Origin of the sequence: Yersinia massiliensis CCUG 53443 (assembly GCF_000312485.1) — a bacterium.
In the GTDB taxonomy this organism is placed as follows: Bacteria; Pseudomonadota; Gammaproteobacteria; order Enterobacterales; family Enterobacteriaceae; genus Yersinia; species Yersinia massiliensis.
On sequence record NZ_HE997645.1, the window covers coordinates 319354 to 377024 of the forward strand.

A 57671-nucleotide genomic window follows, 5' to 3' on the forward strand; every position below is an offset into this window, starting at 1 on the left:
GTGGTGTTGGTTTCTCACTCACCGTCGGCGGCGTCTTCGGTGGTGTTGGTTTCTCACTAACCGTCGGCGGCGTCTTCGGCGGTGTTGGTTTCTCACTCACCGTCGGCGGCGTCTTCGGCGGTGTTGATGTGTTATTTGTTTTTGTTGGCTTGTTTTTATTCGAGCCGGATAATCCACCTACCGTGAATGAAATATTATTTGATGCAGTGACTTTATCCACGTTAACTTGTGAGAGCACTTCTCCGTCAGTATTTAGTTCACCTTGTACATTGCCTTTAATATTACCGACATCGATCGTTGCTTTTTGATCTTCCTGATATTCAATTTTTTCAACAGTATTATAATAGCCATTCACTGTCGGGAGCCCTGTTTTGGAGATACCACCACCACCACCACCATAAGCACCCTCTTGATCTATCGTATCTGATAGCTCGACTGCATTAATATTACCAGCAACATCTACTGTGCCCGTTTTAGAATCAGAAATAATGTGGGCACCGGTAAGATTCAGATCTCCGCCAGAAGAAATATTCAACTCACCAGTAGTATTAATTCCTGACTGAGTGCCCGTTGTCTTTGAATCATAATGCTCACCACCTTGCCCGTAATTAGCAGCACCTGTTGGAATGACACCACCATTAGTAGAAACAGCCACGCCAACGGAAACGCCCCACTCGTTACTATTTTTCTGATTATTAACAGTATCTTGCACACTTTGAACATTCAGGTCGCCGGATACATTAAGATTTGCTGTATCTGACTGAATATTTCCTCCTGCTAGCGTCATATTCCCCCCAGTGTTTATAGTAATATCACTGCTATTAAGATTGGAGTTGGTATATGTGTTACTTGAACCGGTAGATGTTTCAGTACTGCCATGGTAGTCCACTGAAAATCCTGCACCAGCCCCTGTTGGTGCAACGGAAGCCCCTGCACTAAGTCCAGCAGAATGAGTGTCTTTTTGTGACCAACTCTCAGTTGACGACTCCGCGGCTAAAATATTGAAATCACCGCCAGTATTGACCTCAACACTACCAGCTGATAGTTCAACGCCCTTAAGGGTTGTATCGCCTTTGCTGGTGATTGATACATTACCAGCATTGATATTAGTGATATTCTCGCTCTTTTCCGTGGATGAGCTACTGGTAGAAGTCGTATCAAAACCAACGGAAACTGAGGTGCCAGCCAAGTCATTGAAGACAAGATTACTAGCACTACCTGCAACTTCAGCAGCAGTTAGACCCGCATCAATTTCTTGTCCATCATTACCTTTACTGACCAAGTTACCCCCTTTATCCAAAGCATCAGCCACTGAGCTATGAACCTCACCTTTTACGCCATAGAATGAAACTGTTTCCTCACTGGTTGTTATGACTTCATCTTCATATTTTGTGGACTTAACTTCTTCAGCAACAACAGTTAATGTACCTTCGGTGGTGAAATCCCCTCCCCCTATATCAACTGTTTTACCCGCATCCAACGTCATTGAATCAGTAAAATTAAGTGACGCATTATTATTGCTCGTCGTTTGCTTAGTATCGACTGTCGAAACAGTTTCCAGTCCAGCTTGGAAACTACCAGAAGAGGATGTTGGAGCACGGCCAGGCTTAGAACCTGCATTGGTAATATCTGACCCAAGATTATTATGCTCCCCAGTACTGGTACTCGCATTTGCACCATCCAAACCACTGACGTTATAATCAGCAGAATATCCAGCACCACTTGCGCTCGCACCAAATTTTAAGTCAGTGCGTTCGACTGTAGTTTCGGAATAACTGTAATCTTGAGATGTTTGGACATCAATGTCACCAGTTGCTTTTAATTCACCTGACTGGGCATTATATTCTCCACCTTTAAGAATAATGTCATTCGCAGAATTAACCGTAAACTTTCCACCGGCATTAACAGAACTATCAACACTGGTTGCACTTGAACTTACCGTTTCTGTAGATTCATGGCTCAAGAAACCTGTCGAGCGGTGTTCATATTCATAGTTACCTTCAACTTCATACATATTGTTAAAAGTAACATCACCTTCGGTTGACGTTAGGCTGATATCCTTATCTGCCGCAATATCAACAGCATTCACAGTAATATCTTTGGCGCTCATGTCGATACTGCCACCCGCAGTGACTCCATCATCAAAGAAGTGAAGCTCCTGATTACCCGAAGCATTAGCACCTTGGCTAGCAGTCAGCTCAATAGATCCATTATCGGCATGTAAAGCCAAATCATTACCCGCGCTGAGAGCCGCGCCACTATTGGTTATCGAGCCATTACTGGATACCAGTGATAAATCCCCACCGGAAGAGATCCCACCGTTCATGCCAACACTGCTATTGTTAATATCGCCTTCAGATTGAATATTAATATTGCCACCGGCACTGATCTGGCCATTAACATTATTAAATGAAGACGCATCGACATTCATATCACCGCCAGCATGTACCACTGCCGAACCATCATAACGGCCACTCTCGAGTTGCTCTATGGTTGTGGTTGCAAAATAAATTTTAGGCGTTAGCACGTCATGTCCATCGATATTTTCGGTGACAAACCAAACAATATCTTTGTCTAAAACGGCAATTTGGTCATCAGTTAATGCTTTACCAACAGTAAAATCTTCGACGCCCGCCACTGATGCCGCATTAGACATTAATCTTTCAACCAACTCAGTACCATCAATGCCATCACGGACACTGAAGAAAGTGCCTACGGACTCATTTAACTGGCGTCGAATAACTTCACTGATAAAGTAATTATCGCCTACAACGAGAACGGGTGTTTCCGGGATATAACCAATTTGATCGAAGAAATATTGCGATCCAAAGAAGAGACTTTGATCAATCATCTCAGTACGGGTTTCATAAAATGGATAAATAGGATTGCTTGCACCAGTTCCTACCTTGACGGTGAAATCCACATTCTTCCATTTCTGGTTAGAAACAAATAACCCTTGAATTTTTGCCAGCTCAGTATAAGTTTTTGTTGTACTCAATCCTTTAGTCAATTCGGCAATGGTTTTCAAGCCAATATTAACCTCATAAGGATTTTGTGTGACAGTAACTTCCTTATCACCAACAGATACTTTTATTTCTTGTCCATCAAGCTTTGCACCGAATAAACCATTATTAAATGCTCCGCCATTATGCGTCAAACTTCCCCCAGCAATAATACCACCGTTATTATCTGATAAACCATAGTCTTTTAAATCTTTCAATCTTGCATTATTTGAACTAGTTATATTGGCCCATTCATTTGAAAGATTATCCAGACTGTTGGATAACCACGCATCACCAAACAGTCGTTTCATGATACTATTTAACTGTTCACTTTGCTTGGCCATCTCCTTTAAGCTATTAAAGCTATTCCCTTTTGTGTCATATATATATGATTCCGTCCCTGAAATATTACTAGGGACACCATTTCCCAAGTAAAAATCAAGCATTTGATACAATGTATTAAATTCAGCATAGTGGGAGCCACTGCCAATAACTTTTCTATAAACCTCTAACTGAATAGGTGTTTTAAGCTCTTCAGTTAAATAATAATAAAATGACATTTCATTATATTCTGGAGAGTTATTGACCGTTCCGGATATTCTCATATCCTTACTAGATTGAATAATTCCACCTGTATTATTGAGCGTCTTGCTACTATAAATATTTTTTTGATTAATATTTAAATTCCCACCAGATGAAATTTCAGCCATTTTACTTAGCTTAATATCACCAATCCAAGTTGGGATTGAGCCAGATAAAGTCGTACTATAATATACAAAACTCAGAACCCCTTGTTTCCATTCATGTGAACCACTTGCATTTTGTGCTGGGCCAGTAACCCATCCAGGGTTATCATATTTACTAATATTATCGATAATCTTAGCATCTAGTGCCATATCACCTTGCGAACGAATAGTACCTCCATCATTTTTTATATTTTCCGCAGTAATGTCTATGCCACCCATACTAAGAACGTTAGCATTCTCCTCATTAATAAACTTACCCTTTTCAGCGTCAATAACGATATTTTGAGAAGAGAAAATTAAGGCGCCATTACTGTTGGTAATATTAATAGCTTTTAAAAAAATATCTTTAAGACTCAATATAGACTGATTATTTGATATTTTAATATCTTTGCTTGCATTAAGGAGTATTGAAGCAGCACTTTCGAGTATTCGATTTATAATAATCGAACCTGTTGTATCAATAGAGAATTGACCTTTAGCATTAACATCACCACTATCGTTATCATAACGATAGTCACCAGATAGAATCAAAGAAAGATTATGATCGCTAAAAATCTCACCATCTATATTATTTAATGCACTTGCTAACTTAATCAATAGATTATTAACGGAATAAATGTATCCATTACTGTTATTTAAATTATCAGATATAATCTCAACATTATCACCACTAATATAAGAGTTGCTGTTGTTAACACTTTTCGAACTTATGCTAAGATCACCCTCAGAAAATAGAGTTGCGTTGTTAACATTGGAAATTGAGTTTGCTGCTAATGCTAATCCCCCCATACCCGCAATGATTGCTTCACCTGAAGATGAACCATTGCTACTATCGTTATTAATAATATTCGCATCGACAGACAAAATACCTGATGTTTGTATAATCGCATTGATATTATCTAATTGATTAATGTTATCAAATAATGCATTCCCATCAGCGTTAATAATTGCGGCTATAGAATTAATAATACTACTAACATAGCTTACACGTAAGTCCTTGCCTGAATTAATAACACCGACACTACCACTACCATCACCAATGTTAGACAAAGAATTGATGTTATTTAGAGTGAGGTCAGCACCAGAGTATATAACACCTTTATTTGTGAAATCATCGACATCAGATACAGTTAAGTTATTCTCTGAAGTTATAATACTACTGGCATCATTTTTGACGCTGTTAATAAGTTCAAGCTTTAGCCACTCACCTAATGCAGAGATATAACTGCCACCACTATTTTCCAAGTTAGAAACAGACTTAATGTTAATATTATTTGCAACAATGCCGGAACCTGACGATTGAGTCGATCCACTTCCAGCATTCACTAAGCTATCACTATTTAAAATATCAACAGTTCCATCCGCATTGATCAGACCATCAGAATTATTAATATTTTTTATATCACTTAAATATATATCACCAGAAGACAAAATAGATGAGTTATCATTAGTAAGTTCCGACGATTGACTAATCGATAGCTTATCAAGCGCAAGGACCTTTGCTCCATCCGTATTCTTAATATTATCTATATTAGCTAAAATTACGTCTTTAGCCTGAATAATTGATGCATTACCATTATTAGCCAACCCCTTAATATTATTAAGGTCCAACGTGCTTTCAGAAATTAATTTCGCACTATTACTGTTAGTCACAGCATTTGCATTACTAACTTCAACCGTCCCTCCCTGAATCAAGCTATTGTTGTTATTTATATTAAGAGAACTTGTACCGCCGGTTATTTTTAAGTTTTCTCCCGATATTATCTTAGCACCATTCTGATTATTTAATTCATTACTAATATCTAATGATAGATCTTTGGTAGCACTAATATCACCACTATTATAAAGACTACTTGTTGTAATTTTTGCAGAGTCAGTTGAACTAATTTTACCTGTATTCTCTAATAATGAGTCACTTCCAGATTGGTTAATAACAATCTCGCCAGCAGAAATCAAACCACTGTTAATAGCACTATCGTCATTTATCGAAATGTCTAACATTGCATCAGATGAAACTATACTTCCACTGTTGTTAAAAACATTGGTTTTGATAGTATTATTTTTCTCGGCTTGCATTAATCCTTTATTAACTAAAGACCCAACAGTAAAATTAGCATCTTTCTCAGTATATAGGACACCTTTATTATTAAGACTTTTAGCTAAAACGCTTAATGAACCACTTGCATTTATTACACCATTATTTTCAAAATAATCATTAATATTGAAGTTTAGTACTCCATTTTTATTATTGACACCTGCCCCGCTATTCAAAAATGAATTCGCATTAACTATCACATTCCCGGCTTGACTACTAATACCGGCATCAGAACTAATTGTTGCGGACTCAATCGCTTTTCCATTAACCGTTACAATATAGTTGCCATCTACTAGAGATATTATCGCACCATCAATTTTGTTACCTGAGGCATCAAGGGCTAAAAGCGTTCCAGTGATTTTATATTCACCTTTAACATCAATGAGAATTGATGTTACATCAATTCTTTCATTTCCAGAACTCATTGAGAATATACGTGCTGCATTTTGCAACAGTGAATCCGCTGTAATTCTAATATTGCCTTTTTCTGTCACAGCATCAGCATTTAGCTTAACTTGCGATAATGCTCTGATTATTAGATCACCATGACTAATAACACCACCAAAACCGGTATTCTCATTCGTTGAAATATCGATATTATTACCCGTCAGGTTGACATCGCCCGACTTACTACTAATTGCGGTCAATGCTAAATCGCCATCAGCCGTTATCTCAACCGTCTGATTACCCACTAAGCTACCTCTGTGCCTGACACCAACGCCACTTTCTGTACTAATCAGTTGTATTCTTCCACCGTACATAGAGCCGAGGGAACTGCCATCAATAGCAACTTTAGGGGTCTCTGCCGCTGATAGACTTCTAATTTTGTGTTGTCGTGTTTGAGTGTCATAACTATTTAGCCCAGCAACCACTTTGATATCTGCGCTTCCAGAAACCTCCCCATCAAGCTTAACTGTACGACTAATCATATCAAAATGAGTCAATCCTTCAGTTGATAGACCCTGTCCCTCGACTGCGATCATTCCTTTATTCACGTTGAGCTGAATATTGCCATTCTCACCATATCCAACACGCCCCGTACTGAGCGTCAGATTGTTGGCATTAATAGTAGATACGCCATTAACAGAAATACCATTTTCGTTTGCTACAATAAGATCTGCATTTTTCCCAAAGACTTCTATCGTTCCATTCAAATAAGAACCTTTGGCACCAGTAACTTCACTAATAATAGCACTAGCTTCTTGTTGCAACTGACCATTTTTAATAACATAACCACCAATACTACTCACGCCATCCTGCATACTATTATTAAAAATCAAGCCATCTTGACCGACATTAAAATCGTCAAATTTATTGTGTGATATACCATTCCCATTTGGATTAATAATGTTTACAGTTGGCGTACCATTGGCTGACTCTGATATAGTCGGTGAGTTTGAGTTAGCATCCGGAATTAAATTTGCGTGCGATAAAATGGGTAATGCTGCAACTAAAACCAGATATATTGGACACAACTTATTATGTAAATTTTCTTTCGTTATCTTATCAATAAATGACGATGAAGAGTCATTATCGTTGACTTTATTTTTTCTCATGCGAATAGCTCCTGCAGTTTGCTGGATATATCGTTATTACGATGGAGTTTCTTATTTATTAAAAACGTAGATCAAATCTATAACTCAATGTTGTAGAGTCAATATCGGAGCCCCTTAATGTTGATGGTTTCGTTAGCGGATAACCTAATGTCAATGAAGACGAAAAATTGCTGCCAATAGCCTTGATGCCAATAGCAGCACCTGTTAAATACTCTGCAGGGCACGAGCCCATGTCATAGGTACAGTTATTTTTAATAAACCCAAGATCATAACCAACAAAAGGTGAAATCTGCCAGACTCCATATTTATTGATAGAAATTGGCATTTGAACTGTATTTGATATGTATCCACCATTATGACCAGAGACAGAATCTTCTTTGTAACCTCGAACAGTATATTCATCACCAATTGATTGTTTTCCATCACTGACTAATATATCTTTTGTCAATTGAAGCCCTGAATTCACTTCATAGGATAGGCTCACAGGACCGCTTTGGGCTAAGAGTTTGGACCAACTAATCATGGCATTGTATTTTACGTAGTTCAGGTCGAATCCCTTTAAATCAGGTTCATCTTTCCATGCTGCGCCAAACCAAGGTACACCTGCAGTTGAGCTTAAATCCCAAAAGAGTCCCCCTCCCCAAAGCACACCGACTCGATTCACTCCGAGTGTAATACTGCTGTATTTTTTGCTACTAACACCTATTTTGATATCTTCGATTTTATTAGTATTATCTCGCCCTTCAACCTTTGTATAGGCGCTGAATCTTCCTACTGAATCTCGAAAAAGAACTCGACTTAACTTAGCTGAGGCTCGCTGCGAAGTGCCTTCACTGTGATAACCACCATAATATCCACCAATAACCTTCTCATATTCAGAACGGTATAAGGATGCGTCTAATAGCCAATAACCAAGCGGTAAACTGTAATTCATGGACCATGAACTTTGGTTATCAGTGTTTGCACGCAAGTCATTGTATGCATAATAAAATGATAACGAATCATTAAAACCAGCAAAGTTATTCACTGTCAGCGTAGAGTTATATTGATGCCATCCATCATCTTGACGGCCAGAGTTATTCACACCTAAAGAAAGTGAAATAGGGAAATACTTTGAATCTCTAAGATCCAGTACTGAGTAACCAAAGTCATCAGATGGGACAATTTGTAGTTTGTCTGTCCTTGAAACTCTCAGTAAGTTGTCCAAGCCTTGATCAAGATCTGACATATTCAGTTTACTGCCAGAGGCAAAGGGAATAGCACTGAACAGCCTCGTTCTTTCAAAGAATTTTGGTGGTTCTCCTTCAACACTGAATCCTGAGATCTTTCCCCATAACACATCTAAATTAAGTATACCTTCACGTAAACTTCCTGGCAGGACCGTCACTAAAGTGGTCACATATCCTTTGCCAACATAGAAATTAGTCAACTCTTTGACTAATTCCATTATTTCCTTTTGGCCCATCTCAGTATTTTGATACCGCAAAATAATCTTTTGCCTCTGTGGTGAATGGGCGTAGACATCATCATTCTCAATATTAATTTTATTAATGAGAAATTTATGTTGTGAATTCAATAGACTACTTTCATTTTCAAGATGTTCGGTCAACGCATCATTCTGACGTCTTATTTCACTTTCTCGGCGTTTCTCATCCTGAATCATTTCACGTGTACGGCTACGCTCCAGTCGGTCTAATTCTCTAGATGCATTTGATGCTTGATTACTTAATTGTGGGGGCTGTACTTGAGCATAAGTCATTAAGCTTACAAGTGTGAGAGATATGGCGATACTACATATTAGATATACTCTGTTAACGTTAAGATTTTTAATGAAGTAAAACATATTATTACTCTATTGTTAGATTGAAATAAACTTGTCCAGCAACATTACCTGCCGTTATATTTGCTCTATCTGATTCTAATATGTACATTTGAGCAGAATATTTAAGTTCTTTATTTTCGCCGGCGTTAATTACAATCTCTGATGATTTCTCGCCATTAACCTGCTGAGCAATAATTCCATTTGAAGCTAACATTCGAGTACCAATTCCTTTAGCGCCACCACTTGCCACTGGAATAGTATTTTGCATGACTCCCCGAGACAGACCTACTAGTGGTTGCTCTACGGCAGTAAACGCTATTTTTATAGAAGTAGCCTGCGGGCAATATACTATGACTGAAAATGGAACAACGGCTCCATGCTTATTACCTACTTTGAAGTCAGAGAGAGGATAGTTTCCTAAATTAATGCTTATATCTGAATTAGTAATCATGCATGAACGTACAACAACTGAAGTATTAGATGATAAGACTACAGACAAAAGTGTAAAACTATTACTGGTCTCATCAGCTGCAGTAAGGACAACATTTGCAATTTCGCCTAACGGTATATCTCCTGCTACTATTCTCCCTGTTTGCACAAATTCTATAATCAAATTATCGCTGCTTTCAGTGCAGGGTGAATAACAAGTGTGAATCGTTGGAAAATAGTTAGATATCCGGCTAGCAGGCCATTTTATTCTGATTCCTACACCACCAATTTCAGTATTATATACATCTGGGAGCGCTGAAACTGAGTTACCTCGAGTGAAAGTAGATGTTAGGCGAGTGTTTATACCTGTACCACAGGTATAATTTAAGGCACGAACAGGAATTATATGCGATCCTAGAATTGTACCTACAGCCCCATTCTCCGCAGGATTAAGCACCAATTGCGGCATAGAAACTGTTGTTGCATTCCCCGTACAGCTTGCAGCAATGACATTTGAACTGACCCAAGTTAATAACAAAGAAAAAATAATCAATAATCTACTGAATAAATTTAACATATCGCATTCTCCTCAATTTTGTACGCTTTATTTATTTCGACAAATAGTGTTTATGACTCTTATATTTTCATGGTCAGAATTAGGCATAGGTCGATAATCGACAATGCACTCATGTCTACCTTGTTTATCATTCCAAATGATGAAAATATCTTGAGCCTTATCACTTGAGAGAATAACAGTCCCCCCTTGGCCTACTATCCCTAAGGAGTTACCTATTACATTGTAAGCTTTAGCCCCAAAGGGAATAACTTCACCTAGTTCATTCGCTATTTTCAGTACTTCATTATTAATATTTTTTGTGTCAAATTTAACTAATACAGCAGAGCCCGCAGTTGGAACCGCCCTAATTCTATCTTCCTCTATCTCTATGTTTGTTGGCATATCTTTAACATCTAAAGAAATATCGTTATATTGGAATGGCGATAAATATGGCAAAATAGCATATCCATTCTTAGCAACTCGCGCATTGGTATAGGGGTAAACATTTGCGCCAGTAGCACCTTTCGCTTCAATAATGCCAAATGTATCGCTAACAGTTGGCGTTAAATTTACGCCCCCTGCATGGGCGACAATTCCCCCACTTAAATTTAGCGATGCCATAGAATTTGAGCGCCCATGGCTAAAACCAAGATTCACTATTGAATTATTTCCACTATACCCGCCGTTTAGACCTATATTACGATCACTGTGGTTTGTTCCATCAATCCAAGTACCATAGTTATAATTTTGATTTTCGCCAAGAGTACCGTTAACTGCTGTTTTTATCCTAGATTCTCGATCACTATGACTCATCGTCGAAGTTAATCTCGGTCTGTTACGATGAACAGTTGTAGAGCCTAATGGAACGCTGAATGACAAGCGAAATGTATTATCAGCATTACCATAACGATTATTAGAACGACTAAAACCTAAATTATAGTTAACCGAACCAAGTGAGTTTGAATAACCAACCTGATAGTTAAATGCGTTTTTTTCATTAATATCTTTCTGCCAATATCTTCCATAATAGGCCGTCAAAAATATACTGCCCCACCCAGGAGATAAGCTCTGATTTATATTAGCTTCAAAAACATCACGGTAATTATCCACCCTCTTCGTTTGTCCATTTTTTTGGGCTTCAGAAACCGTCAGTGCATCCATTAATGTAAAGTAGTTGCTACTAGAGTAGCGGTATGCCATTAAGCTAAAATTCGTCTTTGTTGGTTCAATAACTTTTGCAAAACCTGCCTTAAAACTCATATTACAGAAAGTTGAATGACACTGTGACTCTTCATCGATTAAAACAGAAGTTGAGGATCGTGTTGCATCAAAACTTAAAGCACCAATTGGTGTATTAAATGCGAGCCCACCAAGCAATGCAAAATAGTCATTAGACATGGTTTTTTGCACGCCACCATAACCCGTGACGTAATTATTGAAACCATATTGATAGCTTCCTTCAAACAAAACTGGCGGTTCACTCAGATTTGAGCTTCTTATTTCTCCTACTGTGGCAGTATATTTTGAATATCCCTCACGCAGCAGCTGCGGAATACTAGAATAGGGTATGGCTTGTACCCTTATACTTCCATTTGCCTCTCTGATCGTGACTTCAAGATTTCCACCATAACCCGCGGTATTTAAATCGTTAATAATAAATTCGCCTGGAGGAACATTGGCTTCATAAATAACATTGCCATTTTGGCGGACTGTCACCAGGGCATTACTGTCGGCAACACCTCTGATGACTGGCGCATACCCCCTCATCGAATGGGGTAGCATACGGTCATCGGTATATATGCTGGCACCTCTAAGAGGTGTTGTATTAAACATCACACCAGTAGTATTGACATCACCTAGAGTAAACTGCGATTGGCTGGCAGCAAATGATCGTTGTAAGTAAGCTGACTGATGGTTCCATTTTATACTTTCATCGCTGGTACCATTTGCAGAACCATTAGTAAATAATCGCCATGGTCCAAATTTCGCAGATGTATTTAATCCACCATAGTAAAATTGGGTACTACTTTTGCCATCACTATACTCAGATTCAACTCTATTTTTATAGTTAGATGCATTAAGAGTATAAGCTAAAGTGAAAGCTGGCACTCCTTCATCCCATAGCTCTGGCCGGACATAGCCATCAGGCGTATTATGAATATAAGCCAATGGTATAGTAAGATATATTTTTTGGTCATCATTATCATAATTTAACGTTGCATTAGGGATGATATCTTTAATAAAAATACAATCTATAGCTTGCCATTCATATGGAAGCATATCTTGCTTTACACCAAAAGACATTATGTCTTTTGGTGTAAAGCAAGGGGTGACCTCTCGATCGTTATCGTGTTCAATAAAACTAACATTCATGCTTTCGATATTTTTCGAATTTAAATTAATTTCCACATAATACTTACCCGATTTTAGTGTATCCTCACCATTAAAGTCCTCTAGATTTACACCATGACCATACAGTTTCATGAAGCCAGAATTAAATTTTATCTGTCCTTGTGAAATAGCAGCAGAGCTTTCCTCTGATAATGCGTTTAGAGAGAAAAAGCATATAGCAATACCCAAAATGAAACATCTCATTATAATCACAATGCCTATACTGTTAATTAATTATGATAGATTTATCTCTTTCTCTACAAATGCACCTAAGTCAGTAATATATAAATAAAATAACTTTATAGATTCATTGCCAATATCTACATCACTAAAATCAAAGGTGTTACTTGAAAATGGATTAATCATCCCCCCTGATACATCAATTACTTTATCGCCCTTTTTTATTATAAATTTCCCTATTGACACATGATATGGAGATTTATTCTCCCCCTTAATTTCTATTTTACCACCCGATTTTTTCACAACCCAATTAACATTTTCAGCTCCCACTATCGGATTTGAAGGAAGTCCTACAGGACGGTAAAAAAATTTTAACCGGGTCCGAAATGCCAGATTTAGTTGATTCATAGAGTTATCATTTTTCACCTCGGGTGGAATATCAAGAACATTAACCCAGAGTAGTGTTTCCCTATCTCGAGGGAATTGCATTTTTGCGTCTTCTGTTTTAAATATTCTAAACGACTTTCCTTTACCCGCATTTATACGGGAAACTGGCGGACTAATAATAAATGGAAATTCTTCTTTATTATGGTCACCTTTGCTTTCATTATCTATCTCCGACTCCAACCAAATTTGCACTAATGAAGGATTCTCTGCCACATTATTAATTCTGATGACTTGTTCTTTATTTTTTTCTTCAAAAATGATTCTCGTTGCCATTATCTGAATTGATGCATATACAGAGTGACCTCCAAACAATAGGAGTCCAGCTAGTAATATATTCATTATCTTCATTTATTATACCTTTGTGACCATAGTGATTTCTTGATGGGGCCTTACTCTTAAAGAGCCTGCCCCAAAAATTAGTTATAGACTATGGAATAAACAAGACTTGATTCTACGTTACCTGCTCCTGCCACACCTGTTGCTATATATTCTGCCCAATAATCAAATCGGGCTGTATTACTCGCAATCACTTGCTCTTGATGCCTATCATTAGGTAAGGATAAATTCAGAGGAGCAGTGTCCTTATTTAGAATTCTAATTTGTACATTACGAGCAGCACTGCCTGCGGCTGCTGTGTTAATCAAATTACCTGTAGTCTCGTCAATTGTTCCCCTTGCTCTTTCAAAACTGACATTGGCTAATGCACCATCTGTACAATCAACACCGCTGAGCGCAATATGGAATTTAGTTGCCTGAGCATGTTGGCCAGCCGCAGATAATGCAGTAGTACTGACAGTTTTGAGAGGAACGGTAAAGTTATTTGACCCAACTGTTTCTTCTGTTCCACCAGTGACTATACATGTAACTGATGACACCGAGCCGGTAAAACTTATAGTGCCATCCTCCGCCGCAGCTTGCGGCGAAGTAGATAATAATGACAATGCAACACATAATGTCGTGGCAATCTTAGTATCTAATTGACGATTATTCTTACAAACGTATTCTTTAAGTTTGTACATAATAAAATTATAACTCTCTGTTTGTTTTCAAGAGGCCAAATTATTATTCTTTGCTTAATGAAAATGAAACAAAACTGCATTAATTGACTCTTAATTCACATTGTGAATCAAGTTAAGATAATCATATCAATCATTTATTACGACGATAATCCCAACAAAAAACAATCATAACCAATTGATTTTATTATAATAATTTAAATTGCGTTAGATAAATATCTTAGTGAGGACATGGTAAATTATGTCAAGGACTTTAATAGCCTTAATAAATCCCAGATCAATTGACATGGTAAATTAAATCGTTTAATTAACGTATAAAATCATGAGTAATTTAAAGCAGAGAGAGTCTTTTCCAGAAAGAAATCAACATCTCACGCCATAAATAATTTATGTATCTGCTATTCATTGATTAAGTGAGTAAAATAATTCCGTTCTGCAACTATTTTTATGACCCTTCATTATTTTATCTTTACAAGCAATGAGTGAAACTGTGGAATGAATTTGACTAAAAGAGAAATAGTGAAATGGATGAGTTTGACAAGATGATTGGGAACTACTTAAGAAGACTTCAATTTCAGAGGCTATTAATTTTATATCACTACCTTTTTCATAATATATGGAACAATTCTTCACGCTATGGCTAAAAATGAATTCATCCGAATTTTTAACTATATTTGTCAATCTTGAATTCACATAAAAAAATAATAATGTCGTTATGATTAAGCTTGCTGCTATCAGAAATATGCGAATAATTATGTTTTTTTTGGGATTATTATCCTCTATATGAAAAAGCACTTCCTCTTTGACATCATCTTCATTTATATTTTCTGTAATCGCTGATACGGTAAACATAAAACCCTTACCTCTTACCGTCGTGACGGATTCACCACTAATTCCAACGTCATTGAGTGCTTTTCTTAATAATGAAATATTTTGATATAGAGTATTTGGTGTTACGTTCGCCCCTTTTTCCCCCCAAGCAATTTTGTAAAGCTCTCTTTGAGAAATTACGATGCCAGCTCGAGTAACAAAAGCCTCAAGCAACTGAGCCGTTGGCGCATTTAGTTTAACGGTAGTACCCGTTAATAATGACGATACAGCCCCGCTGTTCGGTGAGAATATTACATTTCCATTGACAATGAAGTTTTTATCCATATCTGATCCCTAGTTCCCTTATTTACTTATAAACAACCCATCTAATCGTTATGTTCACTTATGTATGATGTTAATCTGATTAGCTTAACATATCTTATAAAGCGGAAAGAACTCTGATCTCTTCTTATAATGATATGATTAACCGGCAATCTTTTTTATGACTTTACTAATTAATAAGTCTTTTAATTACAGTCATTTTCATTTATGAGGGGGATTTATCATTCTTATGCTAGCATTAGGTTTTTTGCCAAATTATTCCAACATACACTTTGGGATTATCATCAAGCAAGGTATGGTCGAGCGACTTAAGGGCCATAGAGTTAAGTTCTGTAAGGCGAAAATTGTCTAAGATGGTTGAAAGGAGATATTAAATTTATTGAATAATCTTCAAGTATTAGCAGTTTCAGCGAAATGAACACCAAGGAGGCTTCTGTAAATTACTCATGGTAAGTCACCACCATCTCAGTACCGGGATTCCTAAACCCTACTCACTACTGGGAAATGTTGGATTAGGTTTGGCAGCCTTTTGCCATTGTACTTGGATAAGCCGCAAGCCCATGATTTTTGCTTCCCCCCCTGACAGCCAGATTCAGTATAAAACTGACTCAAAAGAGAGCTCACGCAATTCATCACATTGACCACAGTTCAGCAAGAGTTAGGCTTTTACCCATCAGGCTTTCCCATAAGGCAAATTTCTTTCTGACCATAACCTATCGACGATAGATAAAACAACCCGTTATCGATATTGAAAAGATAGGAATGTGGCTAAAAAGCACTAAAAGATGCGAAATATCCCTAGTGATTTGAATCAATGTTTGCGGTAATGGAGTCTATAAAGAATAATTCAATAAAATGATATAATAAAATCATTTAAAAAAATAACATTTTGTTAAGAAATTAATCTGTATTTTACATTTAAATTTTTAAATCTATTCCATGAGGAAAAGAAGCATGAATTATAACATTGATAATAAAATAATCTATCAAGAGGAGAATGGTAGGCTATGTAGCATTATAGCCCCCGAAAATACAGTAAGATTGTCAATCACACCTGCAAGAATACTAAGCTATCTACTTGAAAACAAAGATAGAATCATCAATCGCGCTGAAATATTGGAAAAGGTTTGGGATGAGTATGGGCTCCAGTCCTCTAATAACTCTCTATCACAAAATATATCTTTATTACGTAAATCATTACGAGAATTAGGCTATATTGAAGAGATTATCCTAACAGTTCCAAAAGTCGGTTTCAGAATTAGTGAAAACGTTATCATTGAAACCGAGTTACCTTTATCTCAAGATCAGATTGAAATTGAAGATTCTTCTCATTCCCACGAAATGCTACCTCCACCAAAGAGAAAAAGAAGGTGGGCAAGTTACATTTTATTAATTACGCTAATAGTTGCTTCAATACTTCTGACCACTCTATTCGCGCAGCTTGTTGATAAAGAGAATATGGATATTGTTCCCGAGGCCAAATTATATCCGATCGGTAATATTGGACAATGCCCTGCTTTTACACTTGATCACTATTCAGAAAAACTAGTCGCTTCGAAATTACAATTAGCCACTGAACTAGCAAATAAGCATTTACCCTGCATTGATAATGCCATCTATATATTTAAACTTGATGATAACTATATCCAAAACCATTCTGGTCGAATCTTCCTGAGCCTCTGCTCAATCTCTAAACTACACGACTCTTCATTTTCCAACTGCCAGGATGTATATATCTATGAAAATTAAAATGATTAATTATACATTTGCAATTTATGCAATTGCAATTAGCCTTCTGTTATTAATATCAGCTTGGTTTGGTATTCCAGCATTTTTCCTACGCGATTCTCTGAATATCTACTGTGTATCCTCTTATTCAGCCCCCTCGTTGCCGGAAAAAACATCAGCCAATGGGACGCTATTGATCCGGTTAGGAAAAAACAATAAAGGCTCTTTTAGTATTTCTGGCACTCTCAATCAAGAGGGAAATAATCCACCTACAGCTAAGAAACTGATTCTGCGTGAAGTGATATTTGATTATGCCGTTGAAGGTAATGGTTTTATCACTATTCATAATACAAAGCTGACTCGAAGTGCCTCTGACAAAATTTCAGACGAATTTTTCAACCAAAATGTATGGGATTTATCCCGTTTGTCTCGTCAACTTAAAATAATCCGTATAAAAAATGCATGGCTATTTGGTTCATCTTTTTCACCTACAGTGATGTGCGTGAATAAAATCTAAGCATTCCTTGTTCCCTTCCCTCTTGAAAGATGGGGGGTTTGGAACAAGCTTAGGCAAAACTCATGAGTACAACTGACAAACTTTCAAAAATTGAGTTTATTAATGATTCGAAGAAGGGTGAAAGCGAATACATAATAAGCGATAAAGCAAGCATGCCTATACTTAACGATAGCGGAAAGCCAACCACAAAAATTGAAAGTTGCGGAGTAAGACGATTCAATATCCCCATAATTAAGTTCAAGCATAGTAATAAAGCAACAACGGGTAATGCTAGCATCATGCCACTTTTAAAAATAACACCTGATGCTTGTACCAACGCCATAAAGCCCCCCGCTTCTAATGGCCGCTCTTTGACGGGTAAAATATCAAAGCTCGCGGCTAAAGCATCAATCAGTAACAAATGGCCGTTGAAATACAAAAAAAGTAGGGTGACAAGTAAATTCAAAATACGTGCAATAACGGGCATATTCTGGCCGCCCGAGTGGTCATAGAACGTCGCGAAGGAAAGCCCCATTTGCAACCCCACGAGTTCTCCACCATGGCGAACAGCGACAAAAATAAATTGGACGATAAACCCCATCGCGATACCGATGATAACTTGCTGGATCCCCACCCAAAGTCCAGAAATAGACAATATCTTCACATCGGATTCAGGAAGGTTAGGTGCAATTAAAAATGTCAGTATCAGTGCCAGCCCAACCTTCAATTTGCCGCTTATTTCCTTTTCGTTATAGATTGGCGCTGAACTAAAAAGGGCTAAAATACGCAGAAAAGGCCAAAAATAATGGTTGATGTAAGGATAAAGGCTAGCAACCGACAGGGTGAGCATCGTTATCCCACCACATTTGGAATATTAGTGTATAGCGTACGCATATAGTCGAGGAAGACCCCCAGCATTCTCGGCCCCAGCACAACGCCAACGAGGGTAATCATCAATATCTTAGGAATGAAAGAAAGGGTCATTTCATTTATCTGTGTAGCCGCCTGCAAAATGCTGACCACCAGCCCTGTCACCAACGCTGCCAACAACAGGGGAAGCGCGATCGTTAAACCGACCTTAATGGCTTCATAACCCATCGCCATAATACTTTCTGGTGTCACTATGGTTCTCCTTTATCAGTTGTAAAAACTCTGAGCGAGTGAACCCATCACCAACTGCCACCCATCGACCAGGACAAAAAGCATTAGCTTGAATGGCAACGAAATCGTTGCTGGAGGTAACATCATCATCCCCAAAGCCATTAGCACACTAGCAATAACCAAATCGATGATCAGAAAGGGAATAAAGACCGTAAAACCAATCTGAAAACCGGTTTTCAATTCGCTGGTGACAAATGCAGGCATCAGAATACGTAATGGCACATCCTGCGGCGTGGCATAATCGTCATGCTTCGCAATCCGGGTAAAAAGTGCTAAATCACTTTCACGGGTATGTTCCAACATAAAGGCTCGAAAAGGCTGTTCCGCCCTTGGCAGTGCCGCCTCCATGGTGATTTTGTCCTCCGAAAGTGGTACCCATGCATCCTCATACACACTATTGAAAACCGGCGACATCACAAAAAAAGTCAGAAAAAGTGCCAGCCCTAATAACACCTGATTAGGGGGGGTAGATTGCGTACCTAACGCGCTTCTGAGCAGGCCCAACACGATGATAATGCGCGTAAAACCGGTCATCATCAGCAAACAAGCAGGCAAGAAAGTCAGCGACGTCAGTAAGACTAGCGTTTGTACGGGTAACGACCATCCTTCAGTCTGGCTACCTCGCGCTAACAACAGGTCACCATTGGCAGCCCACGCCATCGGCGTAGGTAACAGGATGGCAACGAGAGCAATGAACAAAGGTGCCCAATTTTTAAGTTTCACGTTCAACCGTCGCCTCTCAACTTCTTGGTGGCGACATCCGTTAGCATCTTCTGGAAGGTCACAGGTGTTGAGGTATCATCTTCAGGTTTATCGATACTCGATAGGCAACTGATATTCTCGGCGCTAACACCTAAAAGCAACCATTGCTGATTAAATTCAACCACCACCAGTCGCCCTCTTGGGCCGAGTGGCAGGTTGCGTTTAATCGAAATAATCGTGTCGCCTTGTAATCTGCCGGAAAAAAGTTGAAAACGCTTAAAGAGCAAAGCGGCCACAACAAAAATCATCAATACGATGACTAAACCTCCTCCAACTTGCGTCAGAAGAGAAGCAGATGAAAAGGCAGCACTTGCAGGAGCGGTGGTTTCAGTCGTTAACTGTAATGGCGTATTCATTAGCGGCTCAGACGGTGTATGCGCTCTGAAGGAGTAATAATATCCGTAATGCGCACACCAAATTTATCGGAAATAACAACCACTTCACCTTGAGCAATAAGATAGCCATTGATTAAAATATCCAGCGGCTCACCTGCCAATCCTTCAAGGGAAACAATCGATCCTTGACTCAAATTCAGCAGTTCTTTAATGGTCATTTTTGTCCGGCCAAGTTCAACGGTCATATTGACGGGAATATCAAGTATGAGGTTGAGATCGTCGGAAAAATTCGCGGTAACCTCTTCTGGGCTGGTCGTTGCAGTTGCCGCGACATTGGCATTTTCTGCTGTCGATTGTTCGTTCATCGCATCTCCCCACAAGCTATCCATTGAATTGCTCTGGTCTGTCGATGACATTTCATTATCACTCATTAATTAAGTACTCTTTTTTAAAAGATAACAAAGCCGAAGTGATGAGTTTTTCAACCTGCAAAGCATACTGGTTGTCTACGCAACCATATTTCGCTGACAGGACAGGGACATTATCGACTAGGGCTTTAATTGAATCGGGTTTATCAAGATGAATAACATCGCCTTTTTTTAACTGTAAAACCTTAGAGAGACGAGTCGGTATTTCAGCTAACTTTGCCACTAACTCAAGTTCAGTATTTTTAACTTCATGCGCTAGGGTATTACGCCAGTGCACATTTTCTTGCTTGGAGTTTTCAAGTGGTGGATTTGTCAGTAATTCGCGAAGCGGTTCAATCATGCTAAATGGAATACAAATATCGAACTCCCCACTGTGCGAACCGATCTCCACATAAAACGGCGTCGTTACGACAATATCGTTGGGTGAGGAAGTAATATTGGTAAATTTAACCTGTATTTCCGCACGAACGTATTCGGCTTTAAGCTGAAAGATTGAGCTCCATGCTTCATCGTAGGCTTGTAATGCCATAGACAGCATACGTTTAATGATGCGCTGTTCAGTGGGGGTAAATTCGCGACCATCCACTTTAGTGGGGAAACTACCATCACCACCAAAGAGATTATCGACTGCCATAAAAACGAGATTTGGCGAACAAACAAATAGTGCTGTCCCTCGCAGTGGGGTTAAGTGCACTAAATTCAGATTTGTTGGCACAGGTAAATTTCGGGCAAATTCATGATATGGCTGAATTTTAATACCCCCAACGGTGACATCTGGGCTCCGACGCAACAAATTAAATAACCCAATACGAAACTGCCGAGCAAAGCGCTCATTAATAATCTCAAGCGAGTGCAAACGCTCACGGATAACCCGCCGCTGAGTATTAGGATCATAAGGGGTAATATTGCCATCAAGACTCAATTTGTCTGTGGAACTGTTACTCTCTGCCTGATTGCCACCGTTTAACAGCAGATCAATTTCGGCTTGAGATAAGATGCTGTCAGACATAAGTATTACCGTAGTATGAATGCGTTAAATAAGACATCGGTGACCTGAATGTGCTCTTGATTTGTCTGAAGCTGATTAATCGTCTCTTTAATTTTATCCGCTAATTGAGGCTTTCCTTCGTCAGCAGAAAGTTCGCTCGCACTTTGCTGTGAAAAAAAGACGAGCAAACGACTACGAATTTCCGGAAGAAATTTCTCAATATTTTCTTTTGATTTTTCATCTTTTAACTTTAAGGTCAGGCCAATATAGAGTACACGTCTATTTTCCTGCTCTGATGGCTTTAAGCTAAGCGTGAATGTTTCCATCTGATAATAAATAGGTGCAGCGGACACTATGGCAGGCTCACTGTTGACACCTTCGGTCCTTTCTAATAATTGTTTTTTGACTGCCTGATGCTCAAACCAGATATATCCGGCCAGTGCCATCGTCGATATGGCAAGACTCATAAAAAACAGCAAAACCCATGGGATTTTGTTTTTCCCATCGGATATATTTCTTTTCTTGGACATACTAATAATGAATCCTGTTTCATTAATTCCGCCGGTAAAAAAATAACGTCCCCGGATGAGTGCTTTATTTTATTACAACTTACCAACAGAGCAATTCTCTAAAAAACGAAAATAAGTGTTCATAATTGAACGCTTGAGAAAAATATCAGACAAATGTATTAATTCCGTTGCTGTAGAGCCGTGGGGAAGAAATAATATGCTGCTCATCGGCATCCTCAAGTGTTTCCTCCCCACTCTCCAGATCCATCCTTCCCGTACCCGACCGCTCTTTTTCGAAGAAAGAGTTGGATGATGAGTTAGCATCTGCACTTACACTGCTCTGTCCGAGGTTAATACCTGATTCCGCCAGCGAGTGACGCAGAGACGGCAAGGCATTCTCTAACGCACTACGTGCTTGTGGGTTTTCAGCCATGAAGTGAATTTGCATACGCTCATTGCTCATGCGTAGGCTAATCTGTACTGCCCCTAACTCTTCTGGGTGCAAGCGCAATTCGGCATGCTGAATACCATCACGGGTAAAGCATGCAAGCTGTTGCCCTAAAGATTGCTGCCATTCGGTGGTGCCCGTCTGCTGGGGTAATGTCACTACTGCGGTGGGTATGACAACGGGTTTCGCCAAGGTAGTATCAGGGTTCGCCGTAGCAAAAACAGCCGTTGGCTCCGTTAAAGTCGCGGCATTGCTGACAGGCCCACTTAACTCCCCAGCAACAGCTTGTGGCACTGGCGGTTTTTCACGCTCTGAGAGGCTGCTTGGTAATATGTCAGCCTCCAGTGGCACTTCCCCTCGCGGCTTATCAGCCACCAGCATAAAGCGGTTATCTTGCTCTTGTCCGAGAGTGGCCTTAGCTTCCTGAATTTGTGATGCCGTGTGTGACAGCCCATGAGAAACGAGTGCATCAATGACCGGAACAGTAGCGGCAGAGGTATTGACCGTTGATTGAGGCGTACCGGTTTTTTCAGCAACAAATTTCGACACCCGGTGAGCAACAGATGCCTCAATGTTAGAGACATTTGCCGCGAGTACAGCGGCATCTCCCCTTTCAACAAGGGTATCAACGTTGATTGGCGCAGGAAGATTAACGGCGGTGGCCTCCTCGTCCGGACCTTCATCTGTTTGTGGCTGAGGGCTGTTATCGCCGTCAGAAACGCCAGTGGCTAACTTTGTCAGCAACCCAGACATTGTGGCGGCGAAATCACCCTCTTCACTCATCACGGCATCGGCGAGTACGTTTGTCGACGCGGTGACTGTCGGTATGGTATTGATGATCATCTTAATATTTCCTTCGTGATGCGCGTTGAGCGAATTCATCCATCATTTTTTGGTCCCGACGGCTCTCTTGCAGCAAACGAGCGGCTTCAGAGCGCTGCTTCAATGCATCAAAAGCATTGAGCCGCTGTTTATCCGTACGCCACATATTCACTGCGTTGTCGACTTGAGCCTCGCATATCGCCACTTGCTTGGTTTGATGGGAAACGACTTTATTCAGGGAGTCGATAAAGGATTGGCGAGATAACATATCAATCATCGTCATCCCCTCACCGACCATATGCGATTGCATTTGTTGACAATATTCACGCTCATAATTTTCCAGACGTTCAAGCTGGTTGTTCGCTTGGACAAATTCCTGACGCATTTTCCCTAGATGGGTGGTGGTATCGTTCAGCTTCTTGTCAGCAAGATCGCGTAATATATCCATTGGCTTATGAGTGGTCATTTTTTACTCTACTTTACGTCTAAGGCATTTCAGGGAATAACGAAGCTAACTGAATAAAGGACTCGTCATATTCGCTCTGCTCGTAGATCCCCTGCTGTAGATAGCTTTCAAGCTGCGGATAAAGCGCAATCGCCTGATCAAGTAAGGGATCACTCCCAGCAGCATAGGCACCGACACTAATCAGATCGCGATTACGCTGGAAAGAGGAGAGAAGCTGCTTAAATCGCTGTACTTTCTTATAGTGTGTCGGCGCAATAAGTTCGGTCATTGCGCGGCTGATTGAGGCTTCTATATCAATTGCCGGATAGTGCCCAGATTCGGCCAAACGTCGCGAAAGTACGATATGCCCGTCAAGAATGGCGCGAGCGGAGTCCGCAATGGGATCCTGTTGATCATCACCTTCTGTCAGCACGGTATAAAACGCGGTAATTGATCCCCCCCCTTTTATCCCGTTGCCCGCACGTTCAACCAGTGCAGGCAGTTTGGCAAACACGGAAGGCGGGTAACCTTTCGTGGCAGGAGGTTCGCCGATGGCCAGTGCGATTTCACGTTGTGCCATGGCATAACGGGTCAAAGAATCCATAATCAGCAGGACATTTAACCCACGGCTACGAAAATCCTCTGCAATACGGGTGGCATATACCGCTCCCTGCATACGTAAGATGGGTGAAACATCGGCAGGAGCCGCAATCACGACTGAACGGCTAATGCCTTCTTTGCCGAGAATGTTCTCAATAAAATCTTTCACCTCACGCCCACGTTCACCAATCAGCCCAACCACAATCACATCCGCTTTGGTGTAACGCGCCATCATGCCAAGTAAAACGCTTTTACCGACACCTGACCCGGCAAATAGCCCCATCCGTTGGCCACGGCCAACGGTTAGCAGACCATTAATGGCCCTGACCCCTACGTCCAAAACATCTTTGATAGGGTCACGTAGCAGCGGGTTAAACGGGGGCGTAAAAAGCTCGCCACGATGCATCGCTGAGGGGGGTGGAAGTCCATCTAGCGGGCGAGCTCTGGCATCCAGTACTCGCCCAAGCAAGACATCCCCCAACGGCAATTGTTTACCCCCCGCATTCCCTTCTTCTGCGTAGGCACGCGCCCCCGGTAACACACCATCAACATTTTCGAGCGGCATCAAAAAGAGTGTCTGGCCATTAAAGCCGACCACTTCACTTTCGACGTATTGCTGCCCGTCGCTACGTTCGCACTCCACTAGGCATAATGTTCCGATAGGCAACTTCAGCCCAATCGCCTCCATTACAAGCCCCGTGGCGCGGACCAACTTGCCGTACTGCCTACGCGGAGGTAATGCCGCGATGACCTCTTCTTTACGATCAAGATCGTTAAGCCATGATTTCAGTCGAGAAGTCATTCGTGATGTTCCTCACGCACGAGGGTGCACAACATTTTCCAACGTGTTTCAAGACTTTCATCAATCTCTCCCTCATCGGAAGTGATGCGGCAACCGCCGGGTAACATGTCTTCGTCCACATTTAACGTCCAGCCGCGTTTTTCAAGGGTCTTGCTAAACTGTTGTGCGATAAATGGCTCATCTTCCGTGCTGACCCACATCTGCGTCTGTTCCTTAAACAGCGGCTCATCACGCAACAAATGTTGAATACGCTCCTGCAACATCTCATTAGTGCTGTCATTGACGATATTCTTGCCCAGCAAGGCACGGGCTGCACTGAGTGACAATTGTGCCAATCGCGAAGGGATGACACTGTCTAGGCTATCAAGTGCACCTTGCACGTTTTGCAACAGTGTCTTAAGGCGAATAGCAGTCTGTTCCTGCTGCGCATTTATCTCCGTTCTGCCGGTTTCTCGCCCCTCCTCCAATCCTTGTTGCACACCCGCGTCGTAGCCCTCTTTTTTACCCTCTTCATAGCCACTGGCCTTACCCTTCTCAAATCCTTTTTCTTCGGCTTGTTTACGCAGGCGTGATAATTCCGCTTGTAGCTTTGCTTCCGACAGGGGGTCTTCACCCGCCACGTTCACACGTATGGTCGGTAAAGCGTCTTCCTCGTTATTATCGAGCAGGTTCGCAGGTCGCCAAGGCTGCCACATCTTTTGCGGGTCATTATCAGACGTAGACATCCTCACCGCCTCCTATAATGATTTCGCCACTTTCTGCCAGACGTCTTACCAACATAAGAATATTTTTCTGTTCTGTTTCTACCTGAGACATTCTCACTGGGCCGCGTGAGTTCAGATCCTCGATCATGATCTCCGATTGACGACGAGACATGTTGCGGAAGAACTTATCGCGCAATGCTTGATCAGATCCTTTGAGTGCCACAATGAGCGATTCGGAATCGATATCCTGCAAAATCCGTTGAATACTGCGGTCTTCCATCTCAACAAGATTTTCGAACAGGAACATTTCGTCGATAATTTTCTGGGCCAACTCTTGGTCGAACTCTCGAACAGCAGCAATAACGGCATCTTCCTGTTGGGTTTTCATCAGGTTGAGAATTTCCGCCGCTGGACGCACGCCTCCCATCTTGCTGCGTTTGAGATTTTGACCGTGTAGCAAGTTATTGAGTACTTCGGTCAGTTCTTGTAGTGCCACTGGCTGTACACCGCCAAATGTGGCAATACGCAGCATAATGTCGTTACGCACTCGCTCATCGAATTTAGCCAAAACATCGGCAGCTTGGTTGCGCTTGAGATGAACCAAAATAGTGGCAATAATCTGTGGATGCTCATCGCGAATGAGATCACTCACTGCCTGTGGCTCCATAAAGTTCAACGTCTCGATACCGTCGTTGCCGGACTGCGTATCCAGTAGATCTTCTAGCAGACTATTTGCTCGCTCTTCCCCGAGCGCACGCACCAACACATTGCGCAGATATTCACTGGTATCGACACTCAGTGCAGCGTATTCACCTGCATCACGCTGAAATTCATTCATCACTTGAGCAAGCTGCTCGTGGGTATAGCTCCCCATTCTGACCATGGCACTACTTATCTGCGTCACCTCATGAGCATTAAGATGCTTAAAGACTTCTGCCGCACGTTCGTCGCCCAGCGTAATCATGACGACAGCGCTTTTCTCATAAGCGTTCATTACGACTTCTGCTCCTTATTCATCCATTGGCGGACAACCAGCGCAATGATCTGCGGATCTTGTTCAGCCAACTCACGAAGTTTTTGTGTATTCAGCTCACTTTGTAGCTTCTGTTGTGCCTTCATCCGCTGGCTATCTTCTGCTCGATGTGACTTCGCATCGATCTCTGCCTGTCGGGCTTCTTTTTCCATCTCAAGACGTTGCAGCGCAAACTCTTGATGTTTCATCCAGAACGGTTGCACCGCTTTGCGCCACAGCACCCAAGCGATTAATGCAATGAACAAATAGCGCAACACCGTGAGGAGCATGTTGATAAATTCAGGTTGCTTCCACAGTGGTGGCTGAGCACTTTCATCTAGCGTGCTGAACGGGGTATTCACGATATTGACGGTATCGCCACGCTGGCTGGAATAACCAATCGCTTCTTTAGCCAATGCATTAATTTGTTCCAACTGCTCTTTCGATAACCCCGCGTTCTCGCCGGTTTCTGTTGGCTGGTAATTCAACACAATAGCCACTGAAAGACGTGTCACCGTGCCCGTACTTTTACGGGTATGCGTTAAGGTTTTATCGACCTCGTAGTTAGTGGTTTCATCGTTGCGTTGGTTATAAGGCAGTATTGGTGCTGTCGCCGCGGTATTGGTGTTCCCTTGTGCTCGGTTAGCCGCAGCACCTGTTGCCGGTGGTGGCGTGGGTTTCTCAATCGGCGCACTGGTCGGCATTGGTGGCTGATTACTTAACGCGCCAGGTGCCCCGCCGACACCACTGCGTCCACCTTGTTCTGAGGAACTGCTTTGACGGCTACGGATCGCCATTTTTTCTGGCGAGCTGTTAGGCTGATATTGCTCCGCAGTCTGCTCATGTTCGGTAAAGTCCATCTGCGCAGTCACTTGCGCGCGAACATTACTCGCGCCGACGATCGGCGTTAAGATCGCAAGAATACGTCTCTGGTAATCGCTCTCAATCTCACTGGTGTACTTCAGTTGAGACGCCTGAGTTGCCTGCCCGCTGTTTTGTGTCAGCAAGTTCCCCGCTTGGTCCACAATGGTGACATTACTGGCCGTCAAGCCGGGAACCGCACTGGAAATAAGGTAAGCGATGGCATTCACTTGGTTAGGCTCAAGTGTTCTCCCGCTCGCAATGGTTAACGTCACCGACGCGGTGGGTTGCTTTTGCTCACGGACAAAAAGTGACTGCTTTGGCAGTGCCAGATGCACACGGGCAGCGGTAACCGGCCCGAGTGTATCTATCGTCCGAGCAAGCTCACCTTCCAGCGCGCGCTGATAATTAACCTGCTCATTGAACTGACTGATACCAAATTTCTCTTGGTCCATGAGTTCAAAACCCACATTCCCACCCTTTGGTAACCCCTGCTGGGCAAGCTTTAGCCGAATTTCGTAAATACGATCAGCAGGTACCAGAATCGCCCCACCATGTTCTTCAAAACGGTAAGGGACCTGCATCTGTGTCAACTGAGCAACGACTGCCCCTGCGTCTTGATCGCTAATATTGTTGTAGAGCAATCGGTAATCGGGTGTTCTGGTCCATAACAGAAGCGCAATAACAATGGAGATCGCAGCCGCAGCAGCAATCGCAAATAATATTTTTGGGTTAGCACGAATTCTTTCGAATGCTGCTTTTAGCTCAAGAGTGCTATTTTTATTGTTGCCAGTGGTTGTGGCATTCATGCCATAGTCCTGTAAATATTAATAATGCAGCGTAATAACAATTGCCAATCAGCACTTCCAGTCTTTGAAGGACAACCTTGTGATCTCGGGAATAATTCCGATGCGTATTATCCATAGAATGGGCAAGTTACTAATATGCGATAAGCTTGAATTTTCGTTAGCTCTTTGCGCAATGCTGTACTTTCCGCGCATGTTATACTGGCGATATTAATGACAGAATAAAGCATGTGAAAAGGTAATAAATATGTCGATGCCCGTACAGGCAATGAATAATGTTTTGGAGCAAATTCAGCTTCAAGCAAGTCAGGTCAAAGGCGCTCAGAAAACGAATAATGGTTTTGAACATAAGCAGTCTTTAAATTTTACGGATATTTTATTTCAAAGCATCAGTAATATTAGCGATTTGCAAACTGAGACAAAAACACAGTCGCAGAACTATATGAGCGGCGTGCCTGGCATCGGCCTGAACGATGTGATGGTCTCACTACAAAAATCTTCTGTCGCATTAAGCCTCGGTGTTCAAGTTCGAAATAAGCTCATTAGTGCTTATCAGGAAATAATGAATATGTCTGTCTAACCCTGAGACTTCATTGTGGGCTTTGCGCCAACACCTAAGGTGAGAGAGAAAATAAACTTTTAATATTTCTTTCGCGCCACAGTGTTTTAAAGATCTCCATATCAATTACCTTTGAAGGATGCCTTTGATAGTTAATATCAGAGCATTAGCAACTATGTTTAATAAAAGTACTTTTAGCAAAACATTAGATTCTAATCAATATATTCAGTACATTCTCGCGGACAATGAACTGGCTAAAATTGCCGATCTTATTTATCGTCGTGCAGGTATTGTCTTATCCGAACAGAAAAAAGATATGGTTTTCAACCGCCTTTCACGTCATTTACGTGCGCGAGGTTTATCTTCTTTTAAAGAATATATTGCCATATTAGAAGCCAATCCAGAGGGCCCGGAATGGCAACAGTTTATTAATGCTCTGACCACGAATTTGACCTCCTTTTTCCGCGAAGCGTACCACTTTCCAATCCTCGCCAATCATGCACGCTCACGTCCAACGGATTATTCCGTGTGGTGTGCCGCAGCCTCCACTGGCGAAGAGCCTTGGTCAATTGCCATCACGCTAGAAGAAACCCTTGGTCGTAGCCCTAACACCACGCGGGTCTGGGCGACTGACATTGACACCGAAGTATTAAAAAAAGCGACTCAAGGGCTCTATCAGTTGAGCGATATACAGTCTCTGTCAGATGAACAGAAACGCCGCTGGTTCTTGCGCGGCAGAGATGAGCAAGAACAAATGGTGAAAGTGAAGCCCGAACTGGCTGCTTGCGTTCATTTCGAGCAACTCAATTTAATGGCCGCCACATGGAATGTCCCTGCTCCTTTTGACGCCATTTTTTGTCGTAACGTTTTGATTTATTTTGATCAAAAAACGCAGGAAACCATCATTAACCGCTTTGCCAAAATGCTGAAACCCGGTGGCCTACTTTTTGTCGGGCATTCGGAACATTTCAGCAACTCTAGCGGGCCACTGCGCCTAGAAGGCCAATCTGTTTACTCCCTCGCAGGGAAAAAATAATGAAAAAAATCAAAGTAATGTGCGTGGATGACTCTACGTTAATACGTAATATCATGACCAGTATTGTCAACAGTCAACCTGATATGGAAATGGTGGCTGTGGCACTCGATCCCATCATCGCCCGTGATTTGATTAAGGTTCACAATCCAGATGTGCTGACATTGGATGTTGAGATGCCACGCATGGATGGGTTGGATTTTCTAGAACGCCTCATGCGCCTACGGCCTATGCCCGTCATTATGGTTTCTTCGCTCACGAGCAAAGGATCTGAAATCACGCTGAGTGCGTTAGAACTGGGTGCCGTTGATTTCATTACCAAGCCACAGATCGATCTGCAAAACAGCATGCGTCTTTACAGTGACCTCATTGCAGAAAAGATTCGTATGGCGGCGCAGGCACGGGTCTATCGTCGCGACAGCCAAATGACAAAACCGAAAACGATTAAAACGCCCCTGTTTGGGAGTGAAAAGATCATTGCGATTGGTTCCTCAACGGGGGGAACGGAAGCCTTGCGTCATGTGCTAATGCCGATGCCGCTGACCTGTCCAGGGATAGTGATAGCACAACATATGCCACCTGGCTTTACCCACTCCTTTGCCGAGCGGCTCAATAAGATTTGCAGCATTTCAGTGAAAGAGGGCGAAGAAGGCGATCGCGTGTTGCCTGGCCATGCCTATATTTCCCCTGGCGGCAAGCACATGGAGCTGGTTCGCAGCGGTGCTAACTATCACCTGAGTCTTAACGAACGCCCTCCCCTCAATCGTCATCGTCCCTCGGTCGATATGCTGTTGCAATCCGTCGCCAAAACAGCGGGTAAAAATGCCGTCGGTGCCATTCTCACGGGAATGGGGAATGACGGCGCACAAGGTCTGCTCGATATGCGTAATGCGGGAGCATGGACATTAGCTCAGAGCGAGAAAACCTGCGTGATTTACGGCATGCCGAGAGAGGCCGTTAAGTTAGATGCCGCCTGCGAAATTACCGACCTTGACCAAATCAGCGAACGTATTCTCAAAAATGTCTCGGGGCAAGCTCACCGTATTTAATGCCTCGCTTATTTGAGCGAGCGAAACGAAAACCAACTTTTATTCATTAGGAAAATAATCATGGTAGACAAGAATTTACGTTTTTTGGTCGTTGATGACTTTGCCACTATGCGGCGCATTGTTCGTAACCTGCTCAAAGATCTTGGCTTCAACAATGTGGAAGAGGCTGAAGACGGGCACGATGCCCTTGGCAAACTGCGCGAATCATCATTCGATTTTGTGATTAGCGACTGGAACATGCCTAACCTCGATGGTCTGCAACTGCTCAATGAAGTTCGTAAAGACCCGAACCTTAGCAGCCTACCCGTACTGATGGTCACAGCAGAAGCGAAAAAAGAAAACATTATTGCCGCCGCGCAAGCTGGCGCTAATGGGTATGTCGTCAAACCATTTACCGCCGCCACGCTAGAAGAAAAGCTGAATAAAATTTTTGAAAAACTGGGATGGTAACTAATGGATACACAACCAACCGCACAACCTAAAGAAAACTTCCAAAGTATTTTTTCTCGAATTGGTCACCTGACTCGGCTCCTACGTGACAGCATGACTGACCTTGGACTCGATCGTGCCATCATGGATGCCGCTGAGGCGATCCCTGATGCTCGAGACCGCCTTAACTACATTGTGAGCAAGACGTCACAGGCGGCAGATCGTGCGTTGAATTGCGTTGAGATCGCACGTCCATTGCAGGACGAGCTCAACGAAAAAGCCCTCGCACTGACCTCTCGTTGGGACGAGTGGTTTGACGAGCCGGTAGAGATGCCGGTGGCAAAAGAGCTGGTGAAAGACACTCGCTCATTTCTGGCACAGGCTCCCCTTATCGCCAGTCAAACGAATGAGCAATTAATGGAAATCATGATGGCGCAGGATTTCCAAGACCTCACCGGCCAAGTTATTCAGCGGATGATGAAGCTCATTGAAGCGTTGGAAAAGGAGCTGATACAAGTCCTGGTGGAGAACATGCCCGAAGCCAATAACGCCACAGCCGAAAAACCAAACGAGCTCAAAAATGGCCCGCAAATCGACCAAAGTAAGGTCGGTATTGTCGCCTCTCAGGATCAAGTTGATGACTTACTTGAAAGCCTGGGCTTCTGATACCTCTAAAGCAGGTAACCCCGTTCTGATGTCTCTGATCGTCGGAATAGGTTTGCCTATGTTGTTGCACGCGTTATTCGCGAAGCAGTTGAACGACTTTTGCGATTATCCCCATGTCACAAGACAGTGATGTAGAAAAAACAGAAGACCCCACCCCCCATAAACGGGAGAAAGCACGTAAAGAAGGACAGATTCCACGCTCTAAAGAGCTCACTTCTTTCATTATGTTGCTATTAGGGTGGTCATTAATGTTCACCGCGGGTGGGTTGATGGCGAGTCGTTTAGCGCAGTTACTTCAAACTGGGCTGAGATTCGATAGCGGTCTTGTTGCTGATGTGAATACGATGTTTTATCAGACCTACCATCTGATAGGCATGATGGTCAGTGCCGCGTTGCCTTTTATGCTTGGACTCTTTATCACCGGTATTGCTTCGCCGCTGTTAATTGGTGGCTTGAATTTGAGTTCGAAATCTCTAAAGGTCGATTTAAAACGCATCTCTCCCATTTCTGGGCTAAAGCGCATGTTATCGGTCCAAGTGTTATCTGAGCTGTTAAAAGGGGTGCTCAAGGTAACACTGGTGGGTTGTGCCGGTGCATTCTTCTTCTATAAGAATAAAACTTATTTTATTCAGTTACTTAATGAACCGTTAAACGATGCGATGGCGGATGCCCTCACGCTGATTCTACGCGGTCTGTTGACGGTCATTATGTTTTTGCTGCCGGTCGCGGGCTACGACGTGTTTTACCAGTTCATGAGCAACCGGAAAAAACTACGCATGAGTCGCCAAGAGATCCGCGATGAATTTAAGCAACAGGAAGGGGATCCGCATGTTAAAGGGCGCATCCGCCAACTGCAACGCGCAGCGGCCCGCAGCCGCATGATGTCAGATGTTCCCAATGCAGACGTGATTGTGAATAACCCGACGCATTACTCCGTTGCACTGTCATATCAGGAAAAAGGCATGTCAGCGCCAGTGGTACTCGCCAAAGGTGCAGGCGAAATTGCGTTACGTATTCGTGAATTGGGTCAACAACATTCCATCCCGATGCTAGAAGCACCAACACTGGCTCGCGCCCTCTATCGGCATTGTGAGCCGGGTGAACAAATACCGGCGACACTTTATAGCGCCGTAGCAGAAGTACTTGCTTGGGTTTATGGCATTAAGCGTTGGCGCAATAACGGCGGAATCAAGCCGAAAGTGCCTAGCCAACTGCCCGTTCCACCCAATATGGATTTTCAAACCAGAGAGTAAAAACTGATGGCAAATATCGCCAGCAAATTACGTTTACCGAATTTAAAACAGACGCAGTGGCAGATTCTCGCTGGGCCTGTTCTGATCATGATGATCCTCGCGATGATGGTGCTGCCATTACCGCCTCTCGTGCTGGACGCCTTTTTCACGTTTAATATTGTTCTGTCGTTGATGATCTTGCTGGTCACCATGTTTAACCAGAACACGCTCGAGTTTTCAGCATTTCCGACCGTGCTACTCTTCTCGACATTGTTAAGGTTAGCGCTAAACATTGCATCAACTCGTGTCATCTTGATGGACGGACACACCGGCCCAGCGGCCGCCGGTCACGTGGTTGAAGCATTTGGCCACTTTTTGGTGGGTGGCAACTTCGCCATTGGTATCGTGGTTTTCGCCATTCTGATCATCATTAACTTTATGGTCATAACCAAAGGTGCGGGGCGTATCGCCGAAGTGGGTGCTCGCTTCGCCTTAGATGGTATGCCCGGTAAGCAAATGGCTATTGATGCCGACCTTAACGCGGGCTTGATTGGGGAAGCGGAAGCGCGCAGCCGTCGTAAGGATGTCACCCAAGAAGCGGATTTTTACGGCTCGATGGATGGTGCCAGTAAATTCGTTCGCGGTGATGCAATCGCTGGGCTATTAATCATGGCAATTAACATGATAGGTGGCCTAATCATTGGTATGGTTCAGCACGATATGAGCTTTGCTCAAGCCGGTGAAACCTACACGTTGCTGACCATCGGCGATGGGCTGGTTGCGCAGATCCCTGCATTGATTATCTCAACGGCGGCGGGCGTTATCGTTACCCGTGTCTCTACCGAGCAAGACGTCGGCGAACAAATGGTTGGGCAATTGCTCACCAATCCGCGCGTCATGGTACTTGCTGCCATGGTCGTTGGTCTGCTGGGGATGATCCCGGGTATGCCTAACTTTATCTTTCTACTCTTTACTGCCTCACTACTGGCACTCGCTTGGTGGTTGCGTGGGAATGAAGAAAAAGAAGCAGCAAATCCGAAGCGCACTAATGCCAAAGAAGAGGCGGCAAAAGAAAGAGCAGAAGAAACGCAATCGACTGAGGCCTCTTGGTCTGATGTACAGATGGAAGACGTGCTCGGGCTGGAAGTCGGTTACCGTCTCATTCCGATGGTAGACAGTAAACAAGAAGGGCAGCTACTGACACGTATTCGTGGCATCCGTAAGAAATTCGCACAGGATATGGGTTTTCTGCTGCCATCAGTGCATATCCGCGACAATCTAGACCTCGCCCCCACCGCTTATCGCCTCTTACTTAAAGGGGTCGAAATTGGTCGTGGCGAAGTCCAGCCAGAACGCTGGATGGCCATCAACCCTGGCTGCGCCGAAGGCGAATTGGCGGGTACGCCTTGTCAGGACCCCGCTTTCGGATTGCCAGCCTACTGGATTGACGAGGTGCTACGCGAGCAGGCTCAAACACTGAGCTATACCGTTGTCGACCCAAGTTCAGTGATTGCTACGCATCTGAATCATCTGATCATCCTACACACAGATGAACTGTTTGGCCGCCAAGAAACACAGATGCTGCTCGAAAGGCTGACCAAAGAGATGCCCAAGCTGGTGGAAGATGTTATCCCCGGTATTGTCTCACTCACGTTGTTCCACAAAGTCTTGCAAAATTTGCTCGCCGAGCGAGTTTCCATTCGCGATATGCGCACTATTGTCGATACCTTAGCGGATTTTGCTGGCAACATGACCGACCCTGATGACTTGACCTCTCAAGTGAGAATACGCCTTGGTCGAGCCATCACTCAGCAGTGGTTCCCCGGTAGTGACGAATGCCAAGTCATTGGGTTGGACACCACGTTAGAACGCCTGCTTATCCAGTCAATCCAGAATAATACGGCGATAGAACCCGGCATCGCCAACAATTTACTGTCACAAACTGAACAGGCGATAACTCAGCAAAACTCGCTGAGACTCACCCCCGTGTTACTGGTTAATCCGTTACTACGCGTGATGCTCTCTCGTTTCTTGCGCCGATCGCATCCGCAATTGGTGGTGCTTTCTAGCATGGAAATCAGCAGCACTCGCACAGTCCGCGTGACTGCCGTGATCGGTGGCGAAAAGGAAAATATCTGATGATCAGAAAAATCATACCCACTCTGGCCGCACTTTTATTGCCCTACACCTCTCAGGCCGCGACACCAGGTTCTTGGAGCAAAGAGAGTGCTGGCGGCCATGTGAGTGTTGGCCGCCAACTGATGCTGGGCCAACCATTACATGCCCCAGAGTCAGTCCCCAGAACGGCGAGAGCCACCCGTATCCAGTGGCATATCTCATTGCTGACCACAACGCTGCCCCCGAATTTACAGATAAAGCTCTGCCATGCGAGTGCCTGTCGGCAGCTAGATGGACTTTCTGGTAAATTCACGCCGGATCCTTCATGGCCCGCTAACGGCAGCTACTATTTTATTTATTCCGTTGCAACAATAGGACAACTCCGCCCCCCGCTACGAGTGGTCAATAACGGAATCACTGTTAATTATCATTGAGGGCGGGTAATTATCATTGAGGGCGGGAATTAAGAATGGGAAGGCGATTCTCGTTTCGTGGAATGGAAATCGCCTTAATACCGTTATCAACCGATCAATCCTCAACAAGCGATTAATCAATTAAGTCGACATTATTGACATATATTGCGCGTTATAAAGCTGGCTACATTGATTACCATGGTGCAAGGCTGACATATTCTTCTGCAAAGATGAAAGTTGGCCTTTTAATCTATCGGCGATCTCTTTGTCATTTTTTTGCAAACATTGAATAACCTCACGCAGTGAGTTTTTTTCCTCAACAGTGAATTCGTTTTCATGAGAGGTTAACGCTTGCGGGAGATTTCCAAATATATCCTGAAGCAGAGTCACATATTTTTCAGCGAGCTCAGTCACGTCATCCCATTGCTCCTCACGCACTGCCTCAAGCAAAATAAGGTTCTTTTGATAACTTTCCTGAAAACAGGTGATAACGGTATTAGACATAATTAGCCTCAGTGCTGATATTCAATTTCTTTCCATGTCGCCGCGAGATCCATCAATAACTCATCTACTTGAGTCAGTTTATCCGGATCATTCTCTAAATTAGCCATAAGTAAGGTGCGAGACATATATTCGTATAGGCTTTCTAAGTCACCCGTAATCGATTCATCTACATCATGATCCAGCGACGCCCGTAGGCCATTATCAATAATATTAATCGCTTTAGAGAGCATTTCACCGCGTTTAGCCACATTACCGTTAGCGAAATAGATTTTTGCACGCAAAATAGCGTTATGAGCGCCATCAAATAGCATGGTAATCAGTTGATGTGGCGTTGCACCGGAAAGCTTGCTCTGCAGGTCAACCTGCGCGTAACCGTTAGACCCGTGAGATGTGTACATTCTTAGCTCCGTAGAAAGGCAGGAGTCTCCTCCTGCCGAGAAAGTTGATGAATTAAAGCGTTGAGATAAGCGCACCAAGCTGGTTACTGACACTGTTTAATTGCGCCATGGTTTTATCGAGATTCTGGAATTGAACCCGATAACGTTCCACCTGCGCATCAATCAGTGCCTGCGTTTTCTCAATCTGAATTTTTACCACATCCACTTGGCCGTTTAAGCTGTCTGTGGTCGCTTTGATGGAGCCATCAATTTTGTTTTCTGCATCGCCGGTAAAGTTGGTGATGATGCCGCTTAACTTGCTAGCCAGCCCCTCATTACCATTACGATCCATGAAGATATTGGCAACATCATCTGGATTCGTCGCAATGGCTTCATCCAGTTTGGCTTCATCAAGTGTCATCATGCCGGTGGATGAGTCAATTTTAATCCCGATGTCGGCCAATGAACTGTACTGGGCATTACTGTCACCATAAACGCCGTTAACGGTATATTTGATGTCATTCACCATACCGCGCAGCATCGAATCACCCATCAGAGCACCGTTCTCTGGATTAGGGGTTTGGACACCGCTATCTCCCAGCCCTACCGAGTCGTTCGGAACATATTTACTGGCAGAGTTGGTTTGAGTCATTAACGCATTATATTGCGCCACAAAATCTTTAATGCTGGTTTTGACCTGCGACGTATCTTGCGTCAGTGTCAGCTTTTCTGATTTTCCCTCTTCAGAAACCGCTTTTAGCTCAAGGGTAACGCCAGTCAGGATATCGTTAATGTTGTTGCTAGGGCGGGTATAATTACTGCCATCGACACGCAGTTTCGCATCCTGAGCATCGGCAACCGCCGTCATGCGATCGTTACCACCACGTCCACCGGGGATGAGATTCCCATCTTCATCAACGTGTTTTCCGCCGTCTTCAACGTGCAAAAAGTCATCCAGCGTATCATCGCCTTCAACTCGCACGCTCATCTCGCCATCAACACCGGTATTTTTTGAGCTAAGAACTAACTGATAACCATCATCGCTACGCTGTACACTGGCGCTAACGTCGCCATCTTCCTTATTGATTGCCTTAGCAATCTGATGCAATGAGGTTTCATCATCTTTCAGCTCGACTCTCATTTCAGAGCCATCTTTCTGCGTGATGATTAACGTGCGGTTGTTATCGTCAGTCTTTGACCCTTGGGCAGCATCAGCACTAGGCACCGCTTCCGTTTTCAACTTGTGTGACGCCGCAAGCTGAGTCACTGTCACATCATGCGTATCGGCATAAGCACCGGACGTTGCCGTCGCTGTAAACGCCTTATTGTTACTGACGCTCAAGGTATTAAAGGCATCAACTTGCAGCGTTTTTACGCTTTTATTGAGGGCATCTAACGAACTGGAAATCTGCCCCCAAGCTGAAATCTTGGCTTCGTAGCTCGCTTGTAGATTGGTATAGGGCTTAAGTCGCATTTGTTCGCTGACTTTGAGCGCTTCTAGCATGCCAGCCGTATCAAGCCCTGAGCCTATTCCTAATGAAGTTAATGAAGCCATGACATTCTTCCCTCTCGAATATAAAGTTTTATACTTATAAACATCGGCCCAGCAGATTAAAGCTAAAGATCAATATGGCTCAAATTAGGAAAAAATTAATCATTAGACCTCGCGATTAGCCAACAAGATGCATTTAGCCAACAAAAGACATTTAATCCACAAACCACATTTAACCCGACTTGAAACGGCTATTCCTTCTATATAGATAAGAGAGAAAACATTATATAGAAGGCCAGAATATCACCATCGATATAAAAGCAGTCAAAAATGACGCCAATTAAGTGCAATAAAATTAAAACAAAAATTAAATGAATAAAAACACTGATATCTCTATCGTTATTCATTGTTATTAACTCTAAATCGACAGATATTGCGAAATTTATTGTCATCGGATATTCAGTTAATTTTTCTCACACCGATATATTTAATACGTGATGCACTGAATCATCGCTGTATTACTAATTACTTATTTATCGCAAGCCCAACAAGTAAACGTATAGAGGAAATAATATGTCACAGGTAATTAACACCAATGCCATGAGCCTGGTTGCACAGAACAACCTGAATAAATCCCAGTCAGCTCTGGGCACCGCAATTGAGCGCCTGTCTTCTGGTCTGCGTATTAACAGTGCGAAAGACGATGCTGCGGGTCAGGCGATCAGTAACCGCTTCACGGCCAGTATTAATGGCCTGACCCAAGCATCTCGTAATGCTAACGATGGTATCTCTTTAGCGCAAACGACTGAAGGTGCATTGAATGAAATCAATGATAACTTGCAGAACATCCGTCGTCTGACTGTTCAGGCCTCTAACGGTACCAACTCTGAATCTGACCGTCAGTCTATCCAAGACGAAATTGATCAGCGTTTATCAGAAATCAACCGTATCTCTGAACAAACAGAGTTCAACGGCGTGAAAGTCCTGAGCAAAGATCAAACCTTGAGCATTCAAGTGGGCGCTAACGATGGCCAAACCATTGATATCAACTTGAGCCAGATGAATGCCACGACTTTAGGCATGGGTGGCTTCGATGTTGGCGCTGCGGGTAATGTTTCGCTGGCAAGCCTGGGTAGCGATGTAAAAGACGCTGATGGCAATGTCACGCAGATGACCAAAGAGTCTCTGGAAGAACTGAATGATGCCCTTTTCGGCGCAGGTAACACAGGTACCATTTACACCCTGACCGGTGAAAATGGCGAAACTGTCTTCTTGGGTATCGATCCCAAAACTGGTGAAGCTCAAGTCATCACCGCAGAAGTCGAAATTGATGAAGATGGCCTTGTCGCAGATACCATTACTTTTGGTACCGCTGTGGACGCGACTGCCGCACAAGTTTCACAGGCTACCCTGCTGAACACCGTTGACGCTGCACTGGCCCAAGTAGATGAATTACGTTCTAGCCTGGGTGCTGCTCAGAACCGTTTCTCTTCTGTTATCAGCAACTTGGACAGCACTGTAAACAACCTGTCTGAATCTCGCTCTCGTATTCTTGATGCCGACTTCGCTGCCGAAGTGTCTAACATGAGCCGCGCGAATATCTTGCAATCAGCGGGTACAACAGTATTGGCGCAAGCAAACCAAGTTCCACAGAACGTGTTATCTCTGCTGCGTTAATTTGTTTCGAGTTATTCATCATTATTTCCGGCGGCGCAAGTCGCCGGTTTTTTTTTATCTGGTCGCAACCATTTCATTATTTAAGGCCATGTCGCCTTGTCCTATTTTGTAAGTTAGCTTCCTTATTTTTTCGCTGAGCCACTGATTAATATTAATGAGAGATAGGTACATGTTTAAAACAATCCGCATGCGCATCATTGGTACTAGCATCATGATTGTCATTTTCTCCCTGACTATTAGTACATTTTTTAGTTATAGCGTTGCTGAGAAATATAATGAACAGGCAATTGACAGTACACTTAATGCACTCGCGTCAAGCTACCCACAGGGTATTAGCGATTGGGTAAAATCAAAAACTGATATGATTGCGTCACTCCAACCCGCCGCATTAACCGCCGACCCGCTCCCCGCCCTTAAACAAATTGCCTCTGCGGGAGGCTTCACCGATGTGTATGTCGGTTATGCCAATAAGATAACGCTTTTCACCGGTGAACCTGCTGATGCCGACCCCACCGAACGCCCATGGTATCAGCAAGCAAAGCAAGCAGGTCATGCTGTCATCACTCCCCCTTATTTTGATATTGCCTCCCAAACACTGGTGGTGACATTTGCTATTCCACTAATGAAAGAGGGTCATTTGTATGGCGTGATTGGCGGTGATGTCTCGATGGATAGTGTGATTAATTACGTTAACTCTCTCGATCCGCTGCCGGGTAGTTTCGGCATGTTGGTCGATAGCGCCGGCCTTATCATCTCGCACCCCGACACTAACCTCACGCTGAAACCTTTGTCATCGATAACCCGTCACTTGAATCTGAGTGAGGTTTTACAAGGAGACACTCCGGTCGATATTCAACTTAATGGCGAAACTAAGCGTGTCAAAGCCATGCCGATAGCCGGCACCGACTGGTACATCATGGTTGTGCAAGACAAAGAAACCTCTTCCGCAGGTATGCAATCTCTGCTGATCTCTTCAATCATTATCATGGTGTTGCTGGTTATCGTTTCGGCCATCGCGATTGGCTTTATCATTACCAAATCGTTTAAGCGCCTCTCAATGGTACGTGACATGCTGGAAACGATGGGGTCTGGTGACGGCGATTTAACACAACGCTTACCCACCGACGGACAGGATGAAGTGACGCAAATTGCGTTTTCTTTCAACAAATTCGTCGATAAGCTCAGCAAAATTATCGCCGAAATTCGTGTGACCAGCGAATATGTTAAAACAACGGCTGATGAAATCGCGACAGGCAATAACGATCTGTCAGGCAGAACGCAATCCTCGACGAGCAGTTTGCAGCAAATCGGGGCGTCACTGGCCCAAATTACGGCAACAGTTTCTCAATCAGTGCGATCAGCCAAAGAGGCTAGTGATACCGCGAAATATGCCTCTGAAGCAGCAGCACAGGGGGATAGCGTGATGTCTGATGTTATCACCACCATGGGGAGCATCGAACGCGCGTCAGCAAAAGTCAGCGATATTACCGGCGTAATCGATAATATTGCTTTTCAAACCAATATATTGGCACTCAATGCTGCGGTAGAAGCCGCTCGAGCCGGTGAGCAGGGGCGCGGATTTGCCGTGGTGGCCAATGAAGTTCGTAGTCTGGCCCAGAACAGCGCCCAAGCGGCAAAAGAAATTAAGCTACTGATAGAGTCCACAATAAGCAGCGTCTCGTCTGGTTCAGAATTGGTTCATTTGGCCAGCAACAGCATGAGTGACATTGTCAGCAATGTCTCAAATGTCAGTAGCGTGATGCAGGAAATCACTTCAGCGTCTGAGAAAAAGATGCAGAGTATTAATGAAATAAACCGAGCAATAGGGCAACTAGATAGTATGGTGCAGCAGAATGCCGATATGGTGGGGAAATCAGCCAAAGCCTCATCGACCTTACAGGAACGGGCAACCGGATTGGCGATAACAGCGGGAAGTTTCAAGGTGTAAACGCACGAATGTCATAATGGGTGAAATTATTATTGGGGCAACCGTGCCCCAATAATATTTGTAGTACTTGGTATCATGTTATACCAACCGCAGACTATCAATTTCATGTGTTTTATTATCATCAACTGAAAAAACGACAGGTGAAAATATACCGTTCAGATAAATAAAAATCTCCCTCGGAATCCTATTAACGTTGACAGGTTTCCATTTACTATTAATCAACTTCCATTTCTAATGCAATATACTGATAGGATTATCCATTCACTTACTGCGCGATTAAATTAACGAACCGATAGATACCAATCTTATTGGTGATGCCCACTTTCTTCATAATACTGTCTCGGCTGTAGTAGCTGGACGAGCCAAATCGATTTTTTTGATATCGAGTAATCGTCGCCATCGATTTGTTGTTTTTCATCATATTGATGATCTCTTTCTCTTTGATGGTGAGTGAACGCATAATCTCGCAATGCGGGCATAAATCACCATTCCCCCCCTGTACTGCGGTATCAATCGCCATTTGGATACTCATTTTGAAGCACTCTAATGACTCACCACTTTTCATATAGATAGCATCGTTGGCAGTACAACCTTCCCATCCGCGACTGATTATCGTGATAATCGCGACATTTTTATGCAATAAATCACAGGTGCATTGTTGCAAGCTGGCCGGTTTTGATCGAAAAAGAATTTTCAGTTCTTCTGTTTCACTCGTGAGATCTGACATTTCAACCCAACGGGTATTTTCAGCACCAAGAAGTTGTTCTACTAATATATAACAACCTGCCTGCATATAATTATCTAAGTCTTGAAAAGCAACAGCAGCCATAGAATAGCCCCCTTTAAGTTTTATATTTAAGTGAATATAAAAATACTTACACCCAAAGAATATTGATGAGAATTAGTGCATTGCTTAATCGAAGAAAAAGCTAATGACGTGTATATGTGTCAGGTGATAATGGCAGTTAATGCTAAAACATGGTGACTTTATTAATAACACCAACAGGATAAAAACTGGGAATAACACTTAAACTGACACGTTAGAAAACCGTATTTCAATAACGATAAGCCCATAGTCAAATAACGATAATCGCGTTGCCTATGGGCATAGAAACAAAAAAGTTTATACCGCGGTTCGAACCATGAATGACTGATTAGCGATTAATATTTTAATTCAACCAGCAACACTCAAATTCAACCATTAACACTCTAATTCAACCATCTTTTCGACGAGTGCGATTTCTTCGCTATTTAGCAGCTTCTCAATATCGACGAGAATCAACATGCGGTCATCCAACGCGCCTAGCCCAAGCAGATACTCCGTCGATAAGGTTACAGAGAAATCAGGTGCAGGCTTAATTTTTGCGGCCTCCAGCGACAAGACATCTGAAACACCATCTACAACGATTCCGACAACACGATCACCTAAATTAAGGACTATCACCACGGTGCTTTCGTTAATTTCAGCAGAGCTCAGTTGAAACTTCACCCGCAGATCGACGATCGGCACAATTGCACCGCGTAAATTGGTGACACCAGCGATAAATTTTGGCGCATTGGCAATCCGAGTCACACGATCATAGCCTCGAATTTCTTGTACTTTAAGAATTTCAATACCGTATTCTTCTGCCCCTAACCGGAAGATGAGATATTCGTGCCCATGATTGTCGTTGACGAGTTCTTTATCTGAACTAGAAAAATTCATTGTTTAACCTTTCTTAATGCAGCGTTAATTAATATTGATAGGCATTGATTTATTTTTTGACAAACTGGTCAGCATTGCGACATCCAAAATCAATGCCACGCTGCCATCGCCAAGGATCGTTGCAGCAGAAATCCCCGGAACTTTGCGATAATTTTGTTCCATATTTTTGACAACAACTTGATGTTGACCCACCAGTTGGTCGACCAGTAATGCATACCGGCTCCCACCGCCTTGGACAATCACCGCAATTCTTTCATTGATATCGTTGGGTTCCTCGGGAATATCGAAAACCTTATGCAACTCAATCAATGGCAAATACTCTTCACGAATTTGTAGCACCATCTCGCCGCCGGCCATTTTGTAGAGTGATTTGTCACTTAACAGCAATGATTCCATTACCGTGCTCAATGGAAGAACATAGATTTCGTCACCTGCGCGTATGGACATGCCATCAAGGATCGCTAACGTCAGTGGCAGGATGATACGGATCTTAGAGCCTTTACCTTGTTCGGAGTGGATCTCTACGTATCCCCCCATTTCCTGAATATTACGTCGGACGACATCCATCCCCACGCCACGCCCAGAAACATCAGTCACTTTTTCGGCGGTAGAGAATCCTGCAGCAAAAATCAGCATCCAAACTTCTTCATCCGGCATGCTATCGCTGACCAACAACCCTTGGGATTGCGCACGAGCCAGAATTTTCTCGCGATTAAGCCCTGCTCCATCATCAATGACCTCAATGATAATGTTGCCGCCATGATGTTCCGCGGACAGCGTTAAATTACCCTGTTCAGGTTTGCCGTTAGCACGGCGCGTAGCCATGGACTCAATACCATGGTCAAGGCTGTTACGGACTAGATGAGTTAATGGATCAATAATGCGTTCAATCACACTTTTATCGAGTTCAGCAGATCCCCCAACCAGAGTCAGCTCCACTTGTTTGTCGAGCTTACCGGCAAGGTCATGCACCAGTCGCGGGAAGCGGCTAAAGACATATTCCATTGGCATCATGCGTGTCGACATCACCGACTGCTGCAAATCGCGAGCGTTACGTTCTAGCTGAGCGATGCTGGAAATAAGCGCTTCATATTTCGCTGGATCGAGCTGCGTAGAAAGCTGAGTCAACATGGCCTGAGTAATAATCAGTTCGCCGACTTGGTTGATGATTTGGTCAACTTTTTCGACTGCAACACGGATGCTACTGGACTCGCTACCTTGACTACGGGAAGGTGCGCGTGATTTTCGCTGTGCCACTTGAGGCTCAGCTTTAGGTGTTGCAGGGGGGACTTTCTCTTTCGGCTCGATTTTATCAACGACAGGTGCCACAGGCTCTGAAACTGCCCCGACACTTAAAATAATGTCATTGTCATCCAGCAGAAAACTCAACACTGCCCGAATATCATCTTGCGACTCGCTGGTTTTGAGCACCAACGTCAAGGTATCGCCTTGGTATTGCGGGTTCTCAACTGTTCCAAGCAACCCTAATTCATTAATCAACGGCTGGCGGTCAGTCTCTCGCAGTTTCCGCAGTTCGACTTGAATGACACTCGTCCCTACTGGCGCAGGGGTAATGACCTCAGCAGCCAATGCTTGATCAGCCAGCAGCTCTTCCACCAATACAATAGGCGCTTCAACTTGCGTGTTTGCGACACCATAGCCCTGCTTAGCTTCTTCGGCCATCTGGCGAAGTGCTTCGCAAATGTATTTAAATCTCTCCTGATCAGGTTCCTGTGATGATTTATACGCATCCAGTTGATCCTGCATAATATCTTTACTCTCCAGAAACAAATTAACAATTTTATTGCTGAGCTGCAGTTCGCCGCGTCGTGCATCGTCGAGCAGGTTTTCAAGTATGTGGGTCGTTTCTTGCAAGACAATAAACCCGAATGTACCTGCGCCACCTTTAATTGAGTGCGCTGCTCTGAATATGGCATTCAGGCTCTCAGTATCAGGAGAGGCAAAATCAAGCTCTAACAGATGCTTCTCCATATCTGCCAAAAGCTCATCGGCTTCATCAAAAAAAGTCTGATAAAAATCACTGAAATCCATCTTATCTCGTCCTGAAGGGTGTTATTCGTTGCCCTGGCTCTCACTGCGATCCGGCTCAGAGGGTAGTTTTAATTGAGATTGCACATCGGCGGTGTTAGCACCGGTATTAACGCTTTGAATGAGTGAATCTTCCTGAAAAATCTCTTTCTCTTTACTCTTTGTCAGTATCAATAACGTGATACGGCGATTTGCCGGCGCATCTGGTTGAGAGTCACCCATCGACATATTGCTCGCGACACCAATCACCTGAAGCACCTTGTCGGTATGTAACCCACCATTCACAAGAACCTGACGAGAGGCATTTGACCTATCAGAAGAAAGCTCCCAATTGCTGTAACCCACCTCACCATTAGCATAAGGTAATGAATCGGTATGCCCTGTCAGCGTCATGCGGTTCGGAATATCATTAAGTATTGGCACCAAGGCTTGGAGAATATGCACCATGTATTCTTCAGGCTTCTTGCTGCCAACTTTAAACATTGGGCGTTCCTGACTATCAATTATCTGGATCAACAGCCCGCTATCGATAATGGTCAGCAGTAAATTGGATTTAAAATCATTAAGCCGCGGATCGACATTAATTAACTCTTCGATTTTGTCTTTTAATCTGCCAAGGTCTTGCAGCCCAGTATTATCTTCATATCTGAGTTCTTCTCCGTCCTGCTTTAACATATCGTCGCCGCCTCCGGGAATAACACTGTCACTCAGGCTATTTTTATCGCCGTTAGAAAGCGCTACGTTCACCGGAGCTTTAAAATATTCAGCGATGTGCTGACGCTCTTGCGGCGTGGAATTTGACAGCAACCACATCACTAAAAAGAAAGCCATCATGGCGGTCATAAAGTCCGCATAAGCAATTTTCCAGGACCCTCCGTGATGGCCCCCGCCATGGCTTTTCGATTTTTTGACGACAATAATGTTATGAGGCTTTTTACTCATGAGCCGCTTTCCGCGGTTGCACTAGCAGCAGGTGATTTGACCTGGCGAACATGATCTTCCAGTTCCGTAAAACTTGGACGCTCTCTTGAAAAGAGTGTTTTACGTCCAAATTCAACGGCAATCTGTGGCGCATAACCGTGCAAGCTGGAAAGCAACGTGACTTTTATACAGCACAACATCTTGGTATGTTCCGCGCTCTTTTGACGCAATAACGAGGCTAGGGGTAGAACAAAGCCGTAAGCCAGCAAAATACCTAAGAAGGTTCCGACCATCGCATGAGCAATCAGCTCACCCATTTCCGCCGCCGGCCGGTCTGCTGCTGCCAACGCATTCACCACCCCCATAACAGCCGCCACGATACCAAAAGCAGGTAACGCATCACCCATCACATTCAAGCTGCCTGCAGAGACTTCATCTTCATGTTCACTGGTTTCGATCTCCTCATCCATTAAGGATTCCATTTCGAATGTGTTCATGCTGCCGCTTATCATTAAGCGGAGATAATCGATCAAGAAATTCATTAAAATAGGATCACTGAGCAGCCTCGGATAAGCCGCAAAAATAGCGCTGTTCTCTGGATCTTCTATATCGTTCTCTAAAGCAACCAGCCCTCCTTGGCGGCTTTTGGCTAATAGCAAAAAGATCATTGCCAATAAATCCATGTAGAGTTCTTTGGTATAACGCGAACTCTTAAGTAATTTAGGGAAGGACGATAATGTTCCTTTTATCGCATTGCCATTGTTGCCAACAATAAATGCTCCAATGCCAGCACCACCGATAATGAGCAATTCGGTCGGCTGATAAAGCACAGCAAGTTGGCCACCAGATAGCACAAAGCCACCAAACACGGTTGCAAGAACAACGATATATCCGAGAATAACGAGCACAATAACTCCTTAAGGCTTGTAAATAATTGCTTATCAATTTGCCAAGGCTGCGCGCAGCAAATAGAGCAACACCGCATCAATTATTAAGATACGTTTTAGTACGACTTGAAATATTCCTAATGACTTTACATTGACGCGCTTGGCTGAGTAATTGCAACACCTCTATTAATTGTCTTTTTTACTGCGCGAGAAGGCGTACAGCATAGGCTGCAAATAAATGGCTTATCGCTATGTTCATGGGTAACAACAAAGGTACCACCACAACTGCAACATTTAGTATGTTTAATCATACCGCAGTCAATGAAACGAACTAATGTCCAGGCACGAGTTAACCCTAATACAGGCTTTTCGCTCTGATTCCCGTAACACTGCTCATTATAAAGTTTATAGGCTTTGACGATATGTTCGATAGTATGACCCGTTAGCGTTTTCTTTAAGTACAAATAGATATTATAAAACATTGACGAGTGAACATTTTGCTCCCAAGCCATAAACCAGTCAGGTGAAAATGGTAATAATCCTTTCGGTGGCGAACAACCTTTTAGTTCTTTATAAAGCCTTAACAATCTTCTCCGACTTAAGCTAGTTTCATTTTCTAGCACTTGCATTCTCGCACCAAGAGAGATTAATTCCATGGCAATATTGGTTTCTTTTATTTCATCTAAAAGGCTTTTATTCGTCATTATCCCACCTCCAATCATGATGCAGCAGAGTTATTATCTGAGAGTGAGTCAAGTAGATCAGTTGACAGAATAATTCCTGTATGGATACGTTGAAGCGCATCAATACGGGAGTCTCTTGTCAAACAATTAATAACAGCCTCATTATCTAGACGTAAACGACAAATAAGCTGACCACTCGTAGAAAGCTTAATCAATTTGGGTAAAGATAAGTCCTTCAGCATTTCAATAGTACTGTCTTCTAAACCAAGCCTAAAACCGGATGTGAATTTATCATCGCGAATTAATTGCTGCGCCAGTAATAAATAAGAGAGATTTATATCATGAATATTTTGGAGTAACTCGTTATAATCTACAGTGTTCATTTAATTTATCTATTTTGCAGTAAAAAAACGGTAATTTCATTTAATGAAAATCATCAACCTTTAGACTCAGAAGAATGACAATAATGAGCCCTGGCTTCTGCTTATAATTATTCGTTTTTTTGTGTGTAGGTGCAAGCGTTTCTATCTCTAGTTACGTAAAGATCGCATATTCAATCCAATAATCTAAATCTTAGGATTTTATAAAATAAAAGCACTGTTAACATATTGCGTTAAAAAATAACAATTTAAACCATAAAATTAAAACCCTTTATATTCAATTAGATACAAAGATTGTTAGCATGATTTATGAACTTATAAAAAACTTATAAATCACTAAGAACTGATTTTTAAACTAGACAAATGTTTTTATACTTAATTATTAAGTTTATTCACAATAATACTTTGATCCTATTGGTTAATATTTAACTTTGCACGCAATCTTTTAATCGCCTGACTATGTAGTTGGCTAACTCTTGTTTCCGTAACACCGAATGCCAAGGCGATCTCTTTCATGTTTAGATCTTGCTGGTAGTAGAGACTGAGCAATAATTGGTCACGTTCAGATAGTTCTTTGATTTGCTCACTGACATGTTTGGTTAAATTCTGCAAAATAAGGCTATTGGCCGGATCAAGATACTCCTGCTGTATTCCTATTTCACCAATATCATCGAGAAACTCTTCCTGTAACTCTTCAAGCGAATATAGCTGGCTAGTATTACTGTCCATCAACATCTGTTGATAATCTTGTAATGACACATCCATCTCAGCCGCTATTTCAGCTTCCGTAGCAGAAACGCCATTTTTTTGCTCGAGTCGAGTAATCGTCGCTGCGATTTCTCGATTATTCGCGCGAACACGTCTAGGAACCCAGTCACGTTCGCGAAGCTCATCAATTAAAGCATAGCGAATGCGATAAGAAATAAATGTACTCATCGCAATGCTCTTTTTAGCATCATACTGGTCTATGGCGTTCAAAAAACCAATGGAACCTGCTTGAATAAGATCATCGAGTTCCACACTTGCCGGTAAGCGTGCCTGTAATTTTAAAGCCTCTTGTCTCACTAAATATTGATATTTAGCCCATACTACATTTTTATCAATCGTGCCTTCAGGGGTATATATTCCGTCCACAATAATTTTCCAAGCTGTATGTCATATAGACTATTATTGTTTATTGAACCAAAAGCACATAGTCGGATAAGCGAAAGAAATAGGCTGTATATAAGCCAATGGTAGCGTTAAATTCATTTCAAATAACATTTGAAACTCAATTTATCATGCTATTTATTAGGATAGAGCCATTCCACAATTATTAAGATAAGGCCATTATACAAGCTATGACACCATCCTAATGAATTGACTCAATACTAACATTTTTATTCAATCGTATTTCTCAGACAAAAGATTAACCTGTAAAATAGACTCAGGCCATTTTCATGCCATCACATAGACATGAACCAATGACTTTCAATATCAATAATTCTAACGGTAAAGTTAATTATCTCGGCAACACATTAAATAACAGATCAAATCATGTTAAAGAGAGACATTTTTTGCATTGCTTGGAATACTAACATCGATGAATTCAATGCAAACTCCGACATTTTTGACTGAGTAATCAGGCTAATCATCGCTTCAGAATCTGAACCCACTGTCTGCTGATAGCGGCTTTCAACCGTAATACGGTGCGAATCAGAACTGGCCCCCAGTTGTTCTAGTTGTTGTAAGTTGGTACCAACACTCGCCTGAACCATACCGAGGTTATCAATACAGCGGTTAATCGATCTATTGACGCCATCAAGCGTTTCTTGCAGCGCTTGGCGATCCTCATCACTGTCAATCGGTTGCTGAAGTGCATCGATCGCTTTGTTTAAGGCAGCGAAAAGATCGTCATCAGTCCCACTCATGAAAACGTCACTGCCAGTGTGTCCAACCTGCATTACCGTGCTGTCGCCAACCGTTTGCATGATTGCCGTATCACCACCAACGTAGGTTCCATCGGGCAGGAATGGCGGAGATCCTGTTTGGTACCCACCGAAAATATATCGGCCGTTACTATTTTTGCTGTTACCCAAGTCAACGAGACTATCGCGGATCCCTTCTAGCTCAGTCGCCAATGCCTGACGGTCAGCATCGGTGTAAGTATCATTACCCGCCGCGACAATCTTCTCTGACAAGTTTTTAGTGAGCAGATTTGAGATGGAGCTGAGCACATTGTCCTCATACCCCAGCGAATCTTGAGCATACAATCTGGCAGTATCATACTGATTCATATCAGACAGCGCGTTTTGGTAAACAATGGCCTGCGATGCCGCCGACGGACTATCCGAAGGCTTTAATAAAATCTGCCCCGCAGCCAGACGTGTATAAATATTATTGTAGTTAACCGTCGCGTTGGACATGCTATCAATATTGTGTTGATACATATAACTCGTACTAAGGCGCATTTACTTATTCTCCCAATCTATTTTTACCCAGTTCATTTTAAAAAATGCATCATTAGCGAATGCTCAAAATTGTGTCAAAAATGGTAATCGCCGCTTGTAAAACCTGCGCATTAGCCTGGTAGTATTGTGAGAACATCGTCATGTTGATGTACTCTTCGTTAATATCAACACCCGACACTGCTTGCTTCTGATAAGCCCATTGCTCGAATACTTTGCCTGACGTTGTTCCTTCTGCCTTCAACCCACTCACGGTAGAACCGACAGAGCTAACCATGTTGGCATAAGCTTCTGAGAAGGTGGCTTTGCCGATCATCTGCTTATCTTTTACCGCCAGTAGCGCTTGCAGATTCTCGTTATTGCTTTCATCGTCAACATCCGAAGAGCTAGACGCTGCGATTTGGCTACCATCGGTCAGTGCAACACTGATCCCTGCGGCTGCACCAGACAACGGGTTAAGCAAGAAGCTATCCCCTGCTTCAGGAACACCACTTGGCATCACAGAAATGCCTTCGAAAATCAGCTCACCATCATCCCCAATTTCAGGGGTGATGGTGCGCCCATCACTGGTAGTAATTTGCCAATCTGACTCATCAGGCCCAATAAACACCAAGGTATAATCAGTCCCATTCACTTCACTGATATTGGTGTAGCTCACACCTAATGCCACATCACTGCTGTTATTTCTGTTGGCCAGCGCCACGGGATCAGCAATATTAAAAATATTCCCGCCGGGATTGCCGTACAAATCGTAGCCTTGCGCGTTAACCGTGTTGAACTCATTCGCCATCTGTAACGCCAACTGGTTCAGGTCGTTACGCGCAGAAACCAAATCTTCGTTACGGAATTTAAATAATCCCCCCAGATTGCCTTCCGTGAACTTATTTTCATCCAGCAACATGGCGTTGCCAGAAGCGTCAATATAAGCAACCTCAAGTCTGTTCGGATTAGCCGGAGAAGGTTTGGCTTCTAATGCATAAGCTTTATCCCCATTAACTAGCGTCAATCCATTTGCCAGCGTGACATCTACACGGCCGGTAGTGGGGTTTTCATTGACTCTGATGCCAACTTGGCCACTGAGTTTATCCAGCAAAAGGTCACGCTGATCCAATAGGTCAGCCGGTACATTCCCCGTTTGCCAATATATTTTTTCGATCTGTGAATTGAGATTTGCTATCTGGTTCGCGCAGTCATTAATATCATCGACCGACTGCTTAATTTGCGTGTTGGTGCTTTTCTCCAGCCCATCAAGCGTTTTACTGTCACTCTGGAATTTGTAGCTAATCGTGTTGAATTGCGAGTATGTTTCCTGACGAGACGCGAGGTTTACCGGATCGCTGCTCATCTTCTGCATGGATTCAAAAATATTACCAAATGCGACGGAAATATTATTAGTGCTATCCCCGTACATATCATCTATTTGGCTAACTTGCTGGAAACGGCTACTGATCGCTTGAAACTCTGCCGCAGCACCGCGCACCTGATTATTAATGAAGCCATCATAAGCACGCTGCACACCATTCACCTGAACACCGTAGCCAAAGAAGCCATAGTTCGTTGTCTTACCGCCTGCTTCACCCAAGATAATACTCTGACGGCTATACCCGAGTGTTAATGCATTATTAATATTGTTACCAACAACATTTAAAGCAGATTGTGCAGAACTCAGACCACCCTGAGCTAGGTACATAAGGTTCATAATTCACCTGTTATAACGACGTCATAATATCCATAATTAATATATCGGTTTAAAAAAAACCAACTAAAGACCTAACATTAAAATAATGAAGAAATATCGGTTTTATAGGCATTAACTGCCTGACCCACATTTTGTTTCACTTGCTGAATAATATTAATTAATTTGTTTGCATAACGAGGGTCTGTTGCATATCCACCCGATTGCAACACTTTTGCCGCTATTTCCGGCGATGACGATTGCGATATATTCTTATAACGTGGGTTATTACTCAGTAGAGAAGTGTAATCAGCTAATGCTTCAGAATAACTTGGGTAAACTTTAAATACGGCTTTCACTTTTTGCCGGACACCATCAATATACTCTGTCGTCGTAATTTCAGTCGTTTCCCCTTTCCAAGCTGACGTCGCTTTAATACCAAACAAGTTATGACTCGGTTTTCCTTCTTTGGTGAGTATCTCGCGATCCCCCCAACCCGACTCCAATGCGGCTTGGGCGATAATCAGTTGATGCGGGATTCCACTTTGCCCGCCCGCCTTAATGGCAGGCGCTAACATGCGTGAAATGAAACTATGCGAGCTACTCGCGCCGCTGTAGCGTGCCGGTGATGGGCCATCAGATTGCGGCGTGACCGGCACCGGTATCCCTTTGAAATTCGCCAAGCTCGATGCCAACTCGACAGGGATGCCCCCCGTGCTTCGCCCTGTCTCCACTTTTTCACCGGTAAGCTGCGACATAATTAATTCCGCGAATCCCAGCTTCCCACTGCTGGCAATGTCCTGAGCGATCTGTTGGTCATACATCGAGGTAAACATATCCGACTGCGGGCTATCCAAAAGGCCCCCTTTAAAGGAGGCCTCGCGCATGCTTTTTAGCATCATTTGGACAAATAGCCCTTCCATTTGCTTGGCGGCAACCTCAGCACCTTGTGACGCATCATTTTTAACCGCTAACTTGAGACTATCGAGCGAACGTAAATCGAAAGCAGCCCCTTGATTGAGGTTAAAACCGCTCATCAGTTAGCCTCCAAACGCGCACGTAAACAACCGGCACTTTTCATCGACTGTAGGATAGACATCAGATCGTTAGGGGTTGCGCCCAAGTTATTGAGAGCCCGAATCACGTTATTAAGATCAGCGCTCGTGTTGACCTTCTGCAACGAACCGCCTTGCTCACGCAGTGAAACCTGCGTATTCGGTGTCACAACCGTTTGCCCGCCGGCCAAGGGGGTATCTGGCTGGCTCACGATATCATTTCTGGTTACCTCGACGGTGAGATCCCCCTGTGCAACGGCACAGGAATCCAGTGTGACATGACGATTCATCACCACCGAACCGGTACGGGAATTAACAATCACCCGCGCATCTCCGGCATCCACTTTCACGGGTAGATTTTGAATATCTGCCAGAAAACGGACCCGCGCCGCACTTTCTACCGGGGCATTCAGGCGGATGCTGCGCGCGTCTTGCGCGACCGCAACTGAACCATGCCGGCGATTAATCGCATCACTGATGGCCTGTGCAACAGTGAAATCCTCTTGCATCAGTTGCAACGTCAGCGTGGTCTGGTTGGCGAAGTTCATCGGTACTTCACGCTCAACGGTGGCACCTGCGCTAATCCGCGCCCCATTGAGCTGGTTAACTTGTACCCGCGAGCCGCCACCTTGAGCCGAGGCACCCGACATCAAGAGGTTCCCTTGTGCAAGGGCATAAATCTGGCTATCGACCCCTTTTAATGGCGTCATCAGCAGTGTGCCTCCCCTCAAGCTTTTCGCATTACCCATTGAGGAGACCACAACATCAATTTTTTCACCTGAGCGCGCAAAAGGCGGCAATTCGGCGGTCACCATGACGGCAGCCACATTCTTGAGCTGCATATTTGTCCCTGGGGGGACGGTGATCCCGAGTTGCGAGAGCATATTGTTAAGGCTTTGGGTGGTAAAAGGCGTTTGCATCGTCTGGTCACCGGTACCATCCAGCCCCACGACCAAACCATACCCCATCAAGGAGTTACCGCGTACGCCTTCAATTGTCGTCAGGTCACGTATCCGCTCTGCATAAGCAGGAGGGAAAATAGCCAGTACGCCTATGACGCACCATAACCATGGCCGGAACGAAAAAAAGTCAATTTTCATAGTTAGCTAATCAGAATGGAGAAATGTTAAGGAATAGACGCTGCAACCATCCCATTTGCTGCGCTTCGTTGATGTATCCGTTGCCGACATATTCAATCCGTGCATCAGAGACTTGCGTTGAAACGACGGTGTTATTGCCACTGATCGTGCGCGGGTTCACCACACCGGAGAAGCGGATAAACTCTGTCCCCTGATTGATGGCGATCTGTTTTTCCCCCACCACACTGAGGTTGCCGTTTTCCAGCACTCGCTGCACGGTGACGGTAATGGTGCCGCTGAAGGCATTTTTAGCTGCCGCGCCGCCTTTACCGGCGAAATCACTGTCGCCGCTGATAGCCGCATTAGCGCGATCACCACCAAACAGGCCTTGCAGCATGCGAGGCGTTTTGTCAAAAGAAAGTCCCGTAGAACCGTCACGAGAAGCACTCGCAGACGAGCTTTTGCTGGCGCTAACATTCTCTTGCAGCAAGATAGTCAGGGTATCCCCGACATTGCGCGGGCGACGATCTTCGAACATCGGCTGATAGCCGTAATTCATCGCCAGTCCCGTCTGGAAAACAGAGCCGTTAGCCGCGGCAGCGGATGCGGGTTGCGGTGACGCGGTCGTCGTTCCCTCGACCAAAGGTTTATGTATAAACTGCGCGCAGGCAGTCAGCATTAGCGATAATGTTAGCAGGGTGAGGCTGCGCAAAAGTGAGCCGAATCGCCCCTTTTTCCCATGAATATCAGACCTAATGGCGCAAAACGAATTCGTCATTTTGTTCACTACTGGTAGGGCAGTCATGGGCCAATTAATGACCCATGACTGACATCAAAGTTGCGTCAGCCGCTGCAGCATCTGGTCAGATGTTGAAACCGCTTTGCTGTTAATTTCATAGGCACGCTGTGTCTGGATCATATTGACCAGCTCTTCGGCAACGTTAACGTTGGAGGTTTCCACATACCCTTGTCTCAAGGTTCCCGCGCCATTTAAGCCTGCGGTTGATTCATTGGGCGCGCCTGAAGACTGAGTTTCGCGATACAGGTTTTCACCGATACTTTCCAAACCCGAATCGTTAATGAAAGTGCTCAGTGTCAGTTGCCCTACCTGCTGTGGTGCTGTTTGCCCAGCGATAGTGACACTGACTATCCCATCGTTACCCACCGTCAATACTTGTGCATCTTGCGGTATGGTGATCGCAGGCTGGACGGGATAACCACTGGCGGTCACTAACTGCCCATTCTGATCGAATTGGAAAGAACCATCGCGAGTATAGGCCGTGGTGCCATCCGGTAATTGCACCTGAAAGAACCCGCCGCCTTGGATGGCGATATCTTTCGAGTTATTGGTTTGCGTCAAACTTCCTTGGCTATGTAAACGCTCAGTCGCCACCGGCCGAACGCCAGTCCCGAGTTGCAGGCCCGACGGGATCGTCGTCTGCTCTGAAGACTGTGCACCTGGCTGGCGCAGGGTTTGATAAAGCAAATCTTCAAACACCGCACGCTGACGCTTAAATCCATTGGTGCTCACGTTTGCCAAGTTGTTGGAAATGACATCCATATTGGTCTGCTGGGCTTCCAAACCGGTTTTCGCAATCCATAAAGAACGAATCATGGTTCTCTTCTCCTGACTGTGCTTAACCAGTACTCAAAAGCTGGTTAGCGCTTCTTTCGTTGTTATCGACGCTGCTGATAACCTTCATATGCATATCAAAGTTTCGGGCGGTGGAGATCATATCGACCATCGATTTCACTGGGCTCACATTGCTGCTCTCTAGCGCACCCGCCATCAGTTGTTGATCGGGATCAGCCGGTAAGGTCGCCACTTCACCCGCCGGTGTGTGGAACAAACCATCATCGCCGTGCACTAATGCTTTTGCTTCGGCAGTGACTAACTTAATGCGCCCAACCAGTGCCAACGATGAGGGTTCATCTCCCGCACCAAGAGCAGTAATAGTCCCGTCAGAAGCGATAGTAAGTGCTGACTGGGGAGGAACAGTCAGTGCTCCTCCATCGCCCATCAGCGGCAATCCGCGCACCCGCAATTGGCCTTCACTATCCACCTCGATGTTACCGTTACGCGTATAGCCTTCCCCTCCGTTGGGGAGTTCAACTGCCAGCCAGCCATCCTGTGGGAGTGCGACATCAAGCGCGCGACCGGTGGTGTTAATGGCCCCCATGGTGGAATCCACCCCTGGAGTCGATTCCACGACTAAGGTTCGCGTTTCGACGGTAGGCCCATTAACCGGTACAGCGCGATAAGCCGAAATCTGAGCCCGAAATCCGTTGGTTGTAGCGTTTGCCAAGTTGTTACTGGTCACAGCTTGGCGATTCAGGGCGGCATTTGCGCCACCCAAAGCGGTGTATATGGCGTGATCCATAGGGTTATTTCATCAACTTATATTCACCAGCGTCTGCAAGAGCTCAGACTGGGTTCGGATGGTTTGGGAGTTGGATTGATAGTTACGCTGGAAGACGATCATGTTGACCATCTCTTGGCTCAAATCCACATTCGAAGCCTCGAGCCGATTGCCATAAAGCTTGCCCAAGTTTCCTGAACCGGAAATACCGATCGTTGGCTGACCAGAGGCAGGCGTTTCGCTCCAGCAGTTATTACCTTCAGATGACAGTCCACCCGGGTTAGTAAAGTTGCTGAGAAGAATCTGCCCAACCGTCTGGCGTTGACCATTGCTGTAAGAAGCAATAACCTCGCCGTTATCACCGATGGTGTAACCATTCATTTGCCCAGGGGCATAGCCTGTGGTGGACGGACTATTCATGACCGTATCAGAGGCTTGCTGTGTCATCCCAGCCAGATCCAAGTCAAAATTGAGACCGTTTGCGCCGTTGTAGCCCTCTCCCTGTACGTTCAATTTTGCCGGAGCGGTCGTCAATTGGCCGGAGGTATCAAAGGAAAGTGACGTTTCTTGCCAAGCGGGGGTACCAGGAGATGTCGTGTCCGTCGAATAGGCTTTCCACTCGTTATCGCCGGTC

General features: G+C 43.7%; 51 protein-coding genes (1 of these 51 running past the window's edge). 12 read left to right on the top strand and 39 right to left on the bottom strand.

From position 1 onward, the window contains the following. The 7 genes from BN68_RS13995 to BN68_RS14025 form a co-directional block, all read right to left on the bottom strand. A partial coding sequence (locus tag BN68_RS13995; protein ID WP_019211784.1) for a two-partner secretion domain-containing protein occupies nucleotides 1-7399 on the bottom strand: 7399 nt, incomplete at its 3' end. Nucleotides 7400-7457: 58 nt separating this feature from the next. Further along, complete coding sequence (locus BN68_RS14000) at nucleotides 7458-9158, bottom strand: ShlB/FhaC/HecB family hemolysin secretion/activation protein (RefSeq protein ID WP_019211785.1); 1701 nt, start codon at nucleotides 9156-9158, stop codon at nucleotides 7458-7460. Nucleotides 9159-9246: 88 nt separating this feature from the next. Continuing rightward, nucleotides 9247-10227, bottom strand: a complete 981-nt coding sequence (locus BN68_RS14005) for a fimbrial protein (RefSeq protein WP_019211786.1) — start codon at nucleotides 10225-10227, stop codon at nucleotides 9247-9249. A 27-nt stretch (nucleotides 10228-10254) separates the two neighbouring features. Continuing rightward, nucleotides 10255-12786, bottom strand: a complete 2532-nt coding sequence (locus tag BN68_RS14010; protein WP_196796397.1) for a fimbria/pilus outer membrane usher protein — start codon at nucleotides 12784-12786, stop codon at nucleotides 10255-10257. A gap of 45 nt (nucleotides 12787-12831) precedes the next feature. Then, complete coding sequence (locus tag BN68_RS14015) at nucleotides 12832-13572, bottom strand: fimbrial biogenesis chaperone (protein WP_019211788.1); 741 nt, start codon at nucleotides 13570-13572, stop codon at nucleotides 12832-12834. Between the two features lie 68 nt (nucleotides 13573-13640). Further along, nucleotides 13641-14243 carry a fimbrial protein gene (locus tag BN68_RS14020; RefSeq protein ID WP_019211789.1) on the bottom strand — a complete coding sequence of 201 codons (603 nt, stop codon included), beginning with the start codon at nucleotides 14241-14243 and terminating at the stop codon, nucleotides 13641-13643. Nucleotides 14244-14642: 399 nt separating this feature from the next. Continuing rightward, nucleotides 14643-15395: a winged helix-turn-helix domain-containing protein gene (locus BN68_RS14025; RefSeq protein ID WP_019211790.1), complete on the bottom strand. Its 753-nt coding sequence runs from the start codon at nucleotides 15393-15395 to the stop codon at nucleotides 14643-14645. Nucleotides 15396-16346: 951 nt separating this feature from the next. Here BN68_RS14025 and BN68_RS14030 point away from each other — a divergent pair. Further along, nucleotides 16347-17141 (top strand): winged helix-turn-helix domain-containing protein, encoded by a 795-nt coding sequence (locus BN68_RS14030; protein ID WP_019211791.1) that lies wholly within the window; start codon nucleotides 16347-16349, stop codon nucleotides 17139-17141. Continuing rightward, nucleotides 17131-17637, top strand: coding sequence for a hypothetical protein (locus BN68_RS14035; protein WP_019211792.1), 507 nt, complete (start codon nucleotides 17131-17133; stop codon nucleotides 17635-17637). Before BN68_RS14030 ends, BN68_RS14035 begins: the two co-directional genes overlap by 11 nt. A gap of 49 nt (nucleotides 17638-17686) precedes the next feature. Here the strand turns inward: BN68_RS14035 and fliR are convergent, their stop codons facing one another. The 13 genes from fliR to fliF form a co-directional block, all read right to left on the bottom strand. Then, nucleotides 17687-18466, bottom strand: a complete 780-nt coding sequence (gene fliR, locus BN68_RS14040; RefSeq protein ID WP_019211793.1) for a flagellar biosynthetic protein FliR — start codon at nucleotides 18464-18466, stop codon at nucleotides 17687-17689. Nucleotides 18467-18468: 2 nt separating this feature from the next. Further along, entirely contained in the window at nucleotides 18469-18738 is a 270-nt protein-coding gene (gene fliQ, locus BN68_RS14045; RefSeq protein WP_019211794.1) for a flagellar biosynthesis protein FliQ, read from the bottom strand. 15 nt (nucleotides 18739-18753) lie between these two features. Continuing rightward, nucleotides 18754-19437, bottom strand: a complete 684-nt coding sequence (fliP, locus tag BN68_RS14050) for a flagellar type III secretion system pore protein FliP (protein ID WP_051144570.1) — start codon at nucleotides 19435-19437, stop codon at nucleotides 18754-18756. A gap of 65 nt (nucleotides 19438-19502) precedes the next feature. After that, nucleotides 19503-19895: a flagellar biosynthetic protein FliO gene (gene fliO / locus BN68_RS14055; RefSeq protein ID WP_019211796.1), complete on the bottom strand. Its 393-nt coding sequence runs from the start codon at nucleotides 19893-19895 to the stop codon at nucleotides 19503-19505. After that, complete coding sequence (gene fliN, locus BN68_RS14060; RefSeq protein WP_019211797.1) at nucleotides 19895-20305, bottom strand: flagellar motor switch protein FliN; 411 nt, start codon at nucleotides 20303-20305, stop codon at nucleotides 19895-19897. The genes fliO and fliN overlap by 1 nt, the downstream gene beginning before the upstream one ends. Beyond that, nucleotides 20298-21311 (bottom strand): flagellar motor switch protein FliM, encoded by a 1014-nt coding sequence (gene fliM / locus BN68_RS14065; RefSeq protein ID WP_019211798.1) that lies wholly within the window; start codon nucleotides 21309-21311, stop codon nucleotides 20298-20300. Before fliM ends, fliN begins: the two co-directional genes overlap by 8 nt. Nucleotides 21312-21316: 5 nt before the next feature. After that, nucleotides 21317-21820, bottom strand: coding sequence for a flagellar basal body-associated protein FliL (fliL, locus tag BN68_RS14070; RefSeq protein WP_019211799.1), 504 nt, complete (start codon nucleotides 21818-21820; stop codon nucleotides 21317-21319). 145 nt (nucleotides 21821-21965) lie between these two features. After that, nucleotides 21966-23090 carry a flagellar hook-length control protein FliK gene (locus BN68_RS22970; RefSeq protein WP_019211800.1) on the bottom strand — a complete coding sequence of 375 codons (1125 nt, stop codon included), beginning with the start codon at nucleotides 23088-23090 and terminating at the stop codon, nucleotides 21966-21968. Between the two features lies 1 nt (nucleotide 23091). After that, the gene (gene fliJ / locus BN68_RS14080) at nucleotides 23092-23535 is read right to left on the bottom strand and encodes a flagellar export protein FliJ (RefSeq protein ID WP_019211801.1); all 444 of its coding nucleotides are present in this window, start codon (nucleotides 23533-23535) and stop codon (nucleotides 23092-23094) included. Between the two features lie 19 nt (nucleotides 23536-23554). Continuing rightward, nucleotides 23555-24916, bottom strand: coding sequence for a flagellar protein export ATPase FliI (fliI, locus tag BN68_RS14085; RefSeq protein ID WP_019211802.1), 1362 nt, complete (start codon nucleotides 24914-24916; stop codon nucleotides 23555-23557). Then, nucleotides 24913-25641, bottom strand: coding sequence for a flagellar assembly protein FliH (locus BN68_RS14090; protein ID WP_019211803.1), 729 nt, complete (start codon nucleotides 25639-25641; stop codon nucleotides 24913-24915). The genes fliI and BN68_RS14090 overlap by 4 nt, the downstream gene beginning before the upstream one ends. Then, nucleotides 25628-26614, bottom strand: a complete 987-nt coding sequence (gene fliG, locus BN68_RS14095) for a flagellar motor switch protein FliG (RefSeq protein ID WP_019211804.1) — start codon at nucleotides 26612-26614, stop codon at nucleotides 25628-25630. The genes BN68_RS14090 and fliG overlap by 14 nt, the downstream gene beginning before the upstream one ends. After that, the gene (gene fliF, locus BN68_RS14100; RefSeq protein WP_019211805.1) at nucleotides 26614-28302 is read right to left on the bottom strand and encodes a flagellar basal-body MS-ring/collar protein FliF; all 1689 of its coding nucleotides are present in this window, start codon (nucleotides 28300-28302) and stop codon (nucleotides 26614-26616) included. The genes fliG and fliF overlap by 1 nt, the downstream gene beginning before the upstream one ends. A gap of 244 nt (nucleotides 28303-28546) precedes the next feature. On the opposite strand from fliF, the gene fliE reads away from it, so the two are divergent. The 8 genes from fliE (at nucleotide 28547) to BN68_RS14140 (ending at nucleotide 35819) form a co-directional block, all read left to right on the top strand. After that, entirely contained in the window at nucleotides 28547-28879 is a 333-nt protein-coding gene (fliE, locus tag BN68_RS14105; protein WP_019211806.1) for a flagellar hook-basal body complex protein FliE, read from the top strand. 154 nt (nucleotides 28880-29033) lie between these two features. Continuing rightward, nucleotides 29034-29894: a CheR family methyltransferase gene (locus BN68_RS14110; protein ID WP_019211807.1), complete on the top strand. Its 861-nt coding sequence runs from the start codon at nucleotides 29034-29036 to the stop codon at nucleotides 29892-29894. After that, nucleotides 29894-30940 (top strand): protein-glutamate methylesterase/protein-glutamine glutaminase, encoded by a 1047-nt coding sequence (locus tag BN68_RS14115; protein ID WP_019211808.1) that lies wholly within the window; start codon nucleotides 29894-29896, stop codon nucleotides 30938-30940. Before BN68_RS14110 ends, BN68_RS14115 begins: the two co-directional genes overlap by 1 nt. Before the next feature lie 60 nt (nucleotides 30941-31000). Continuing rightward, nucleotides 31001-31390: a chemotaxis response regulator CheY gene (gene cheY, locus BN68_RS14120; protein WP_019211809.1), complete on the top strand. Its 390-nt coding sequence runs from the start codon at nucleotides 31001-31003 to the stop codon at nucleotides 31388-31390. A 3-nt stretch (nucleotides 31391-31393) separates the two neighbouring features. Beyond that, entirely contained in the window at nucleotides 31394-32035 is a 642-nt protein-coding gene (gene cheZ, locus BN68_RS14125; protein WP_019211810.1) for a protein phosphatase CheZ, read from the top strand. A gap of 113 nt (nucleotides 32036-32148) precedes the next feature. Further along, the gene (gene flhB / locus BN68_RS14130; protein ID WP_019211811.1) at nucleotides 32149-33288 is read left to right on the top strand and encodes a flagellar biosynthesis protein FlhB; all 1140 of its coding nucleotides are present in this window, start codon (nucleotides 32149-32151) and stop codon (nucleotides 33286-33288) included. A 6-nt stretch (nucleotides 33289-33294) separates the two neighbouring features. Continuing rightward, the gene (gene flhA / locus BN68_RS14135; protein ID WP_019211812.1) at nucleotides 33295-35406 is read left to right on the top strand and encodes a flagellar biosynthesis protein FlhA; all 2112 of its coding nucleotides are present in this window, start codon (nucleotides 33295-33297) and stop codon (nucleotides 35404-35406) included. After that, nucleotides 35406-35819: a flagellar protein FlhE gene (locus tag BN68_RS14140; protein WP_019211813.1), complete on the top strand. Its 414-nt coding sequence runs from the start codon at nucleotides 35406-35408 to the stop codon at nucleotides 35817-35819. The genes flhA and BN68_RS14140 overlap by 1 nt, the downstream gene beginning before the upstream one ends. Before the next feature lie 120 nt (nucleotides 35820-35939). Here the strand turns inward: BN68_RS14140 and BN68_RS14145 are convergent, their stop codons facing one another. Genes BN68_RS14145 through fliD form a run of 3 tightly spaced genes read right to left on the bottom strand, consistent with a single transcriptional unit; the run spans nucleotide 35940 to nucleotide 38234 of the window. After that, a complete protein-coding gene (locus tag BN68_RS14145; RefSeq protein WP_019211814.1) occupies nucleotides 35940-36302 on the bottom strand; it encodes a flagellar protein FliT in 363 nt (120 codons plus the stop codon). Nucleotides 36303-36310: 8 nt separating this feature from the next. Beyond that, nucleotides 36311-36700 (bottom strand): flagellar export chaperone FliS, encoded by a 390-nt coding sequence (gene fliS / locus BN68_RS14150; RefSeq protein WP_019211815.1) that lies wholly within the window; start codon nucleotides 36698-36700, stop codon nucleotides 36311-36313. 52 nt (nucleotides 36701-36752) lie between these two features. Beyond that, nucleotides 36753-38234 (bottom strand): flagellar filament capping protein FliD, encoded by a 1482-nt coding sequence (fliD, locus tag BN68_RS14155; protein WP_019211816.1) that lies wholly within the window; start codon nucleotides 38232-38234, stop codon nucleotides 36753-36755. 510 nt (nucleotides 38235-38744) lie between these two features. Here fliD and BN68_RS14165 point away from each other — a divergent pair. Both BN68_RS14165 and BN68_RS14170 read left to right on the top strand, forming a co-directional pair. Further along, entirely contained in the window at nucleotides 38745-39848 is a 1104-nt protein-coding gene (locus BN68_RS14165; protein WP_019211818.1) for a FliC/FljB family flagellin, read from the top strand. A gap of 169 nt (nucleotides 39849-40017) precedes the next feature. Continuing rightward, complete coding sequence (locus tag BN68_RS14170; RefSeq protein WP_019211820.1) at nucleotides 40018-41796, top strand: methyl-accepting chemotaxis protein; 1779 nt, start codon at nucleotides 40018-40020, stop codon at nucleotides 41794-41796. 265 nt (nucleotides 41797-42061) lie between these two features. Here the strand turns inward: BN68_RS14170 and BN68_RS14175 are convergent, their stop codons facing one another. The 16 genes from BN68_RS14175 to flgE form a co-directional block, all read right to left on the bottom strand. Further along, nucleotides 42062-42625, bottom strand: coding sequence for a hypothetical protein (locus BN68_RS14175; protein ID WP_019211821.1), 564 nt, complete (start codon nucleotides 42623-42625; stop codon nucleotides 42062-42064). 372 nt (nucleotides 42626-42997) lie between these two features. Next, nucleotides 42998-43501 (bottom strand): chemotaxis protein CheW, encoded by a 504-nt coding sequence (cheW, locus tag BN68_RS14180; RefSeq protein ID WP_019211822.1) that lies wholly within the window; start codon nucleotides 43499-43501, stop codon nucleotides 42998-43000. 24 nt (nucleotides 43502-43525) lie between these two features. Continuing rightward, nucleotides 43526-45553 carry a chemotaxis protein CheA gene (cheA, locus tag BN68_RS14185; protein ID WP_019211823.1) on the bottom strand — a complete coding sequence of 676 codons (2028 nt, stop codon included), beginning with the start codon at nucleotides 45551-45553 and terminating at the stop codon, nucleotides 43526-43528. 21 nt (nucleotides 45554-45574) lie between these two features. Then, entirely contained in the window at nucleotides 45575-46492 is a 918-nt protein-coding gene (gene motB / locus BN68_RS14190) for a flagellar motor protein MotB (protein WP_019211824.1), read from the bottom strand. Beyond that, nucleotides 46489-47379, bottom strand: coding sequence for a flagellar motor stator protein MotA (gene motA, locus BN68_RS14195; RefSeq protein ID WP_019211825.1), 891 nt, complete (start codon nucleotides 47377-47379; stop codon nucleotides 46489-46491). Before motA ends, motB begins: the two co-directional genes overlap by 4 nt. 125 nt (nucleotides 47380-47504) lie before the next feature. After that, nucleotides 47505-48062: a flagellar transcriptional regulator FlhC gene (gene flhC, locus BN68_RS14200; RefSeq protein WP_019211826.1), complete on the bottom strand. Its 558-nt coding sequence runs from the start codon at nucleotides 48060-48062 to the stop codon at nucleotides 47505-47507. A 14-nt stretch (nucleotides 48063-48076) separates the two neighbouring features. Continuing rightward, the gene (gene flhD, locus BN68_RS14205) at nucleotides 48077-48424 is read right to left on the bottom strand and encodes a flagellar transcriptional regulator FlhD (protein WP_019211827.1); all 348 of its coding nucleotides are present in this window, start codon (nucleotides 48422-48424) and stop codon (nucleotides 48077-48079) included. A gap of 408 nt (nucleotides 48425-48832) precedes the next feature. Then, the gene (locus BN68_RS14210) at nucleotides 48833-49555 is read right to left on the bottom strand and encodes an RNA polymerase sigma factor FliA (protein ID WP_019211828.1); all 723 of its coding nucleotides are present in this window, start codon (nucleotides 49553-49555) and stop codon (nucleotides 48833-48835) included. A 395-nt stretch (nucleotides 49556-49950) separates the two neighbouring features. Then, on the bottom strand, nucleotides 49951-50871 hold the full coding sequence (gene flgL, locus BN68_RS14215) for a flagellar hook-associated protein FlgL (RefSeq protein WP_019211829.1): 921 nt from the start codon (nucleotides 50869-50871) through the stop codon (nucleotides 49951-49953). A 52-nt stretch (nucleotides 50872-50923) separates the two neighbouring features. Next, nucleotides 50924-52567 (bottom strand): flagellar hook-associated protein FlgK, encoded by a 1644-nt coding sequence (gene flgK, locus BN68_RS14220; RefSeq protein ID WP_042806764.1) that lies wholly within the window; start codon nucleotides 52565-52567, stop codon nucleotides 50924-50926. Nucleotides 52568-52644: 77 nt separating this feature from the next. Beyond that, the gene (gene flgJ, locus BN68_RS14225) at nucleotides 52645-53580 is read right to left on the bottom strand and encodes a flagellar assembly peptidoglycan hydrolase FlgJ (protein WP_019211831.1); all 936 of its coding nucleotides are present in this window, start codon (nucleotides 53578-53580) and stop codon (nucleotides 52645-52647) included. After that, entirely contained in the window at nucleotides 53580-54698 is a 1119-nt protein-coding gene (locus BN68_RS14230; RefSeq protein WP_019211832.1) for a flagellar basal body P-ring protein FlgI, read from the bottom strand. Before BN68_RS14230 ends, flgJ begins: the two co-directional genes overlap by 1 nt. 10 nt (nucleotides 54699-54708) lie before the next feature. Continuing rightward, a complete protein-coding gene (locus BN68_RS14235) occupies nucleotides 54709-55356 on the bottom strand; it encodes a flagellar basal body L-ring protein FlgH (RefSeq protein WP_230822826.1) in 648 nt (215 codons plus the stop codon). A 153-nt stretch (nucleotides 55357-55509) separates the two neighbouring features. Further along, nucleotides 55510-56292 (bottom strand): flagellar basal-body rod protein FlgG, encoded by a 783-nt coding sequence (gene flgG, locus BN68_RS14240; RefSeq protein WP_019211834.1) that lies wholly within the window; start codon nucleotides 56290-56292, stop codon nucleotides 55510-55512. A gap of 22 nt (nucleotides 56293-56314) precedes the next feature. Next, a complete protein-coding gene (locus tag BN68_RS14245) occupies nucleotides 56315-57058 on the bottom strand; it encodes a flagellar basal body rod protein FlgF (RefSeq protein WP_019211835.1) in 744 nt (247 codons plus the stop codon). 12 nt (nucleotides 57059-57070) lie between these two features. Next, nucleotides 57071-57671: the 3' end of a flagellar hook protein FlgE gene (gene flgE / locus BN68_RS14250; RefSeq protein WP_019211836.1), read on the bottom strand. The gene runs 611 nt beyond the window's last position; 601 of the gene's 1212 nt are visible here — the last part of the coding sequence; its start codon lies off the right edge, out of view; it ends in the stop codon at nucleotides 57071-57073.

What these genes read in the sequence shown, in the direction of transcription:
- flhA (WP_019211812.1), top strand. Translation starts at nt 33,295, where the DNA reads ATGGCAAATATCGCCAGCAAATTACGTTTACCGAATTTAAAACAGACG.
- BN68_RS14035 (WP_019211792.1), top strand. Translation starts at nt 17,131, where the DNA reads ATGAAAATTAAAATGATTAATTATACATTTGCAATTTATGCAATTGCA.
- BN68_RS14110 (WP_019211807.1), top strand. Translation starts at nt 29,034, where the DNA reads ATGTTTAATAAAAGTACTTTTAGCAAAACATTAGATTCTAATCAATAT.
- fliM (WP_019211798.1), bottom strand. Translation starts at nt 21,311, where the DNA reads ATGTCTGACAGCATCTTATCTCAAGCCGAAATTGATCTGCTGTTAAAC.
- fliE (WP_019211806.1), top strand. Translation starts at nt 28,547, where the DNA reads ATGTCGATGCCCGTACAGGCAATGAATAATGTTTTGGAGCAAATTCAG.
- BN68_RS14090 (WP_019211803.1), bottom strand. Translation starts at nt 25,641, where the DNA reads ATGTCTACGTCTGATAATGACCCGCAAAAGATGTGGCAGCCTTGGCGA.
- BN68_RS14145 (WP_019211814.1), bottom strand. Translation starts at nt 36,302, where the DNA reads ATGTCTAATACCGTTATCACCTGTTTTCAGGAAAGTTATCAAAAGAAC.
- flgL (WP_019211829.1), bottom strand. Translation starts at nt 50,871, where the DNA reads ATGCGCCTTAGTACGAGTTATATGTATCAACACAATATTGATAGCATG.
- BN68_RS14230 (WP_019211832.1), bottom strand. Translation starts at nt 54,698, where the DNA reads ATGAAAATTGACTTTTTTTCGTTCCGGCCATGGTTATGGTGCGTCATA.
- fliJ (WP_019211801.1), bottom strand. Translation starts at nt 23,535, where the DNA reads ATGACCACTCATAAGCCAATGGATATATTACGCGATCTTGCTGACAAG.
- cheY (WP_019211809.1), top strand. Translation starts at nt 31,001, where the DNA reads ATGGTAGACAAGAATTTACGTTTTTTGGTCGTTGATGACTTTGCCACT.
- fliN (WP_019211797.1), bottom strand. Translation starts at nt 20,305, where the DNA reads ATGAGTGATAATGAAATGTCATCGACAGACCAGAGCAATTCAATGGAT.
- BN68_RS14015 (WP_019211788.1), bottom strand. Translation starts at nt 13,572, where the DNA reads ATGAAGATAATGAATATATTACTAGCTGGACTCCTATTGTTTGGAGGT.
- flgJ (WP_019211831.1), bottom strand. Translation starts at nt 53,580, where the DNA reads ATGAGCGGTTTTAACCTCAATCAAGGGGCTGCTTTCGATTTACGTTCG.
- flgK (WP_042806764.1), bottom strand. Translation starts at nt 52,567, where the DNA reads ATGAACCTTATGTACCTAGCTCAGGGTGGTCTGAGTTCTGCACAATCT.
- flgG (WP_019211834.1), bottom strand. Translation starts at nt 56,292, where the DNA reads ATGATTCGTTCTTTATGGATTGCGAAAACCGGTTTGGAAGCCCAGCAG.
- BN68_RS14115 (WP_019211808.1), top strand. Translation starts at nt 29,894, where the DNA reads ATGAAAAAAATCAAAGTAATGTGCGTGGATGACTCTACGTTAATACGT.
- fliL (WP_019211799.1), bottom strand. Translation starts at nt 21,820, where the DNA reads ATGTCCAAGAAAAGAAATATATCCGATGGGAAAAACAAAATCCCATGG.
- BN68_RS14175 (WP_019211821.1), bottom strand. Translation starts at nt 42,625, where the DNA reads ATGGCTGCTGTTGCTTTTCAAGACTTAGATAATTATATGCAGGCAGGT.
- BN68_RS22970 (WP_019211800.1), bottom strand. Translation starts at nt 23,090, where the DNA reads ATGATCATCAATACCATACCGACAGTCACCGCGTCGACAAACGTACTC.
- cheZ (WP_019211810.1), top strand. Translation starts at nt 31,394, where the DNA reads ATGGATACACAACCAACCGCACAACCTAAAGAAAACTTCCAAAGTATT.
- flhD (WP_019211827.1), bottom strand. Translation starts at nt 48,424, where the DNA reads ATGAACACTGTAGATTATAACGAGTTACTCCAAAATATTCATGATATA.
- BN68_RS14030 (WP_019211791.1), top strand. Translation starts at nt 16,347, where the DNA reads ATGAATTATAACATTGATAATAAAATAATCTATCAAGAGGAGAATGGT.
- motB (WP_019211824.1), bottom strand. Translation starts at nt 46,492, where the DNA reads ATGAGTAAAAAGCCTCATAACATTATTGTCGTCAAAAAATCGAAAAGC.
- fliO (WP_019211796.1), bottom strand. Translation starts at nt 19,895, where the DNA reads ATGAATACGCCATTACAGTTAACGACTGAAACCACCGCTCCTGCAAGT.
- BN68_RS14000 (WP_019211785.1), bottom strand. Translation starts at nt 9,158, where the DNA reads ATGACTTATGCTCAAGTACAGCCCCCACAATTAAGTAATCAAGCATCA.
- BN68_RS14245 (WP_019211835.1), bottom strand. Translation starts at nt 57,058, where the DNA reads ATGGATCACGCCATATACACCGCTTTGGGTGGCGCAAATGCCGCCCTG.
- flhB (WP_019211811.1), top strand. Translation starts at nt 32,149, where the DNA reads ATGTCACAAGACAGTGATGTAGAAAAAACAGAAGACCCCACCCCCCAT.
- flhC (WP_019211826.1), bottom strand. Translation starts at nt 48,062, where the DNA reads ATGACGAATAAAAGCCTTTTAGATGAAATAAAAGAAACCAATATTGCC.
- BN68_RS14170 (WP_019211820.1), top strand. Translation starts at nt 40,018, where the DNA reads ATGTTTAAAACAATCCGCATGCGCATCATTGGTACTAGCATCATGATT.
- fliR (WP_019211793.1), bottom strand. Translation starts at nt 18,466, where the DNA reads ATGCTCACCCTGTCGGTTGCTAGCCTTTATCCTTACATCAACCATTAT.
- cheW (WP_019211822.1), bottom strand. Translation starts at nt 43,501, where the DNA reads ATGAATTTTTCTAGTTCAGATAAAGAACTCGTCAACGACAATCATGGG.
- cheA (WP_019211823.1), bottom strand. Translation starts at nt 45,553, where the DNA reads ATGGATTTCAGTGATTTTTATCAGACTTTTTTTGATGAAGCCGATGAG.
- BN68_RS14025 (WP_019211790.1), bottom strand. Translation starts at nt 15,395, where the DNA reads ATGGATAAAAACTTCATTGTCAATGGAAATGTAATATTCTCACCGAAC.
- fliP (WP_051144570.1), bottom strand. Translation starts at nt 19,437, where the DNA reads ATGGCGTGGGCTGCCAATGGTGACCTGTTGTTAGCGCGAGGTAGCCAG.
- fliG (WP_019211804.1), bottom strand. Translation starts at nt 26,614, where the DNA reads ATGAACGCTTATGAGAAAAGCGCTGTCGTCATGATTACGCTGGGCGAC.
- BN68_RS14140 (WP_019211813.1), top strand. Translation starts at nt 35,406, where the DNA reads ATGATCAGAAAAATCATACCCACTCTGGCCGCACTTTTATTGCCCTAC.
- BN68_RS14020 (WP_019211789.1), bottom strand. Translation starts at nt 14,243, where the DNA reads ATGTACAAACTTAAAGAATACGTTTGTAAGAATAATCGTCAATTAGAT.
- fliS (WP_019211815.1), bottom strand. Translation starts at nt 36,700, where the DNA reads ATGTACACATCTCACGGGTCTAACGGTTACGCGCAGGTTGACCTGCAG.
- fliI (WP_019211802.1), bottom strand. Translation starts at nt 24,916, where the DNA reads ATGACTTCTCGACTGAAATCATGGCTTAACGATCTTGATCGTAAAGAA.
- BN68_RS14235 (WP_230822826.1), bottom strand. Translation starts at nt 55,356, where the DNA reads ATGCTGACTGCCTGCGCGCAGTTTATACATAAACCTTTGGTCGAGGGA.
- BN68_RS14165 (WP_019211818.1), top strand. Translation starts at nt 38,745, where the DNA reads ATGTCACAGGTAATTAACACCAATGCCATGAGCCTGGTTGCACAGAAC.
- BN68_RS14005 (WP_019211786.1), bottom strand. Translation starts at nt 10,227, where the DNA reads ATGTTAAATTTATTCAGTAGATTATTGATTATTTTTTCTTTGTTATTA.
- fliF (WP_019211805.1), bottom strand. Translation starts at nt 28,302, where the DNA reads ATGAATGCCACAACCACTGGCAACAATAAAAATAGCACTCTTGAGCTA.
- fliD (WP_019211816.1), bottom strand. Translation starts at nt 38,234, where the DNA reads ATGGCTTCATTAACTTCATTAGGAATAGGCTCAGGGCTTGATACGGCT.